Origin of the sequence: Sphingobium yanoikuyae, assembly GCF_013001025.1 — a bacterium.
In the GTDB taxonomy this organism is placed as follows: domain Bacteria; phylum Pseudomonadota; class Alphaproteobacteria; order Sphingomonadales; family Sphingomonadaceae; genus Sphingobium; species Sphingobium yanoikuyae_A.
The window spans coordinates 4,908,774-4,964,040 of record NZ_CP053021.1 but is presented as its reverse complement, the minus strand read 5'-3'; the positions used below and the strand labels follow the sequence as shown (position 1 = coordinate 4,964,040).

The following is a 55,267-nucleotide window of genomic DNA, read 5'->3' as shown; positions in this document are numbered from 1 at the left end:
GACGGCGGCGCGGGCATCGGCCTCCATCCGCTCCGGTTCGCCCAGGCTGATGGTGAAGGCGGTGGGCAGCGGCGTCGGTGCAGCAAGGCCGGCCAGTTGCCAGACCGGGACGCCGGCCCGTTTCGCCTCCAGATCCCACAGCGCGCAGTCGAGCGCGTTGCGCGCGGCGCCGCGCGGCATCGCCTGCAACAGCGCTTCGCGATCGAGCGGCCCGGCATAGGCGTTGATCGCCGCCACGCAGCCCTGTGCCGTCTCCCCCTCATAATAGATGGCCGTGCCCTCGCCCCGCCCGACATGATCGCCGTCGCCCACGGTGCAGACGACGACATCCACCTCCGTCTTGGCGCCGCGGCTGATGATGAAGGCGCCCGCCACCGGCCAGCGTTCGACCGTCGCGGAAATTATACGGGTCATCGGCGTTTCCTGCGTCATGATTTGACCAATTGGATGGGCGTCATATGCGTGAAACAGGACTGCTGGCATAGTCCCCGCCTTTGCGACAGGAGCGTATTTCCCCGTGACTTCCCGTGAATTGACCGGCTTCCTCTCGCTGAATGAATCCGAACCCGTGACCGATGACCTATCCCGCCGCGTCTCAGACATGGCATGGCGCCTGGCCTTTGGCGCGATCGGCTGGCCCTGGCTGCTCGCCAGCCTGTCGGGCGGGCGCAAGGCGGACAAGCGCGCGCTGCTGGACGAGCTCAAACTGCCCCATGATGCGCTGCCCCATCTGGGAAGCTGGAAGGCGGATGTCGGTTTCCTGCGCCATATCGTGCGCGAGATTGCGCGGCTGCGGCCGGCGCATGTCGTCGAACTGGGCGCGGGCGCATCCTCGCTGATCGCCGCGCGGGCGCTGCAATTGCATGGCGGCGGACAGCTGCACAGTTTCGACCAGCATGGCGGCTTTGTCGATGCGACCCGGCAATGGCTGGCCGACCATGCGCTGGACGTGGATATCCGCCATGCGCCGCTGACCCACGAAAGCGCCGACTGGCCGGGCCGCTGGTATGCGATCGACCGGCTGCCCGAGCAGATCGACCTGATCATCATCGATGGCCCGCCCTGGAGCGTGCATCCGCTGGTGCGGGGCGCCGCCGACAGCCTGTTCGCGCGCCTCTCGCCCCATGGCGTGGTGCTGCTGGACGATGCCGCGCGGCCGGGCGAACGGCTGGTCGCGCGCCGCTGGCGCAAGCGCTGGCCGCATATCGATTTCCGCCTGATGCATGACGGCACCAAGGGGACGCTGGTCGGCCGGCGCCGCGACATGTCGCAGCCGGTGGCCAATGACAATGAGGCCGGGCGCGGCTGGCGCCATGTCGGCCGGGCGGCGGCGATCGCGGCGCTGCTGGCGACGGGATGGATCGGCCGGGGGGCGCTGGGCGAATTTCCCCAGGCGGCACAGGCCAGCACTTTCCTGGACGAGGCGGCCGCATCGCGCCGCGCCGGCCTGCTGCGCCAGCAGATGGCGTCGCAGGTCGAGAGCGCCAAGCTGGACGATGCCGAAATCCGGCGGTCGACCGGCATCGTGCTGCCGCGCCTGCCGGCCAATTGGCAGGTGCGGGACGTGCAACTGTTCCCGACCGCCGACAGCCCGGCGATCGCGATCGCGCTGACCACCGAAAAGGGCGAGCAATTGTCGCTGTTCGCCGACCGGGCGGAAACGCCGGCGGAAGGGCAGCCGCTGATCGCGGAGCGGCGCGACGGCACGGTCGCCTATTGGGAGGCCGGCGACATGGCCTATGCATTGACCGGCAAGGCGGATACGCCGCGCCTGATGGCGCTGGCCGAACGGATCGCACCGGCGGCCTGAGCGGCGGGATCACGCCCGCCCATTGAGGCGGGCGCGCCGCGCTGCTAACGCCCCGACATGGAGGATGCCACCGCACCCGCGCCGCGCCGCGCCGATCGCCCTGCCCTGTCGAGTCTGGCCATGCTGTGGCGCTTTGCGACGCGCTATCCGGCGCGGATCGCCGGGGCGCTGACCGCGCTGAGCGTCTCTTCCGCAGCGACGCTGGCGATCCCGAGCGGCTTTCGCCTGGTGATCGACAAGGGCTTTACCGGCGGCGGCGATATCAGCCGCTGGTTCGAATATCTGTTCCTGCTGGTGGTGATCCTGGCGCTGGCAAGCGCGCTGCGCTTCTATTTCGTATCCTGGCTGGGCGAACGGGTGGTCGCCGACATTCGCAGCGCGACCCAGGCCAATCTGCTGCGCCAGGCGCCGGCCTTCTTCGAGGAGAACAGGCCGTCGGAGATCGCGTCGCGCATGACGGCGGACACCGCGATCATCGATCAGGTGGTCGGATCGACCGTGTCGGTCGCGCTGCGCAACCTGGTCACCGGCATTGGCGGCCTTATCTATCTGTTCATATTGGCGCCCAAGCTGGCCGGGCTGCTAATCCTGGGCATACCGGTGATCGTCCTGACATTGGTGACGCTGGGCCGGCGGGTGCGCAAATTGTCGCGCGCCAGCCAGGATCGGCTGGCGGAAGTCGGCAGCGTCACCACCGAAGTGCTGGGCGCGATGAAGATCGTCCAGGGTTTTGGCCAGGAAGGGCGCGAGGCGGCCCGGTTCGACGCGACCGTCGCGAGCGGCTTTGCCACCGCCCGGCAGCGGATATTGCTGCGCGCGGTGATGACCGCCATCGCCTTTGCCCTGGTGTTCGGATCGATCACCGGCGTGTTGTGGCTGGGCGCGATCGATGTCGCGGCCGGGCGCCTGTCGGGCGGCAGCATCGCTGCCTTCGTGCTGACCGGCGGGCTGGTGGCCGGCGCGTTCGGATCCTTGTCGGAAAGCTGGGGCGACCTGTTGCGTGGCGCAGGGGCGGCGAGCCGGCTGGACGAGTTGATGGCGGCCGAGCCGGCAATCGCCGCGCCGACGGCGCCGGTCGCGATCCCGACGCTGGCGCAGGGCGCGCGGCTGCGCTTCGACAATGTCCATTTCCATTATCCCACCCGGCCCGACCAGGCGGCGCTGAACGGCGTCACGATCGACATTGCGCCGGGCGAGACGGTGGCCGTCGTCGGGCCTTCGGGTGCCGGCAAGTCGACGCTGATCCAGCTCGCGCTGCGCTTCTATGATCCCGATCAGGGCGAAGTGCGGCTGAACGATGTGCCGCTGCCGGCCGCCGATCCGGCCGCGCTGCGCGCCGCGATGGCGATGGTGCCGCAGGACAGCGTGATCTTCGCCGCCTCCGCCCGCGACAATCTGCGCTATGGCAAATGGGATGCGAGCGACGAGGAGATCTGGGCGGCGGCGCGGGCGGCCAATGCCGAAGCCTTTCTGCGCGCCCTGCCCCAGGGGCTGGACAGCCATCTGGGCGAAGGCGGCGCACGGCTGTCGGGCGGACAGCGCCAGCGCGTGTCGATCGCCCGCGCGCTGCTGCGCGATGCGCCGATCCTGCTGCTGGACGAGGCGACGTCGGCGCTCGACGCGGAATCCGAGCAGCTGGTCAAGGATGCGCTCGACCGGCTGATGCAGGGGCGCACGACGATCGTCATCGCCCATCGGCTGGCGACCGTGCGGGCCGCCGACCGGATCATCGTGCTGGATCGGGGACGGATCGTGGAACAGGGCGATCATGCGACGCTGGTGGCGCTGGGCGGTCTTTATGCGCGACTGGCCAGCCTGCAGTTCCAGGACCAGCTGGACGGCTGAACCGCCGTCCCGCCGGACGCACGGTCAGCGACCGGCGAGGCAGCGCTGGACGATATAATCGAAGATGGCGGGATGGAGCGGGCGCTCGAAGGTGCAGCCCGATTCATGCGCGCGCACCCATTGAACGCGGGCGCGACGGCCCTCGAAGCCCGGTAGCATGATCCACAGCTCGCTGCCGACGGTGAGCTTCATGAAACTGTGCAGGCGAAAGCCGGTAAGCGACATGTCGGCGATATTGCTGGTGAACCAGGTTTCGCCCGGACGCCGCACCTTGACGCTGATCACAATGTCGCGCCGTTCGGCAAGCCGGCCCCTGCGTTCCAATTCAGTCAGTCGTTCAGCACCCATGGTCCACATCCACCCATTCCCCTTCAGCATCGCGCAGGAAGGTAAGGGAAATGTTAAGCGGGAGACGCGCCGGCACAAAAAAGGGGCTGCCGAAGCAGCCCCTGGTCTGTGGTCCGATTGATCGTCCGATGGGTCGGAGACGGGAAGTCTGAGACCGACAAGCCCCGGACGATCAGGGATCAGAACGAGCTATACTGCTCGTTGCCGACGAAACCCAGCTTGGTCACGCCCGCACGCTTGATCTCCGCCAGCACCTCGTCAACGACGACGTAGCGGGTCTGCGCGTTGGGCTGGAACTGCAGTTCCGGCTCGACGGGCAGACGCAGCGACTGCTGCAGATACTGACGCAGGGTCAGCAGGTCGATCGGCGCACCGTTCCAGCTGATCACGCCGCCGGCATCGATCGCGACCTTGTTCTTGACAGGGTCGACCACATTGTCGCTCGGAGGCGCGCTCTGCGGCAGATCGATCTTAACCGCGTGGGTCTGGATCGGAATGGTGATGATGAACATGATGAGGAGAACGAGCATGACGTCGATCAACGGCGTCGTGTTCATTTCCACCATCGGCTCACCATCATCGGAGCCCATGCTCATGGCCATAACGAATTCTCCTTATGCGGCCGATCAGAGGCGGGTCGTCGTCGAACCGGGTTCCGGTTCGGAGATGAAGCCCACCTTCGGGAAACCGGCGCGCTGCATCGTGTAGATGGTGCCGCCGATGCAACGATAGGGGGTATTGATGTCGCCGCGGATATGCACTTCAGGCAGATCCTCGGGCGTCAGATTTTCAACACCACCAGCCTTCTTGATGTCCGCTTCCAGCTTGGCGACGGCGCGATCGAGCAGTTCGTCGGAGCTGACCTTGGTCAGGTTCCAGTAAACCGCACAGCTGCCGTCGGGCGCCGAGGTGACCGACAAGGAAACATTTTCGGGTTTCGTCGTGGTCGGCTCGAACGCCACCTTGGGAAGTTGCAGATCGACCGTCTGGACGACGACCGGGACCGCGATGAGAAAGATGATGAGCAACACCAGCATGACGTCGACGAGCGGCGTCGTGTTGATGTCGGACATCGGCTTGTCGTCACCGCCGTCGGAGCCAACACTCATTGCCATTGATACAATCCTAACCTTGGTGTCGTAGGTGCCCCGTTAACCGGGGCCCCTGTCCGGCAGGGGCCGGGTGGTCGCAGCCGCCACCCGGCGCCCGAACCGGCGTCTTAAGGCGATTAGGCCTTGGTCGGCGCAGCAGCCGGCTTGGCAGCAGCAGCGGCCGGAGCGGCAGCAACGGTCGGCTTCACGGCGCCGTCCGAAACCAGGTAGGCCAGCAGGTCGACGGTGAAGCCGTTCAGCTGTTCCGAGATCGCCTTGTTGCGGCGCTGCAGGAAGTTGTAGGCCAGAACGGCGGGAACGGCCACGGCCAGACCCAGCGCGGTCATGATCAGAGCTTCACCGACCGGGCCGGCAACGGCGTCGATCGAGGCCTGACCGGCAGCACCGATCTTGATCAGAGCGCGGTAGATGCCGATAACGGTACCGAACAGACCGATGAACGGCGAGGTCGAACCGACGGTGGCGAGGAACGCCAGGCCGCCACCGAGCGACGAGTTGATCGCGGCTTCCGAGCGAGCCAGCGAGCCGTGCAGCCAGTCATGTGCTTCGACCGGATCCTTCAGCTTGCCATGCTCTTCCTGAGCCTTGATGCCGTCATCGACGATCTGCTTGTAGGCCGAGTTCTTTTCGAGCTTGGCCGAAGCTTCCTTCAGCGAACCAGCGCGCCAGAAGGTCGCACGGATCTTCTTGCCCTGGCTGATCACCTTCTGCTGTTCGATCAGCTTGGTGAACAGGATGTAGAAAGTGCCGACCGACATGGCGCAGAGGATGATGAAGACGGTCCAGGCAATGGTGCCGCCCTGCTCCAGGGCTTCCATCAGGCCGTACGGGTTTTCCGGCTTGGGCGCCGCGGCTGCGAGATACATCAACATGTTCAAGACTTCCCTCTCAAAAGGATCGTGAAAGGGGAGAGCGGCGCCGGGCGCCTGCCCTCCCGTTTAAATTACTGCGGGATCCGCCACTGAATGCGGTTCGCGTAGGTCGACGGGATCTTGTTACCCTGGTCATCTTCCGCGGGGCTAAAGCGCGCGCGGCGGGAAACCAGCTTACAAGTTGCGTCGTCCAGTTCAGGCGAGCCACTCGACTGCGTAACGGTGCAGCTCGTGACACGGCCATCGGCACCCACTTCAAGACGGAAACCAGTGGTCCCCTGCTTTTCTTCACGCAGAGCGCGCGAAGGATAGTCTTCCGTGGTTGCCCAGGAACCCGGATTGCCACGCGGCGACACGCCCTTTGCAGCCTGCTTTGCAGCGGGCGGCGGCGGCGGGGCCGGCGGCGGTGCGGGCACCGGAACCTCATTGAACACCGGCGGCGGCGTCCGAACCGTCTGGATCGGCGGCGCGGGGGCCGGGGTCTGGACGATCGGCGGCGGCGCGACGACCGGCGGAGGCTCAATCGGCTTGTCCGGCGGCGGCGGCGGCGGCTCCTCGTCAGGTGGCGGGGGCTCCTCCTTCACGTCGATCACGTTCAGCTGTTCCGCCGCCTTTTTGACATATTTCATGCCAAGACCGGTGACGAAGGCATAGCCGAGAACAGCGTGAATCAGGGCGACGATGACGATCGATATCGTACGACTCGATCCTTGCGAGTGGTCAGCATAGGCCATTCGGCAACGACACTCCTTAACTCATCTTACCAGTGGGTTGTACAAATCAGCCAAAAACGGCCCGAGCTGCCCGGGGCTATCCCCGACCACCTTTGGCCCTTATCCGTCCATTTGCTACCGTGCGAACTCCTATCGCGGCGCATCGTGGCACGCAAACGCTTTATCGAACTACCGGCTTGCGTTTACCATCACACACCGGAATGACTTGCCTGTGACATCCCTGCCACGGGCTGACAGCATAGGACGAAGATGCAGAAGAAATCCACCATGGCCATGAAGACACTCGCCTCGCTGTGCCTCATTTCCGCCTCATATACCGCCGTTTTTCCGGCATTTTCTCAGACAAATTCGATGACAGCGCAATCATCGACGGTTGCCGCCGGATTGACCTACGCCGACATTGCGGACCTGTCCGATGCCGCGCCGATGGTTGCCAACGTGCGCATTAGCAACATCGTCCCGTTGAAGCCCGAACAGGCTCCGGACGCCCCCGCGGGCTATCGCAGGGTCTATGTCGAGGCCGAAGTGACCGCACTGATTCGCGGCGAAGGGGGCATAAGCCCGACCGTTGGCTACCTCTATGACGCCCGCCTCGATTCGAAGGGCAAGATGCCCAAGCTGAAGAAGGCGCAAGTGCTGCTGTTCGCTCGTCCGGGCGGGCGGCCGGGCCAGATTCAGCTGATTGCGCGCGATGCGCAGATCGCCGCCACCCCCGCCGAGGTCGAACGGGTAAAGACCGTTCTATCGGCGCTGGTTGCGCCGGACGCACCGCCGCGAATCATCGGCCTGGGCGACGCTTTCCATGTTGCCGGCACGATCGCCGGCGAAGGCGAGACCCAGATTTTCCTGCGCACCGAAAATGGCGATCCGGTGTCGCTGTCGATCATCCGCCGCCCCGGACAACAGCCCAGCTGGGCCGTGGCGCTGGGCGAAATCGTCGACGAAGCCGCCCGCGCCCCTGCCCCCGGCAGCCTGCTCTGGTATCGGCTGAGTTGCAGCCTGCCGGCCACTTTGCCGGCCCGGTCGGTCCGCACCTTGGCGGTGCAGGACGCCGAAGCGGCGCGTGCGGATTATCAGTTCGTCCTCAATGCACTCGGCCGCTGCGCACGCAATCGAAAGCTGAACTGACCCCCTGCGCACTTATCTTTCAATCGGGCGCCGCTATGCTTTTCCTTGGACAGCGGCGCTCGGGCCGCTATCAGCGCGGCTCTTACAGTGCGAAGGACCAGGAAACGCCATGACCAATCTCCACCGCCATGCCCCGCTGCGCGTCGCGCTCGTTGGCCTCGGAACGGTGGGTGGCGGCGTCATTCGCCTGCTCAACACCAATGGCGCCCTGATTGCCCGCCGCGCCGGCTGTCCGGTGCAGGTGGTCGCCATCTCCGCGCGCGACCGCAACAAGGATCGCGGCGTCGACCTGTCGCCGTATGAATGGGTCGACGACATGACGACGCTGGCGACCCGCGACGATATCGACGTGGTGGTCGAACTGATCGGCGGCGCCGACGGCCCTGCCCTCACCCTCGCCCGCCAGTGCCTGGCCGCCGGCAAGCCGTTCGTCACCGCCAACAAGGCGATGCTGGCCCATCATGGCCTGGACCTTGCCAGCCGCGCCGAGAAGGCCGGCGTGGCGCTCAAATATGAAGCGGCGGTCGCCGGCGGCATCCCGGTCATCAAGGGCATGCGCGAAGGCGCGGCCGCCAACGAGATCAGCCGCGTCTATGGCATCCTCAACGGCACCTGCAATTACATCCTGACCACCATGGAGAAGGAAGGCCGGGGCTTTGACGAGGTGCTGAAGGAAGCCCAGGAGCTGGGCTATGCTGAGGCCGATCCAAGCTTCGACATTGACGGCGTCGATGCCGCGCACAAGCTGACCATCCTCGCCAGCCTGGCCTTTGGCACCGAACTGGACTTCGACCATGTCGCGACCACCGGCATCCGCCATGTGATCGCCGCCGACATCGCCGAGGCAGCGGCGCTGGGCTTCCGCATCCGCCTGGTCGGCATGGCGGAGAATGGGCCGGAAGGCCTGTTCCAGCGCGTTCATCCGATGCTGGTGCCGCTCGACCATCCACTGGCCCATGTCGACGGCTCGCTCAATGCCGTGGTGGCCGAGGGCAATTTCGTCGGTCGCCTCTTCTTCCAGGGACGTGGCGCGGGTGACGGCCCGACCGCTTCGGCCGTGGTTGCCGACCTGATCGACGTGGCGCGCGACGAATATGGCGATGCGCTGGCAATGCCGGTCGCCGCCCTGACCCCGCAACAGCCGGCCGACGCCGGCCAGCGGATCGGCCGCGCCTATCTGCGCTTCAAGGTGCAGGATCGCCCCGGCGTGCTGGCCGAGATCGCGGCTGCGACCCGCGATGCCGGCGTTTCGATCGAGAGCATGATCCAGCGCGGCGCCAACCAGGCCGATGGCGTGCTGGTGGCGATCGTCACCCATGCCGGCGAGGAACGCTGCGTGCGCGAGACGCTGGAGCGGCTGGCCGGCTCCGACAGCCTGCTCGACACGCCGATGGTCATGCATATTCTGGATTGATCGCGCCGGGACCGGTGGGATCAGTGCTGGCCGGCGCCCTTGACCGAATCCGGCAGGGGCGGCGGTGGTGCCATGTCGGCGTCGGGGTCGAGCAAATGGGTGATGGCCTTGCCGGCCAGCATGGCGGCGCCCAGGATCGGCACGCCGCCACCGACGCAGCCCGTCCCCTGCCCGCCGACGACACCGCAGGCGCCTTGCCTGGGTGCGGCAGCGGAAGCGCGCGGCGTATCGCCGGCAAGCGGGCGCCCTTCGACCGGCTCGCGCGGCAGCGGCAGCCTTTCCTTCGCATTGCGCTCCGCCCGACTGCCACACACGACGATGCCGCCGCCGCTGCGATCGCAGGGCCGGACGACAGCGGTGCGCGCCTGATATTGCTCCATCGCGGTACGCTGGGCGAGCGGCGCTTCATCCACCCGCACGATATCCTGCGCGGCCGCCAGCGGCAGGCTGATCAGCAAAAGAGGGAAAGACAAGACCCACCGCATGACGACATCTGAACAGTCGAACATGGCGGGATGATGGCAGCCGCTGGACGCTGCGGAATGCCATATAAGGCAAAGGCGCGTCCATCCGTGGCATCACGACTATGAAAAGCTTTGCGAGCCGGGCAAGTTGGGTCGACAAGCAGAGGCGGACATCCTATCGCCCTGCTCTATCAGTTACAGCAGAGGAGTGGCTATGGTGCAGGCTAGTTCGATTCTCGATCGCGTCTTGGTACTCGAAATGGTGCGCGTCACCGAAGCGGCTGCAATCGCCGCATCCAAGCTGGTCGGTCGGGGCGACGAGAAGGCCGCCGACGCCGCTGCGGTCGAGGCGATGCGCCTGGCCTTCAACGACCTCTATATGGACGGCACCGTCGTGATCGGCGAGGGCGAGCGCGACGAGGCGCCGATGCTCTATATCGGCGAGAAGGTCGGCAACGCGATCGGCAAGGGCCCCAAGATCGACATCGCGCTCGATCCGCTGGAAGGCACCACCATCACCGCCAAGGCCGGCCCGAATGCGCTGGCCGTGCTCGCCATTTCGGAAGAAGGCGGCCTGCTCAACGCGCCCGACGTCTATATGGACAAGATCGCCGTCGGTCCGGGCTATCCCGACAATGTCATCGACCTCAACAAGTCGGTGAAGGAGAATGTCGAGGCGGTGGCCAAGGCCAAGGGCGTCGATCCGCATGAAATCATCGTCTGCGTGCTGGATCGCCCGCGCCACGAGAAGCTGATCGCCGAACTGCGCGCGATCGGTTGCGGCATCATGCTGATCCCGGACGGCGACGTTGCCGGCGTGATCGCGACCACCAATCCCGAAACCACGATCGACATCTATATGGGTTCGGGCGGTGCGCCCGAGGGCGTGCTGGCCTGTGCCGCGCTGCGCTGCGTGGGTGGCCAGTTCAAGGGCCGCCTGCTGTTCCGCAACGATGACGAGAAGCAGCGCGCCTACAAGTGGGGCATCACCGACCTGGACAAGGTCTATGACCTCAAGGAACTGGCCAAGGGCGACTGCATCTTTGCCGCGACCGGCGTGACCGACGGATCGCTGCTGGCGGGCGTGAAGCATCTGCCGGGCGACAAGCTGACCACCGAGAGCGTGGTGATGCGCGCCAGCACCGGGACCGTGCGCTGGGTCAAGGGCGAGCATCGCGTCGAGCGCAAGGACGCCTGATCGGGGCGGACAGGACGGAAAGACGAAGGGGGCCGAAAGGCCCCCTTTTTCGTGGTCATCGATGCGGGATGATCGACCCCCGATAATCGCCGGCGATCAGTGGCTGGCGCGGTGGTTGAGATCGTGGCCGAGGGCGAGAATCGCGACGCCAAGCAGCGTATAGGCGCTTTCCTGCCAGCCATGATCCATGGTCAGCGCGCCGGCCATGATGCCAAGGCCCAGCGAACCGATCGCGGCGGGCATCATGAAACGATGGACGAGCGCGCCATGGCCGAGCGCGATCGCGCCCATCAGGATGGCAAGCGCCAGCCCTGCTTCATGGAAGATCGGACTGTCGAAAATGCCGCCGGCCGATGCCAGCAGGCCCAGCACCACTGCGGTCAGGAAACAATGCGCGACGCACAGCCCCGAAAGCGCCATCGCGAGGCGATCAAGGCGTCCGGATTCCAAGGCGTGACGGAAGCTGAGCAGCATGGTGCGTGCTACATAGTCGAGACCGGCATAAGTTACAACATAACATCACCGATTTTTCCGGCAGGAAATACGGTCTCGTTCCGCCGGACCGTCAGGCGGCGAAGCGCAGACAGTTGCGGCCGCTGCCCTTGGCGGCATAGAGCGCCTTGTCCGCCGCGTCCATCAGGGTCGCGGCGCTGGCCGAGCCGTCCAGTTCGACAAGGCCCGCGCTGAAGGTGATGGCGATATCCTCGCCATTGCCGAGCGGGAAAGGCCGCACCCCGACGCGGGTACGCAGATGCTCGCAGATGCGTTCCGCCCGTTCCAGATCGACATCGGCCAGCAGCACGGCAAATTCCTCGCCCCCCAGGCGCCCGATGCTGCCGGTGCCACGCAGCGCCTGGCGCAGCCGCTCGACAAAGCCCACCAGCACCCGGTCGCCAGCGGCATGGCCATGGCGGTCATTGACCGACTTGAAATGGTCGATGTCGATCAGCAGCAGGCAGGCCTGCCCGCCGGCCGCGACGCGGGCGATCTGGTCGTCCAACTTTTCCTGCAATGCGCGGCGGCTGTCGGCGCCGGTCAGGGCATCCTGCGCCGCCGCCTGGTGCAGCGCCCGCTGGCGCGCCTTGTGGCGGGAAATGTCGCGCACCGTGCTGATGACTCCGATCGCCCGCCCCTGCTCGTCCAGCACGGCGCGGACCAGCATCTCATACCAGTCGAAATCATTGTCCGGCCGGTTGGGGCGAAATTCGACCGCATGCGCCTCCCCCGGATGGGCGAGCGCGCGGCGATGGGTGACGATCGCGAAGGGCCGATATTCCGGATCGATCAGGTCGACGGCGGGCTGGCCCAGCAGTTTGTCTGCATCAATGCCGATCTGGTCGATGGCTGAAGGCGAGACATATTGGATGGTGCCGTCGATGCTGAGATTGACCACGCCGTCGCCGCTATGTTCGGCGAAGGCGCGATAGCGCGCCTCGCTGTCGCGCAGCATGCGGATCAGCCGGCGACGGCTGTTGAGTTCGGCGGCCACGGGGACCGACAACAGGAAGCTGAGCGCCAGATAGAATTGGAAGAACTGGATGCGTTCGGGAATGCTGACCGCGACCAGCCGGAGCGGTCCATGGCCGGTCATGGTCGCCGTGCCGCCGATCAGGGCGAGGATGACGATCGCCGCCGCCGACCCCGCATAGCCGGTGCGGAAGGCGATCAGTACCAGCGGCAGCAACGAGGCGAACAGCATGGGATAATCGACGCGATAGAAGATCCACCAGGCGCACAGAGCAAAGGCGGACAGCAGGCCGAACGCCTCCAGCCGCTCGACCGGCCGGGCCTGGCGCGCCCAGCGGCTTACCTCGCCCTGCAGCAGGATCAGCAGCAGCGGCGTGCAGATGAGGCCGCCCAGCACATGGCCGCTATACCATTGCAGCCAGATATGGGGAAAATCACCACCCAGCAAAATGGAGACCACCAGCCCGGCACCGATACCGGCAAGCACATTGGCAACGCCCGCCAGCGCGAAGATGAAGATGCACAATTCGCGCATCGATGCGGCGATCTGTCGCCCGACGCCCAGCCGGCGGCAGATATAGGCGACCACCAGCGCCTCCCCGACATTGAGGATCGCCATCGGCACCGCCGCCAATGCGCCGATGCCGAACAGCGCCGTCGCGATCGTGCTGGCAACCATACAGGAGAGGATGAGACGCGGCCAGGCGCGCATGCGCGCGGTCATCATTTCCGCCATCAGCAGGGCATTGGCGCCCCAGATGAACGCCAAACCGCCTTCGAATCGCGAGGTCAGCAGAGCAAGCGACGCGACCGCAAAGTAAAGCAGGCCGGTAAATACCGACATTTTCAGGGAAATATGGCGAAGGGCGGGCCGCGTCATGTTCCCATCCGGGTTAAGCGGACAATGTTAATATATATTCCTATGCCGCCGACCATTTGACAGCGAATAGATAAATACAGGCCCCGGTTATCATCACCAGGGCCTGTTTTTACAATATTGCAAGTCTATTCAACTGGATGCGTCAGCCAACAGCGCATCGGTCGGGGCCGAAATCGATGGATTGCGATCCTTGATCGTGGCCCGCGCCTGGCGCACGCCGGCGCCATAGTCAGGATGGACCTGGTCAAAGAGCCTGCACTGGCGCTCCTCGATCTCGTCCGGGATATCGCCCATGGCGGCGGCGATATTGGCGAAGAGCCGCGCCTTCTGCGCATCGTCGAACAGGTTGAACAGCGCGCGCGGCTGGCCGAAATCATCATTGCCTTCGCGATGATTATAGCGGTCGGCATCGCCCGAAATCTTCAGCGGCGGCTCCAGGAAGCGCTGATCCTCGATCGGCCCGCCAAAGCTGTTGGGCTCATAATAGGCGGCCGGGTTGGGGTTGTTCGGGAAGAAGCGCATCGCCCCATCCTTGTGATAATGATGCACCGGGCATTTGGGCGCGTTGACCGGTAGCGCTTCATAATGGGTGCCGATCCGATGCCGGTGCGCGTCGGCATAGGAGAAGATGCGCGCCTGCAGCATCTTGTCGGGCGAGAAGCCGATGCCCGGCACGATGTTGGACGGCGAGAAGGCGGCCTGCTCGATCTCCGCGAAATAATTGTCGGCGTTGCGGTTCAGTTCCAGCACGCCGACGTCGATCGGCGGATAATCGGCATGCGGCCAGACCTTGGTGAGGTCGAACGGATTATAGGGCGTCTTGTCCGCATCCAGTTCCGGCATGATCTGGACCTGCATCTTCCATTTGGGGAAGTCGCCCTTCTCGATCGCCTCGAACAGATCCTCCTGCGTGGATTCGCGGGTGCGGCCGACGACATCCGCCGCCTCCTCGTTGGTCCAGTGGCGATGGCCCTGCATCGTCTTGAAATGGAACTTCACCCAGAAACGCTCGCCGGCGTCGTTGATGAAGCTGAAAGTGTGGCTGCCATAGCCGTTGATGTGGCGCACATCGGTCGGCAGGCCGCGATCCGACATCAGGATCGTCACCTGGTGCAGCGATTCGGGGCTCAAGGACCAGAAGTCCCACATCGCCGTGGGCGAGCGCAGATTGGTGCGCGGATGGCGCTTCTGCGTGTGGATGAAATCGGGGAATTTCAGTGGATCGCGCACGAAGAAGACCGGTGTGTTGTTGCCGACCAGATCCCAATTGCCTTCGGGCGTGTAGAATTTCATCGCGAAGCCGCGCACGTCGCGCTCGGCATCGGCGGCGCCCAATTCGCCGGCCACGGTCGAGAAGCGCAGGATCATCGGCGTCTGCGCACCCGGCTGGAGCGCCTTCGCCTTGGTATATTGGGAAATATCGCCGGTGATGGTCAGCGTACCATAGGCACCCCAGCCCTTGGCATGGACGACACGTTCGGGAATACGTTCGCGATTCTGGTGTGCCAGCTTTTCGAGCAGCTGATAATCCTGGAGCAGCAGCGGACCGCGCGGGCCTGCGCTCAGGCTGTTCTGGTTATCGGCAATCGGCGCACCCGCGCTTGTCGTCATCACTGGCTTATCGACCATATCGTCCTCCTCAGCTTTGGATGAGAACAGGCTAAGGCCCCGCGAAGTTTCAGAAAAACTGATTAAATCGGATTGGGTGATCGATTTTTACAGTCAATCTGAAGATCGCCCGAGTCAGGAGGTCAGCGCCCGATCGCGCAGGCGGTGCCATGCCGACAGTCGCGCATCACGCGGCTGCGGCAGCATTGCCGGATCAAATCGAGTCGTCTTCCCTGCCATCGTCGCGGCCTCGTCCAGGGAGCGGAACAATCCAGCCCCCAGCCCTGCCAGCATGGCCGCACCCAGCGCCGTGGTTTCCACATCCGCCGGACGATCCACACTGACATCGAGCATATCAGCGATATCCTGGGCGATCCAGTCATTGGCGCTCATGCCACCGTCGATCCGCAACTGGCGCCAGGGCGCGCCGTCGGCGGCGAAGGCGGTGGCGAGGTCGGACAATTGGTGCGAGAGGGATTCGAGCGCGGCTCGGACGATATGCGCGCGGGTCGATCCCTGGGTGAGGCCAGCGATGACGCCGTTCACATCGGGCCGCCAGTGCGGCGCGCCCAGCCCCGCCAGCGCCGGCAGCATCAGCACGCCGCCGCTGTCCGGCACGGAGCGGGCCAGCGCCTCCGTCTCCGCCGCTGATCCGATCAGGCCGAGCTGATCGCGCAGCCATTTGATGAGATTGCCGGCAATGAAGATCGATCCTTCCAGCGCATAGATGCGCTGGTCGCCGATCCGGTAGAGCAGAGTGCCGAGCAGGCGATGGCGCGAGGCCGGCATCTGCGCGCCCATATTGGCGAGGATGAAGGCGCCGGTGCCCAGGGTCGCCTTGGCATCGCCAGGCGTCAAGCAGGCCTGGCCGATGCTGGCCGCCTGCTGATCGCCAGCCAGTCCGCGGATCGGGATAGCGCCGCCGAACAGCTCTGCCAGCGTGTCGCCAAAGGCGCCGGCATTGTCGACGATTTCGGGCAGTGCAGCGCGAGGCACGCCGAACAGGTCGCAAAGCGCCGGATCCCAGTCGGTGCCGTCGAGCGCGACCAGCTGGGTGCGGCTGGCATTGCTGGCGTCGCTGACATGCAGGCCGCCGGTCAGTTTCCATACCAGCCAGCTTTCGATCGTGCCAAGCGCGAGCGCATCCCCCGCCTCTGCCACGGCCGGGACATTATCGATCAGCCAGCGCATCTTGCTGGCGGAAAAATAGGGATCGACGACAAGGCCGGTACGCTGTTGCAGCATCGCTTCATGGCCGGCCTCACGCAGCGCCGCGCATTGCGCCGCCGTGCGCCGATCCTGCCAGACGATGGCGGGCGCCAGCGGTTCGCCGGTGCGCCGGTCCCAGGCGACCACAGTCTCGCGCTGGTTGGTGATGCCGATGGCCGCGATCCGGTCGGCGCCACCCGCCCGATCCACCATCTGACGGGTGCAATCGCGCGTGCGGGTCCAGATTTCGGCGGCGTCATGCTCGACCCAGCCGGGCTGTGGATAATATTGGGTCAGTTCCGCCTGCGCCATCGCGATGCGGCGGCCGTCAGGGGCATAGAGCATCGCGCGGGTCGAGGTGGTCCCTTCGTCCAGCACCAGCAGATAGCTGTCGGTCATGCCCTCTCCTCAAGCCAGGCATCGAGCGCGGCCAGTTGCGCGGCGTCGAAGCGCAGGCCCAGCTTGGTCCGGCGCCAGAGAATATCCTCGCTGCTCTGTGCCCATTCCCGCGCGAGCAGGTAGCACAGCTCCGCTTCAGTCAGGCCATGGCCGAAATCCTGGCCCAGGTCTGCCCAGTCGCGCGCCGCGCCCAGCCAGTCGCGGGCGCGCGTGCCATAGGCGCAGCCGATCCGTTCGGCCGTGTCGAGATCGAGGAAGGGATAGTCGCCGGCCAAAGCGGCGACGAGATCGGCCAGGCCGGTCATCGGGAAATCGCCGCCGGGCAGCGGCGCGTCCGCCGTCCAGTCATCGCCCGCGAGCGAGGGCAATAGCGGCTTCAGCAGGGCGATCGCCTCCGCCGCGAGATGACGATAGGTGGTGATCTTGCCACCATAGATGCTGAGCAGCGGCGGCGCGTCCTCCTCCCGATCGAGGTCGAGATGATAGCCGCGCGTTGCCGATTCCGGCCGGGCCGATCCATCGTCGATCAGCGGCCGGACGCCGGCAAAGGACCAGACGACATCGGCGGGGCTGATCGAGCGGGCAAAATAGCGGTTCGCGCCCTCGCACAGATAGGCGATTTCCTCGGCACTGGCCGCGATCGGATCGACGCCGTCCTGATGGTCGCGGTCGGTGGTACCGATCAACGTGTAGAGATGCTGATAGGGGATGGCGAAGAAGATGCGGCCGTCGGGCAGCTGGAAGAAATAGGCCATGCCATGATCGAACAGGCGCGGCACGACGATGTGCGATCCGCGCACCAGCCGGATGAGCCGGTCGGCGCGGCGATCGGCCCGGTCCAGCAGGTCGAGCACGGCGGGACCGGTGGCATTGACCACGACCCGCGCATGAAAGGTCTGCGCCTGCCCCGCCGCATCGCGGGCATGGATGCGCCAATGATCGCCAGCCTGTTCCAGCTGCAGCACCTGCGTACGGGGGCGGATATCGGCGCCATGATCGGCGGCGTCGCGGGCGTTGAGGATGACCAGCCGCGCGTCGTCGACCCAGCCGTCCGAATAGACATAGGCGGGGCCGAATCCCGCCCGCAACGGCGCACCGGCGACATGATGATGCAGGTCGATCGCCTCCGTCGCCGGCAGGGCGCGGCGGCCACCGATATGATCGTAGAGGAAGAGGCCGAGGCGCAGCAGCCAGCGCGGGCGCAGCCCCTGGACCCAGGGCAGGACGAAGCGCATCGGCTGGATGATGTGCGGCGCGATGCGCCATAGCCTTTCCCGTTCGGCCAGGGATTCGCGGACCAGGCCGAAAGCGCGATGTTCCAGATAGCGCAGCCCGCCATGGATGAGCTTGGTCGAGGCCGAGGAGGTGCCCTGTGCCAGGTCGCCCCGTTCGAGCAGCAACACGCTTGCCCCCCGCCCCGCCGCATCGCGCGCAATGCCGCACCCGTTCACCCCGCCGCCGATCACGGCAAGGTCGTGGATGAAAGGGGCCGTCTCCTGCGTCACGCCGCCGTTCTAGCGGCAAAATGCTGCCCCCGATATTAACGAAGGCAAGATCGTGAAAATTCATCCGGCCAGCGCCACGCGCGATAACCCATGGTGCCGGCCGGATGTCTGCGAGCCCCCACGCTCGTCAGAAGGGCGTGCCGTCAGGCGAGGCTGTCGACCACCAGGCCGCTGTTGCTGCTGCTCGTGGCGCTGCTGGTCGATCCGTAGAGCGACTGGCTGAGGCTGGAGCGGAGATTTTCGAGGAAGGCGATGATCGAATCCAGTTGATCGGTTGCGCTGGTCGCGCTCGTTTCGCTGGTCGTGCTGCTATCATCATCGCTGCTGTCCTCGGTCGGGCGCGGCGGCGGCGGGCCGCGCATGCCCTGCGGCCCCTGCATCCCGTCCATCGCGGCCAGGCCGTCGATGCTCATACTGTCTTCGCCATCGGACGACGCCCCCGCGCCGCCCGGTCCCTGGGCAAAGAGGCTCTGCAACTGCGCGGCCTGATCCTCGGTCAGGGTGCCGGCCGATACCTGATCATCGATCAGGGAATCGATCCGATCCTTCATGGAAGACGGATCAAGCCGTGAACTGCCCGAACTGGCGGAGCTGCTGAGCGCGGAATCGATGGAATCGAGCGCGGTTTCGAGCGCGTCGCCATCCGTTTCCGAGATGGAGCCGGCCTCCACCGCGGCGTCGATGCGATTGGTCATCGACATGCGCGGCGATGGCGGCATGGTCATGCTGTTGTAACTGCTGATAGTCGTCATGCTGGAAGTCCCCACTTCGTTTAGCGGGACCATTCATGCCGAATAAGTCTGAAAAACATTGTATTTCAATCATGTAATTGATTGAAATAGAGGCGCTACACTGACCAAGAAAAGGTTAAGCGCGCGCCCTTACCCGATGATATCAGGCCTTTTCCAGCGTGCATTGCAGCGGATGCTGGTTCTGCCGGGCGAAGTCCATCACCTGGTTCACCTTGGTCTCGGCCACTTCATAGCTGAAGATGCCGCACACGCCGACGCCGCGCTGATGGACGTGCAGCATCACTCGCGTCGCTTCCTCCATGTCCATGCGGAAGAAATGCTGAAGGACATGCACGACGAACTCCATCGGCGTGTAATCGTCGTTCAGCATCAGCACCTTGTAGAGCGACGGCTTCTTGGTGCGGGTGCGGGTACGCGTGGCGACGCCGATGTTCGGGTCATTGTCGCCCGTATCGTCCTGATCCGGACCGGCCCTGAAGGGCGCGCCTGCCGATGCGTTGAAGAGATGGTTCATGATGCAGAAGAATATGGCGATTTGTCCTGCCAAGGCAAGGGGGCCGACCGCATGCCATCGCTGCGTAACCACGTTTCCCCGGCGAGAAAAAAGGCGATGCTCCGACCGGAGCACCGCCCTTGTTCGTCATCCCGGCCGGATATCGGCCCGGGAATTCGGCTGTAAAATCAGCCCGCCTCAGGCGGCGAGCGACTTCACCTTGTCGGTGACCAGGGTCACGCGCGCGGTCAGCGGCTGGCTGATGTCGCCGGCCAGCTTCATGAAGGCTTCGCTGCTCTTGGCCGCTTCCTTGGTGAACTCGTCGAAGCTGCTCGACAGGAACTGGCTCTGCAGCTGGAAGAATTCGGTCGGGGTCTTGGCGGTCGAGAAGCTCTTGATCGAGGCAGTCGCCTTCTCGAAGCTCTTGCGGCTGTAGTCGACGGCTTCCTGGCCCAGCGTCTCGAAGCCCTTGGCCGCGATCTTGCCCGATTCCACCAGCGCTTCGACATTGCCCTTGGCGATGTCGCTCAGTTCTTCCATCGCCTTGGTCGACTTTTCGACACCGGCCTTCGCCTTCTCGTTCAGGTCGGCATAGGCCGTTTCCATCTTGGCCTTGGTATCTTCGGCGAACTTCTTACCGGTTTCGAGGATATCGTTCATGATCAATGTTCCTTCCGTGGCAGGCAGCGTCTTCGCTTTGGTCTTCGGGGCGGACACAGGCTCCGGAGCCACTACCGCCTCAACATCTTCAACAATCGGTTCGGGTGCGGCATCCACCGCCGTCGTTGCCGCGACCACCGCCACCGGATCGGCAACGGGTGCCGGTTCCGCAGCAGGGGCTTTAGCAGCAGCAGCGACCAGCGCCGGCTTCTTTGCTACCGGCTTGGGCGCGGACGCCTTTGCCGGAGCAGCCTTGGCGACGGGTTTGCGCGGGGCAGGCTTTTTGGGCGCGGGCTTCTCACCCAGGGCGGACTCAGCGGCCTTGAGTGCCTCACTGGCAGACAAGGTTGCGGAACCGCTTTTCGCGACCGGCTTGGCACGCGCAGACTTAGGGGTAACGGCCATCGACCATCCTCCGTTTGTTGCACTGCACAATAAGCCTTATCCCAAAGGATTACAAGGCCCATTGTGCAGTGCAACAAATCAGACATATTCATGTTTCGACACTGATCGGCGGCCAATGGGGAATGGCTGAAATCCGCGCCTCTACCGGGCTTTTACGTAACGTCCGGGCGCATCTTCTATTGCCCGAAGCTTGCCGCCGCCCGGCTTGCGCGCGCCGCGGACAGCCACTTCGCGCGAATCGATGCCGCGCAGCCATTCGGCCCAGTCCGGCCACCAGCTGCCCTTGGTCTCGCGCGCAGCCGCAACAAAATCATCCAGCGTCGGCTGCGGCGCGTCGGCGGTCCAATATTGATATTTCTGCGCGACCGGCGGGTTGATGACGCCGGCGATATGGCCCGAGCCTGCCAGCAGGAAGCGTACCGGCCCGGCGAGATGCTCGGTCAGTTTCCACACGCTTTCGAGTGGGGCGATATGATCCTCCTTGCCGGCCTGGACATAGGCGGGCGTGTGGATCTGCGTCAGGTCGATCGGCGTGCCCGCGACACTGATCGCGCCGGGCACCACCAGCATATTGTCGCGATAGAGCTGGGTCAGATAGTCGCGATGCCAGCGCGCCGGCAGATTGGTCGTGTCGCCATTCCAGTAGAGCAGGTCGAAGGGCGGATAGTCCATGCCGAGCAGATAGTTGTTGACGACATAGTTCCAGATGAGGTCGCGCCCGCGCAGCAGGTTGAAGGTCGCCGCCATGTAGCGCCCGTCGAGAAAGCCGCTGGAGGAGAGACGGTCGACCAGCTTCATCTGCTCGTCATCGACGAACAGGGTAAGATCGCCGGCCGCACTGAAATCCACTTGGGCGGTAAAGAAGGTCGCGCTCGCCACCTTGTCGGCCTCGCCCCGCGCCGCCAGCAGAGCCAGCGTGGCGGCCAGCGTCGTGCCGGCCACGCAATAACCGATGGTGTGGACGCTGGGCACGTTCAGCAAGTCGCGCACCGTATCGATCGCGTCGACCTGGCCATTCAGGATATAATCGTCCCAGACCATGTCCTTCATCGAGGCGTCGGCCGATTTCCACGAGACGAGGAAGACGCTGATCCCCTGGTCCACCGCCCATTTGACGAAGCTCTTCTCCGGCGAGAGATCGAGAATGTAGAAGCGGTTGATCCAGGGCGGGAAGATGATGAGCGGCGTCGCCAGCACCCTGGGCGTCGAGGGCGCATAATGGATCAGCTGATAGAGCGGGGTTTCGTGAACCACCTTGCCCGGCGTCGCGGCGATGTTGCGGCCCAGTTCGAACTGGGTGCCGTCGGTATGGGTAAGCTGGCCCTTTTCCATGTCGGCCAGCATATGCTGGAGGCCCTTCACCAGATTCTCGCCACCGCTCTGGATCGTCTTTTCCACGACCGTCGGATTCATCAGCGGAAAGTTGGACGGCGCCATCGCATCGAGCATGCCGGTGGTGGCAAAACGCAGCTTGGCCTTCGCCTTGGGATCGACACCATCGACCGCATCGGCCAGGTTCATCAGATAGTCGGAGATCAGCAGATAGCTTTGCCGGATCAGGTCGTAGAAGGGATGGGTCGTCCAGGCAGGGTCCGCAAAGCGCCGGTCCTTGCGCGCGGCCGGGCTGTCGGCCGGCGGCGGATCGGGCTGATCGCGCAGCAGGCCGCCGGAATCGAGAAAGCGCTGCCATAGTGCCAGCCCTTCATCGGCAAAGCTGGTCTGGATGCGGGCGACGGTCTCGGGATCGAAGGGCAGCACCCGGCCGGTCGCGCCCGCCGCCTGCTCCAGCATCAATTGCTGCGTGCGGCCCAGCACCTGGGTCCATTTCTGCATCTCCGCCAGGGTCGGGAGATGGGGCTCCAGGACATCCTGCGTTTCCATGGCCACCTTCCTCCTCCTGGCATTGCCGATATCAGCCGCTTTCACTGGCGCGCCGCAGCCTGGCGGGTTATAGCCAGATTGTGACACGCCGAATGCGTGCCACGCACTATTCCTTACCGAGAGCTTTCAGGAAAGCCCCTATAATGTCCGAAGAATTCTACCGCATGAAGCGCCTGCCGCCCTATGTCATCGCTGAAGTGAACGCGATGCGAGCCGCAGCCCGCGCCGCGGGAGAGGACATTATCGACCTGGGCATGGGCAATCCCGACCTGCCGCCGCCCGATCATGTCATCGCCAAGCTGGTCGAAGTCGCGAGCAAGCCGGACGCCCATGGCTATTCCCAGTCCAAGGGGATTCCGGGCCTCCGCAAGGCCCAGGCCAATTATTATGGCCGCCGCTTTGGCGTCGATGTCGACCCGGAAACCGAAGTCGTCGTGACCATGGGGTCGAAGGAGGGGCTTGCCAGCCTCGCCACCGCGATCACCGCGCCGGGCGACGTGGTGCTGGCGCCCAACCCCAGCTACCCGATCCACATGTTCGGCTTCATCATCGCCGGAGCCACGATCCGGTCGGTGCCGACGACGCCGGACGAGAATTATTTCCGCGCGCTCGACCGCGCCATGGCCTTCACCGTGCCGCGCCCGTCGATCCTGGTGGTCAATTATCCGTCCAACCCGACGGCAGAGACGGTGGACCTCGCCTTCTACGAGCGGCTCGTCGCCTGGGCGAAGGAGAACAAGGTCTGGGTGCTGAGCGACCTGGCTTATTCCGAGCTTTATTATGACGGCAATCCGACGCCCTCCATCCTGCAGGTGCCGGGCGCCAAGGATGTCGCGATCGAGTTCACGTCCCTGTCCAAGACCTATTCGATGGCTGGCTGGCGCATCGGCTTTGCGGTCGGCAACAAGCAGCTGATCGCGGCGATGAGCCGGGTGAAATCCTATCTCGACTATGGCGCCTTCACGCCGATCCAGGCGGCCGCCTGCGCCGCGCTCAACGGCCCGCAGGACATCGTCGCCAAGAATCGCGAACTCTATCACAAGCGCCGCGACGTGATGGTCGAGAGCTTTTCGCGCGCTGGCTGGGACATTCCCGCGCCGCGCGCGTCGATGTTCGCCTGGGCGCCACTGCCGCCCGCGCTCAAGGACATGGGGAGCCTCGAATTTTCCAAGCAGCTGCTGACCCATGCCAAGGTCGCGGTCGCGCCGGGCGTGGGCTATGGCGAGGATGGCGAAGGCTATGTCCGCATCGCCATGGTCGAGAATGAGCAGCGGCTCCGCCAGGCAGCCCGCAACATCAAGCAGTATCTCAAGTCGATGGGCGTCAACACGCCCTCGTCGAAGGGCGCGGCCTGACCTCCACGCGCGTTGCGCGCCCGAACCATGATCATGATCGCCGTCGGACATTGGTGTGTCCGGCGGCGTTTGCTTTAGCGCCCCCTTGCCCCTTGGCCCGCGATCAAGGATAGAAGCGAGGGATGAGAGGACCAAGTCGATGATCCCCCTTCCGCAGGTCAGCCAGGTCGCCCAGACGATCCAGCTGGCGCTTGCCCCCGTCTTCCTGCTCGCCGGTATCGGCGCGTTCCTGAATGTCTGCGTCAGCCGGCTGGCCCGCATCATCGATCGCGCCCGCGCGGTCGAGGAATGGGTGTTGAGCACGCGCGGCAAGGAGCATGACCGCATGGTGAGCGAGATCCGCGTGCTCGACCGGCGCATGAGCGTGGTCAATGGCGCGATCTTCCTGTCGGTGGCGTCGGCCTGCGCGGTCTGTCTGGTCGTCATCCTGCTTTTCGCGGGCAATCTGTTCAATGCCCATCTGGGCACGCCGGTGGCGATCCTGTTCAGCCTGGCGATGGTGCTGCAGGCCGCCGCCTTCGGCACCTTCATCCAGGAAATCCGCCTGGCGTCACGCACCATCCATATCCGCAACGAGGTGCTCTACCACAAGGTGGAGGAGGAAGAGGCGGCATGACGCGCTTCACCGTCAACGACCGGCCGGTGCAATATCGGATGGACCCGGAGACGCCCCTGTTGTGGGCGCTGCGCGACGCGTCGAACCTGACGGGGACGAAATATGGCTGCGGCAGGGGCGATTGCGGTGCCTGCACCGTGGATATCGATGGGGAGGCGGTGCGGTCCTGCCAGGTGACGATCGGCAAGACCGAGGGCCGGTTCGTGACGACGATCGAGGCGCTGTCGCCCGATCGCGGCCATCCGCTGCAACAGGCGTTCGCGGCCGAGAATGTCTCGCAATGCGGTTACTGCATGTCCGGCATCATCATGGCGGCGTCGGTATTGCTGCGACGGACCAATGATCCGACCGATGCTGAGATAGACGCCGCGATCACCAATATCTGCCGCTGCGGCGTCTATCCCCGCCTGCGCGGCGCGATCAAGCGCGCCGGCCGGATCATGCGCGGTGAGGACCAGGCCGGCGACAATCCGATCCAGGCCGCCCCTCCGCCCGGCATCACGCCGGACGAGGCGGTGCGAGCCGTACCCGCGCTGCGCAAACCCTAGATATCGGCCTTAACCGAAGCGATAGCCGGAAACCGTCCAGCCCAACACTGTGCTGCGATGGGCACAGATGGCGGCGTCCTCGCCGCCTGCCCCCAGCGCCACCATCAGCGGCAGCAGATGCTCCTCGCGCGGATGGGCGAAGCGGGCATGGGGCATATGATCCCAGGCGGCGACGCGCGCCGCCCGCCGAGCCGGATCGGGATCGGTCACCGCATCGCGCAGCGCATCGTCCCACTCAAGCGAAGGCGCCGTCGCCATCGCGCCGCGCACGCGCAGATTGTGGAAGCTCATGCCCGATCCGACAATCAGCACGCCTTCGTCGCGCAGCGGCGCCAGTGCGCGACCGGCGGCGATATGAGCGGCGGGATCAAGATCACGGCGCAGCGACAATTGGGCGACCGGAATATCGGCATCGGGCAGCGCGACCTTCATCGGGATGAAGACACCATGGTCCCAGCCTCGTTCGGATTCGCGCGCTGTGGGAAAGCCGGCCTGTTCCAGCAATTCGGCCGCGCGATCGGCAAGCGCGGGTGCGCCCGGCGCGTCCCAGCGGAGCTGATAGGTATGCGGCGGGAAGCCGAAATAGTCGAACAGCAAGGGCGGCCGGGCGCCGTCATGGACAGTGAATCCGGGCGTTTCCCAATGACCCGACACCAGCAGGATCGCGCGCGGCCGTTCCGGCAGGTCGGCGATCAGGCCGGCGAGATAATCCTGCATCGGCTGCCACATGGCGTCGCTGTGCGGGTGCTGGGGATCGGCGGGGTCCATGAAGAAGCAGGGACCACCGCCATGGGGGATGAACAAGGCAGGCTGTTTCATGCCCGCCTAGATCGGATGTCGGCGCCGCCAGCGCAACGCGCCAGGCGGAAACCGACTGTTTCCCGTCAGCCCCTGGCCAGCATCGGAGCGATCGCTTGGGCCAGGGTCGCGCCAGAATAGGGTTTCTTGAGCAGGATGACGTCGCTGAAGCGATCCGGCAGGTCGAGCCCGTCGCCATAGCCGGTGGCGAACAGGAAGGGCACGCCGCGTTCCGCCAGCATGTCCGCGATCGGCAGGCTGGTTTCATTGCCCAGATTGAAGTCGAGCACGGCCAGGTCGACCGGATGGAGCGTGATCGCCTCATGCGCGCGGCCGATGCTGGCGGCGGTCACCACCTGCGCGCCGAGGTCGCGCAGCGCATCCTCGCCATCCATGGCGATGATCATATTATCCTCGACCAGCAAAATCTGCCGCCCCTTGAGCAGATGCGGCGAGGGAGCGGGCGCCGGCTTGGCGCGATCGGTGCCGGCCACGTCGGGCAGGATCGAGGCAACATGGGCGGACGGAATGCAGAAGCGCGCCTCCAGCCCCGCCAGCCGATAATTGACCTCCGCCCGTCCATCCAGATCATAGGGAATGGAACGCTCGATCACGGTCGAGCCGAAGCCCCGGCGCGAGGGCGCGACGACGGCCGGGCCGCCGCTTTCCAGCCAGTGGAGCAGCAGGCTGCCCTCGGCATCGACATGCCAGTCGATCGCCACCGATCCATTGTCCGACAGCGCACCATATTTGGCGGCATTGGTCAGCAGTTCGTGGATGACAAGCGCCAGCACGGTGAAGGCGGCGGGGGTCAGCAGCACATTGGGACCGGTCAGCTTCACCCGGTCACGCCGGTCGCCGAGATAGGCGCCAGCCTCCACCTCGATCAGGTCATAGAGACGCGCGGGCGCCCAGCGATCGGCAGTGATCTGGTCATGGGCACGGGCCAGTGCATGGACGCGGCTTTCCAGCGTGCCGATGAACTGGTCGACCGACATGGCACTGTCGCGGGTCTGGGAGATGAGGCCACGGATCAGCGCGAGGATGTTGCGGACGCGGTGGTTGAGTTCCGCGATCAGCAATTCCTGCTTCTCATGCGCGCGCTGCCGTTCCTCGTCGGCGGAATCGGACAGGCGCAGGATGACTTCCAGCAGCGCCGTGCGCAGCGCTTCGGCGACACGCAGTTCGGCCGGCATGAAGGCGACGGCCGTGCCCTTCACCAGTTCCGACCATTCCTCGAAACTCTTGCGCGGGGTCAGGCGCGGGCCGTTGGGGCCATATTCGATATGCTTGTCCTGCTTGCCGGCCCAGCGGACCGAACGCAGCTGTTCGGCACGGAACAGCACGACATAGTCGCGCGGCCGGCGCGAGATCGGAATGGCGAGCAGTCCGGCGGCGCGATCGGCATGGGCCAGGGCTTCCGGCATGATGCGGGCGATGCTGTCGGTGGTATAGACCTGGCTGGCGGCGGTGCGGTTGAGCATCGAGACGATCGCGGCGAAGGACGGCTCGTCCGGGGTCAGGCCTGACAGCGTCATCTGCCCGTCAATATAGATGCCCACGCCATCGGCGGGAATCGTATCGAAGATGATGTCGCCCAGCCAGCGGGCGTTGGTCATCAGGTCATGATCCTGCGCGACGGCGGAGAGCAGCCGGTCGGCGACCTGACGCGCCTTGCCCTCATAGCTGGCAGTCTCTGCCCGCTCGCGGCCTTCCAGCATCATCGAGAAGATCTGGCCGAACAGTTCGGCGGCACTGCGCTGCGCGAAGCTGGGCAGGCGCGGCGCATAATGATGGCAGGCGAACAGGCCCCACAGCTTGCCATCGACGATGATCGAGATGGAGAGCGAGGCCCCCACCCCCATGTTGCGCAGATATTCGATATGGATCGGCGACACAGCGCGGGTGACGCACAGCGACATGTCGAGCGCGGCGCCGGCGGGATCGAGCGCCGGGATGACCGGCACCGGCGGCGCATTGATGTCGGCGATCACCCGGAAGATGTTGCGCATGTAGAGCGCGCGCGCCTGCGCCGGGATGTCGGAGGCCGGATAATGCAGGCCGAAGAAACTGTCGATGCCGGGCCGCAGCGCCTCCGCCACCACCTCGCCATCGCCATTGTCGGCAAAGCGATAGACCATCACCCGATCGAAGTCGGTGAGTGCCCGCACCTGGCGCGCGCCATCGCGCAGGAAGGCGGTCATGCTGTCCGCCTGCGCCAGCCGCGCGACCATCGAGCGGACCATGGAACTGGCCTCCATCTCGTCGGGCACGGCCGGCTCCGCCTCGATCACCACCAGTTGGCCGGAAAAATGGACGGCCACGTCGAAAGGTGCGCCGCCCTCCACCAGCGGCAGCGAGAAGACCCGCTCCACCGAATCAGGGCCGCGCAGCAGGGTGATGCGATTGCGCAGCGTGTGGATCGCATCGGCGGTGAAGAGCGCGCTGATCGGCTGGCCCAGCATCTGGTCCGGCGCCAGGCCGATATGGTCGGCGCTGTTGGTCGAGACGCGCGATACCAGCCAGTCGGCCGTCAGGGCGACAAGAAAGCCGAACGGCTGGACCGTGCCAAGCACATGGATCGGCTCGCGATCGCAATTATTGATGTCGACGGTGAAGCCCTGCACGTCCGGGCTGGTCACATCAGTCACAAGCGACCTCCCGTTCGGCGCGCGCGCCGGCTTCGAACAGGGTGAAGGCCGTCCGGGCGCCGGCGATCGCATCGTCCAGCCAGGCTGCATCGCCCTCAGCCGCGGCGTCGTCCAGTTGCTGCTGGAACGCAACCCAGCCGCCCGTGGCATGAACGGCCGAAAGATAGGCGCGGGGCAGATCCTGGGCGACCTGGCGCGCAAGCATCGCGCCGCCCAGACGCGATCCTTCGAGCGCATAGAGCAGGCCCCAGCGGAAGCCGTCGCCGCCCGTGGACGGCATCGACAGCGGCGCAGGCATGGCCTCCCCCAAGGCCGCCAAATCCTGCGCCATCAGTGCAAGGCGCGGCGAATCGGGCTGGGCGACCGGCTCAAGCGCGGCGATCGCGCGGGCATGGGCACGCAGGAACGCCCGGTAATCGGGCGCGGAAGCGAGCGAAAAATGGGAAAACAGGTCATCGACCCGTTGATGGCTCTCCATCGTCGCGGCGCGCAGGGCCTGTCTTATGCGGCCGGCATCGGCGGTTCTTATCACCCGTTGGTCCTAATGGTTGTTTGTCGGCACTGCACTGATCTGGATCAGCTTTGCGCCGAACAGCCCATTTACCGGGCTTTTCCGATGCAAGATGGTGGGATGGATGGAATGATCGAGATTGTCCATTGTTCCGGGACAGAATCTTTCAAATCGCTGACAGAAGAGTTCAGCATCGCGACATCGCCATCCGCGTAGAGATGCGGCATGAAGGGAACAGATGGTTCCCGCACGAGGAATCGGAACGATGCTGAGGAAATGGATGCTGGCCGGCCTGATGGGTGCGACGCTGCTGGGCGGCGTGGCACCGGCTTATGCCCAGCGTGGCGACAATGGCGGTGGTCCGCGCGGTGAGCGTGGCGCAGGCAATCCCGGAAACCGGGGCGGCGACATGCGCGGCGCGCAGGGCAGCACGCGCTGGCAAGGCAACAATGATCGCGGAGGTGATCGCAGCGGACGCCGGCAAATGGCAGCCCCCGCGCAGCGCTGGCAGGGTGGCCCCGAACGGGTCAGCCGGCCGGACCAGCGGCCCGATCAGCGCGCTGATCGCCCCAATGGCAATTGGCAGCGCCCCGGCAATCCGAACCCCGGCATGCAGCCGACCGATCGTCGCGACCGCCCGGATGGGCGCGGTGATGGACGCCGGCCCGACGCCCGCCCGGATTCCCGACCCGATTGGAACCGGCAGGTCTGGGACCGCGATCGCAACGGTCGTGATTGGAACGACCGCAATCGTGACGGTCGCCCCGATGATCGGCGCTGGAGCGACAATGATCGGCGCGGCGATCGCCCCGGCTATCCCGGCAACTGGAACAATGGTGGCCGTCGCTATGACGATCGCACCCGTTGGGCCGACCAGCGCCGCTGGGACAATGGCTGGCGCCAGGACCGGCGCTATGACTGGTATGGCTATCGCAGCCGCTATGGCGACCGTTACCGCATGGGCCGCTATTATGCGCCGTCGGGCTGGAATTATGGCTATCGCAGCTTCTCGATCGGCGTGTTCCTGTCGGGTCCGCTCTATGGCAGCAATTACTGGCTGAACGATCCCTATTATTACCGCCTGCCGCCCGCCTACGGCACGATGCGCTGGATCCGCTATTATGACGACGCGCTGCTGGTCGATATCCGCGATGGCTATGTCGTCGATGTGATCCGCAACTTCTTCTGGTGACAGCCTCCTGAACTGGCCTTCAGGACACTGGGCCCGGTGCGACACCGCACCGGGCCCTTTTTCATTGCGCGGCGCCGGCCGGAAATGGCAGGGAGGCGGCATGAACGAGATAGTGGATGATGGCGGCATCGCGTCGCCGGCCCGCGCCGCGATCGGCGATCGGGTGCGCGAGAAGCTGAACCGCAACCCGCTGGTCAGCCGTATCGACAGCCCCCATCTGGAAATCTATGGGCGGCAGGATTTCCTTGGCGCCGAAGAATGCGCGGTGATGCGCGCGATCATCGACGCCGGCGCCCAGCCATCGACTTTGTTCACCGGGCGGGAAAATGCCGATTATCGCACCAGCCACAGCTGCAACCTCGACCGGGAAGACCCGCTGGTCCATGCGATCAGCGCCCGCATCTGTGCGATGACCGGGCTGGAGCCTGACCATGGCGAGACGTTGCAGGGGCAGCGTTACACCCAGGGCCAGGAATATAAGGTCCATTGCGACTATTTCCCGGTCAATGCCAGCTATTGGCCCGAGATGCGCAAGACCGGTGGCCAGCGTAACTGGACGGCGATGATCTATCTATCGCCGGTCGAGGGCGGGGGCGAGACCCATTTTCCGCGCTGCGAATTCATGGTGCCGCCGATCGAGGGGATGATCCTGATCTGGAACAACCTGAAGCCCGACGGCGCGCCCAACCCCTATAGCCTGCACGCCGCCCGGCCAGTGGCTCAGGGCACCAAATATGTCGTCACCAAATGGTTTCGCGAACGCCCCTGGGTTCGCTGACCCAGAAGGTCGCGCGCCATTACACTTTGCGACATAAATGACTGGTTCCTGACAGTGCCGTTCCCGGACGGTTCAGCGAATCCACTCCATATTCAACATGTTGGTAAGGGAACCTGCCCCGCTTGAAGCGGTTGGAAGCGTCCCCGAGCCTCCAGATTGATGGGAGTAGAAATATGCGCAAGATCATCATCCTTGGCCTTCTTGCGGCCACCGTCGTCCCCAGCGTCGCTTCTGCCCAATCCTATGGCGAAGCCCGCCGCAGCGAGCAGCGGCTGCGCGAAGACCAGCGCGACCTGCGCGCGGCCCAGCGCTATGGCGATCGCCGCGATGTCCGCGAAGCCCGTCGCGATGTTCGCGACTCCCGCCAGGAAGCGCGCGAAGACTGGCAGGATTATCGCCGCAGCCACCGCGACGTCTATCGCGCCGGCAACTGGAATGCACCCTTCCGCTATTCGCGCTGGAATGCCGGCGCCCAGCTTCGCCCGGCCTATTATAGCTCGCGCTATTATATCGCCGATCCCTATCGCTATCGCCTGCCCCGTCCGGCCGTCAATCAGCGTTGGGTCCGCCACTATAATGACGTGATGCTGGTGAATGTGCGCACCGGCCGGGTCATGACCGTCCATCGCGGCTTCTTCTGGTAAGCCGGACGACGAAACAGAAAAGGCCCCGGACAGCGATGTCCGGGGCCTTTCTTTACCCCCTTGGCCGCGCCCCCCGTTTCCGGGCGGGCGCGGCCGATGCCGTGCCAGGCACGCCATCAGTCCGAAAGGGGGGTGGACCGTTCGCGAAACGCCCTGCGCGCGCGATGGTTCCCCCGCTTCTTTCCGATCAGGCGGCCAGCGCCTGCGCAATCAGCTTGCGGCTGTTGTCGATGCCATAGAGCGCGATGAAGCTGCCCATGCGGGGTCCCTGATCGGCGCCCAGCAGCGTCTGGTATAGCGCCTTGAACCAGTCGCGCAGTTCGGCGAAGCCGAAAGCCTCATCCTTGCCAATGGCATAGACGATATTCTGGATATCCTCCGCGCTGGCATCGGCCGGCAAGGCGGCCAGTTCTTCGTCCAGCTTGCGCAGTGCGGCGGCTTCGTTCGCATGCGGCGCGCGGCGCTGGAGCGTCGGCGCGACGAAATCGCGATGATAGGCAAGCGCATGGCCGATCAGCGCGTCCAGTTCGGGATAGGTTTCCGCGCTGGCGCCGGGCACATAATTCTGCAGATAGCTCCACACCTGCTCCCGGCTGGCATCGCCCATCACGCCGACGAGATTGAGCAGCAGGCCGAAAGTCACCGGCAGCTCACCCTGCGGCAGCTTGCCATCATGGATATGATGGACCGGATTGCCCAGCTGCTGCTCGATCGCCTGCTTGGGATAATTACCGCGAAACTGCCAATATTCGTCAACCGCGCGCGGGATCACGCCCATGTGCAGTTGCTTGGCCTTCTTGGGCTCGCGATAGGCGTAGAAGGCCAGGCTTTCCTGCGGGCCATAGGTCAGCCATTGTTCGAGGCTGAGGCCATTGCCCTTGGACTTGGAGATTTTCTCGCCCTTTTCGTCGAGGAACATCTCGTAGTTGAAGCCCTCGGGTGGGCGGCCGCCGAGCGCGCGACAGATCTTCGACGACTGGGTGACCGAGTCGATCAGATCCTTGCCCGCCATTTCATAGTCGACGCCCAGCGCATACCAGCGCATCGCCCAATCGACCTTCCATTGCAGCTTCGCGCCGCCGCCCAGGATCGACTGTTCGATCGTCTCGCCCCCAGGAACGGAAGTGTCCACGAAACGGACGATACCGGCTTCGGCATCGACCACCTCGACCGGCACTTGCAGCACGATGCCGCTCTTCGGGCTGATCGGCAGCACCGGCGAATAGGTGGCCTGCCGTTCCTTGCGCAGGGTCGGCAGCATGATGTCCATGATCGCCTGATAGCGGCGCAGCACCTGGCGCAGCGCTTCGTCGAAGGCGCCGGCCTGATAGCGTTCGGTCGCCGAGACGAATTCATACTCAAAGCCGAAGCTGTCGAGAAAGTCGCGCAGCATCGCATTATTGTGATGCGCGAAGCTTTCATATTTCTCGAACGGATCGGGCACCTGCGTCAGCGGCTTGCCCAGATAGTCGGCCAGCATCGCCTGGTTCGGCACATTGTCCGGCACCTTGCGGAAACCGTCCAGATCGTCGCTGAACGCCACCAGCCGGGTCGGGATATCCGACAGCGCGTGGAAGGCGTTGCGGACCATGGTGGTGCGCAGCACTTCGTTGAAGGTGCCGATATGCGGCAGGCCCGACGGGCCATAACCGGTCTCGAACAGGATATGGCCTTTCTCCGGCGCGCCATTGGGGTAACGCTTGAGAAGCTTGCGCGCCTCCTCATAGGGCCAGGCCTTGGACGCGTTCGCGGCGGTGCGGAGAATGTCGGATATGGTCATGATGCCAAAGCCCCTACCGCCGCGAAGGGCGAAAGGGAACGGCTTTTGGAGGCAAAAACGCGTTAAACCGGGCTTCATATTTAGATTTTGTTCACCCTGTTCCTCCATGGTCTGGTCATATGGAGGCTCCCATGCAGACACCCCGCAGCCGCGAACGGATTCCCGTCGACATCGCGATCACCATCACGACCGTGCTCGACAGCCTGGAAGGGACGATCGTCGATCTGAGCGCGGGCGGCGCGCAGGTCGTCGGCTGTTCGCTGCCGACCGGAAGCCAGTGTCAGCTGGATATTGATGGCTATAGCGTGTTCGGCACGGTGCGCTGGTCGGAAGAGGACCGGATGGGCATCCGTTTCCCCTATATCCTGACCGAAGGGCCGCTGTTCGAACAGCTGGAAATGGCACGCCTGGCCCGCCGCGCGCCGGTGGCGTTCCAGCCCCGACCGGCTGCGCCCGCCTTCGTCTATTCCGGTCCCATGGGTTTTGGCCGCCGAACCAGTTGATCGGCGCATTTCGGTTTCCCTTTTGTTCGCCTTGCCCTAAGCCGGGCGGGTGATCGATCCTGCTGCCCTGCCCGCCCTCCATGCCAGCCATGGCGGCATCTGGCTGCGCGAAGGCAGCCGCACCATGGGCGTCGCCAAGGGGCAGGCCATTGCCCGCACCGCCGAGACGCCGACGCTGCTGCTCAATGCACCGCTAACCGGCCAGCGGCTGGGCTATCCCGATCTCAACGGCCTCGACCTGCTGGAACTCTGGGCCTTCGTCCATCCCGCCCGCTTCCTGGTGCCCACGCCCAAGGGGCTGGCCGAGGCACTGGACCTGCCGCAACCGGGACAGGAAGGCGATATCCCGGCCCTGCTGCAGATGGCGGCGCGCGCCCTGCTCGACCGGCTCGATTCCCCGGAATGGAAAGAAAGAGAAGGCGGCTGGACCGCAGCGCAGGCGCTGCACCGGCTGCGCTGGCCCTGGTCGCCGCTGGTCGCGCCGCGCATCAGCCGCCCGGCGGAGGCCGAACGCTGGCTCTTTTCCAAGCTGCCCGAATGGGAGGAAGCCGCACCCCGCCCTGCCCCGCGCACCGTGGCGATGGAGGAGGATGAAGTGCTGGCGCGGCTCGACAGCCTGACCGGACCGGGCGCCGAACCCCGTCCCGGCCAGCGCGCCTATGCCGCCGCCGCAATGGAGGCCTTTCGCCCGCGCACGCATCGCGACCAGCCCAACATGGTGCTGGCGGAAGCCGGCACCGGCATCGGCAAGACGCTGGGCTATCTCGCCCCCGCCTCGCTCTGGGCCGCACAGGCACAGGGCACGGTGTGGATATCCACCTATACCAAGGCGCTGCAACGCCAGCTCGACCGGGAATCGTTGCGCCTCTTCCCCGATCCGGCGACCGCCGCGCGACGCGTGGTGGTGCGCAAGGGGCGGGAAAATTATCTCTGCCTGCTCAATCTGGAAGATGCATTGCAGGGCGGTTTTGCCGGCCGTGCTGCCATATTGGCGCAACTGGTCGCGCGCTGGGCCGCCTTTTCCAAGGATGGCGACATGGTGGGCGGCGACCTGCCCGGCTGGCTGCCCATCCTGTTCCGGCGCAACGGCTCCACCGCGCTGACCGACCGGCGCGGCGAGTGCATCTATGCCGGCTGCCCCCATTATCGGAAATGCTTCATCGAACGGTCGGCGCGGGCATCGGCCGAGGCGGACATCGTCATCGCCAATCATGCGCTGGTGATGATCAACGCCGCGCGCGGCCGCGAGACCGGCCAGCGCCCGCAGCGCATCGTCTTCGACGAGGGCCATCACCTGTTCGACGCCGCCGATTCGACCTTCTCGGTTGCGCTGTCGGGGCAGGAGGCGATCGAACTGCGCCGCTGGGTGATGGGACCGGAAGGCGGATCGCGCGGCCGCCGCCGGGGCCTGGCCGCGCGCCTGTCCGACCTTGCCAGCTATGACGAGGAAGGGGGCGAGGCGATCCGCACCGCGGTGGAAGCTGCACGCGCTTTACCGGCCGACGACTGGCTGAAGCGGATCGTGGCGGGCGAGCCTTTCGGTCCGCTGGAGGAATTGCTCGCCACGGTGCGCGGCACCGTTTTCGCGCGCGCCGCCGACAGCGGCGAGGCGGATGCCGGCTATGGGCTGGAAACCGAACTGGCCGAACCCGATGGACCGCTGGTTGAGGCGGCACAGGAAGCGGCGATCGCGCTCGATGCGCTGCTGAAGCCGCTTGTCCGCCTGTCCAAGCGGCTGGAAGCGGTGCTGGAGGATGCCCCCGATTGGCTCGACGGCGCGGCGCGGGCGCGGATCGAAGGGGCGATCGGATCGCTCGGCTGGCGCCGCGACCTGATCAGCGCCTGGCTGGCGCTGCTGGCGCGGATCGGCGGCCCGGCCGACCCCGATTTCGTCGACTGGATGACCGTCGACCGGGTGGAAGGGCGCGAATATGATATCGGTCTGCACCGCCACTGGCTCGACCCGACCCGGCCGCTGGCCGAGGCAGTGCTGCAACCCGCGCAGGGGGTGATCGTCACTTCCGCCACGCTGAAGGGCGGCGGCGACTGGTCCAATGCCGAGGCGCGCAGCGGCGTCACCCATTTGCCGCACAGCGCCGAGCGGTTCGAGGCGGCCAGCCCGTTCGACTATCCCGGTCGGGCCGAAGTGCTGATCGTCACCGACATCAAGCGCGGCGACATCGCCGCCATGTCGGGCGCCTATGCCCGGCTGATCGAGGCATCGGGTGGCGGCACGCTGGGCCTGTTCACCGCGATCCGGCGGTTGCGGGCCGTACATGCGCGCATCGCCGACCGGCTCGCCCGCGCCGGCCTGCCGCTCTATGCGCAACATGTCGATCCGATGGATACCGGCACATTGGTCGATATCTTCCGCGACGATCCGCGTGCATCGCTGCTGGGCACCGATGCGCTGCGCGATGGCGTCGATGTGCCCGGCCATTCGCTGCGGCTGGTGGTGATGGAGGGCGTGCCCTGGTCCAAGCCGACCGTGCTGCATGCCGCCCGGCGCCTGGCGGGGGGTGGCAGCGCCTATGACGACCGGCTGATCCGGGCGCGGCTGGCGCAGGCGTTCGGCCGGCTGATCCGCCGCGCCGAGGACAAGGGCAGTTTCGTGATCCTGTCCGCCGCCATGCCGAGCCGACTGCTGAGCGCCTTCCCGCCCGGCACGCCGATCCGCCGGCTGACGCTGGACGAGGCGATCATCGCCGTCAGCGCAAAGATGCAGGGGCGGGACATGCAGGACGCTGGTCTTGGCGACCGAACAACGTTAGGGCATCAGGGAAGCGAACCCGGCATGCGGTGACCCGACAGGGCGCAGCGCCTTTGTTTTCTGCGTTTTTGCGAGTCGGCAGGAAATATTCCGCCGCGACAAGGCGCGAGGAGCTGGAGCGAGAATGAAGCGGTTGACCCTGTTGCGCCATGCCAAGTCCGATTGGGACGATCCGGTCGCGCGGGATTTCGACCGGCCGCTCAACCGCCGGGGGGAAAAGGCCGCGCTGCTGATGGGCCAGTTCGCCGCGCGGAAGGATATGCGGTTCGACCTGCTGGTCGCATCCCCCGCTGCCCGCGTCGTGCAGACGCTCGACACCTTCTTCACCGGTTATGGCGAAACGCTGGACGCGCGCTGGGACCGGCGCATCTATCTGGCCTCTGCCCCGACCCTGATCGACGTGCTGCGCGATTTGCCGGACGAGGCGGACAGCGTGCTGATGGCAGGGCATAATCCCGGTTTCGAGGAACTGATCCTGAGCCTGGTCCCCGATGATGGCGCCAATCCGCAGCGCGAGGATGTGGAGATCAAATTTCCGACCGCCAGCATTGCGGTGATGGATCTCGCCATCGACCAGTGGGACGCGACGACGGACAAGTGCGGCACATTGCTGAGCTTCACCCGCCCCCGCGACCTGGACCCGGCCCTGGGTCCGGGATCGCGCTGAGCTTGACCACGCCGATTCACTGGCGGCCGGCTGTCGCCTCCGATGCCGCCGCATTGTCGATATTGGGCGGCGCCACCTTCCTGGCCAGCTTTGCCCATGACCATCCCGGCGAGGCGCTGGTCGCCCATATCCGCAAGGCGCATGGCGAGGACTATTATCGTGCAGCCCTCGCCGATCCGGCCCAGACGATCCTGATCGGCGAGACGCCGCTAGGCGCGCCGGTCGGCTATGCGCTGATCACCCCGCCCGACCTGCCGGTGCCGACCGACGATCGGGCGGATGTCGAACTCAAGCGCATCTATCTGCTGAATGGGTGGCAGGGTGGCGGCAATGGCGATGCGCTGATGGCGCTGGTGCTGGCGGAGGCCCGGCGACGCGGCGCGCGCCGGCTGCTCCTGGCCGTCTATCCACAGAATGATCGGGCGCGGCGCTTCTATGCCCGGCATGACTTTGTCGAGATCGGCGAACTGACCTTCATGGTCGGGGACGTGCCGTTCCGCGACCTTGTCTATGCCCGGACGCTCTGATCGCGATCAGCGACCCAAGGCGCGCGCCAGATCGGCCCGGATGGCTTCGAGCCGGGCGATCAGGTCCGGTTCCGGCGTCGCGGCGGGCAGCGGATCCACCGCTATATCGTCCGTGCCATCGGCCAGCGCCTTCTGCGCGCCCTTGACCGTGAAGCCCTCGACATTGAGCAACTGGTTGATGCGCCGTGCCAGCGCCACATCGGCAGGACGATAGTAGCGCCGGTTGCCCGATCGCTGGAGCGGACGCAATTGCGGAAAGCGGGTTTCCCAATAGCGCAAAATATGTTGGGCAAGACCCAGCTCTGTTGCCAGTTCGCTGATGGTCAGAAATGCGCCCTCGGCCTTTTCCATGGGCGCAATGTTGCACCCATAGTCCCGTAAAGGTCAACTACGGTAAATATACGCCAATATTACAAAAGCTGACCGAATTGCCTCAGGTCGAGGCAACGCGGTCCCGCATCGTCTGGCTCGCGCGGAATGTGAGCACCCGGCGCGGCTCAATCGGCACCTCGATCCCGGTCTTCGGGTTGCGCCCCATGCGCTCATTCTTGTCGCGCAGGACGAAGGTACCGAAACTCGAAATTTTCACATTTTCGCCGCGCTCCAGCGCAGTCGACATATGTTCCAGGATCGATTCGACCAGTGCCGCCGCTTCCGCGCGGGACAAGCCAATGTGACGATTGACGCTCTCCGCCAGATCAGCGCGGGTCAGTGTGCCAGTGCCGGTCATCGCAAATCCCCAATGTGCCCCCCTGCATCATCTGCCAGGGCAAATGATTGCGACACAAATGTGATGCATGTTGGGTGATTCGGCAAGCAGGTCAGATACGTAGGGGCGATCGTTTCGCCGCCGTATCAGACCCGCAGGACGCAGGCGCCCCAAGTGAAGCCGCCGCCCATCGCTTCCAGCACGATCAGATCGCCGGCCTTGATCCGGCCATCGCGGGTCGCGGCGTCCAGTGCCAGCGGCACCGAGGCGGCCGAGGTGTTGGCATGCTGGTCGACGGTGACGACGACCTTGTCCGGGGACAGCTTGAGCTTGCGCGCGGTCGCGTCGAGAATCCGGGCATTGGCCTGGTGCGGCACCAGCCAGTCGATGTCGGCGGGCGTCATCTCCGCCATCGCCATCACTTCCTTGAGCACGGTGGCGAGATTCACCACCGCATGGCGGAACACTTCCTGCCCCTTCATGCGGACCTTGCCCACGGTCTGGGTGGTCGAAGGACCGCCATCGACGTAGAGAAGCTGGTTGTGGCGGCCATCGGCATGAAGTTTGGCGGCGAGGATGCCACGCTGGCCTTCCGCGCTTTCCTCCGCGCCGAGCACGACGGCGCCGGCACCATCGCCGAACAGCACGCAGGTCGCGCGGTCTTCCCAATCGAGAATACGGCTGAAGGTTTCCGCGCCGATCACCAGCGCGCGCTGCGCCGCGCCCGAGCGGATCATCGAATCGGCGACCGTCATCGCATAGAGGAAGCCCGAGCAGACGGCGGCGACGTCGAAGGCGACGCAGTCATCAATGCCGAGGGCGGCCTGCACCAGCGTGGCGCTGGCGGGGAAGGTCTGGTCCGGGGTCGCGGTCGCCAGGATGATGAGGTCGATATCCTGCGCGGCAAGGCCGGCGGCCTCCAGCGCGCGCTTCGCGGCGTTGGTCGCCAGCGTGGTCGTGGTCTCACCCTCGCCGGCGATATAGCGGGTGCGGATGCCGGTCCGCTCGACGATCCATTCGTCGCTGGTGTCGACGGTCTGCGCCAGTTCCGCATTGGTGACGACGCGTGCGGGCAGGGCCGAGCCCGTGCCCAGGAGAACGGATCGACGCATCACTTGACGGGCAGCTCCAATTTGGACGCGACGGCGGACAGATCCTGCACCCCGGCCATATCGGCGGCGATGCGTCGCGTGATATCCTCTTCCAGTAGGCGGGCGGCGACATGCACCGCATTGGCCACGCCCTTGGCATCGGCGCTGCCATGGCTTTTCACCACGACCCCGTTGAGGCCAAGGAAGACGGCGCCATTATGATTGTTGGGATCGAGATGATGCTTGAGCAGGTGCATCGCCGGCTTCGAGATCAGGAAGCCGATCTTGGACCGCAGCGAGCTGGAGAAGGCGCGGCGCAGCAGGTCGGCGACGAAGCGGGCAGTACCCTCGGCCGTCTTGAGCGCGACATTGCCCGAAAAGCCGTCGCACACGATCACGTCGGTTTCGCCGCGGCCGATCTTGTCGCCTTCGGTAAAGCCGTCGAACGAGAATGGCAGGGTATCGGCTGCGCGCAGCACGGCGGCGGCGTCACGGATCTCGTCCGTGCCCTTGAGCTCTTCGGTGCCGATGTTGAGCAGGCGCACGCGCGGCCGCTCCAGATCGAGGGCGATGCGGGCATAGGCCGCACCCATCACCGCGAACTGGACGAGGTTGCGCGCATCGCACTCGGTATTGGCACCAAGGTCGAGCATGACGACATCATTATCGCCAAGGGTGGGCAGCATCGCTGCCAGCGCAGGCCGATCAACGCCGGGCATGGTACGCAGCGCCAGCTTCGCCATCGCCATGAGCGCACCGGTATTGCCGGCGGAAACCGCCGCACCGGCATCACCCGACTTCACGGCGTTGATCGCCATGCTCATCGAGCTGCTCTTCTTGCGAATCGCGACGCTGGGCTTGTCCGTGCCCTCGACGATCGTGTCGGAATGCACGACTTCCGACGCCGCCCGCAAATTGGGGTGGTTGTCGAGAGCCGCCTTGATCCGGGTCTCGTCGCCGAAAAGGGTGAAGCGGAGTCCTTCGTGCCGGCGACGGGCAAGCGCAACGCCTGCCATCATCACCCGCACGCCTTCATCCCCGCCCATCGCGTCAATTGCGATTCGCGGTTGGCTGGACACTGAGATCACCCCTTTGCGGAGATCGAAAAAGTCTTACGCCCCGACGGCGATGACTTCGCGGCCGTTATAATGGCCGCACGCGTCGCACAGATTGTGGGGACGCTTCAGTTCACCGCAGTTCGAGCATTCCTGGAATGCTTCGACGCGCAGCGAATCGTGGCTGCGACGCATGCCACGCTTGGACGGGGAAGTTTTCCTTTTGGGGACAGCCATGTCGGCACCTGTTTCCGTAATTAAATCTGGTTATGCGACTGGCCGGTTTCCAAATGAGACGCCGACGGCACGGGTGCCGCAGACCATGCGGCCCGGGTGATCGCGAAGCCCTGCGCCTATAGCCGTTTTTGCAGATGGTGCAAGTCCTTCCTTGCCCGCCGGCCCGCCGCGCCTATGGTGGCGGCCCGTCGAATAGGGGGATGCCCATGTTGTTGCCGATCACGCTTACACTGGCTGCGGCCTGTGCGCTCATCAATTTCTGGCTGGCGGTGCGCTGCGCGCGAATCCGCGTGGGCGCGAAGCTTTTGCACGGCGACTCGGGGAACATGTTGCTGGCGCGGCGGATGCGGGCGCACGCCAATTTCATCGAATATACGCCGATCGTGCTGCTTCTCTTCGGCCTGATCGAAATGGCGATCGGCGCGCCGCTGTGGCTGTGGATCGGGGCGATGATCTATGCGCTGGCGCGAATCGCCCATGGCTTTGGCATGGACGCCGACAAGCCGACGGTGTGGCGCGCGGGCGGCGCGCTGCTCACCTGGATCGTGATGCTCGGCCTGGCGGTCGCGGCGCTCTATGTCGCCTATGGCGCGACTCGCGCCGTGCCTGCCCCGCCGGCGATGGCACGCGTTTAACCGAGAACGGAGTCGGCCACATAGGGATTGGTCCGCCGTTCATAGGCGAAATTGCTCATCTCGCCATGGCCGGGGACGAAGGCGGTCTGGCCGCCGAGCGGCCAGAGCTTGCCGGTGATCGCGTCGATCAAGTCCTGATGGTTTCCGCGCGGGAAGTCGGTGCGGCCGATCGAGCCCTTGAACAGCACGTCGCCCACGATCGCGAGCTGGCTCGGCGCATGGTGGAAGACGACATGGCCCGGCGTGTGGCCGGGGCAATGATAGACGTCGAAGGTCAGATTGCCGACCGTCACCTGGTCGCCATCGACCAGCCAGCGATCCGGCTCGAAACTCTCACCCGGAATGCCCCAGCGTTCGCCATCCTGCGGCAGCCGGTCGATCCAGAAGCGATCCTCCTCATGCGGCCCCTCGATCGGGACGTCGAGGTCGCGGGCCAGTACGCCGGCCTGGCCGCAATGGTCGATATGGCCATGGGTGACGAGAATCTTCTCGATCGTGACGCCATGCTGCGCCGCCGCCTGCTTCAGCACCGGCAGGTCGCCGCCCGGATCGACAAAGGCGCCGCGCATCGTTTCCGTACACCAGAAGAGGGTGCAGTTCTGCTGCAGCGGGGTGACGGGGATCAGGGCGGCTTTGAGCGGCGGCGTGGTCATGCTGCCGATGTGGCGGAGCGACGGGGCGAGCGCAAGGGCGTCCGCACGCCTGCGCCTTCGGCGCCCTACCCCAACCCTTCGGCCGCGAAGGGTTCGGCGAGGCTGATGCTGTCGAGCACCTTGGCGGTTTCGTCGCGCACGCGCAGCATCACCCGGTGCAGGCGACATTCGCTTTCGGGCAGGCAGTTGGTGCAGCTTTCATGGGCGAAGCGGCTGGCACAAGGGGTGAGCGCGAGCGAGCCGCGAGTCAGGCGGACGATGTCGCCATAGCTGATGTCGACCGGCGCCAAGGCCAGCCAATAGCCGCCGTCGCGCCCCCGTTGGGTCGCCACCAGCCCTTCGCGCGACAATTCGGACAGGATCACCGTCAGGAATTTCGCCGGGATATTCTGGCGCGTCGCAATCTCGTTGAGGGGCACGGGCCCCTGGCGATAGCGGTCGGCAAGATGCTGGAGCGCGCGGATGGCGTAACGGGTCTTCTGGGACAGCATGGTCTGTTCGTTATTCGCCTGCGGCCCGGCTTTGGCAAGTCGAGCCGCAGGGTAGAGAAGGGAAAATCCGCTTTAATTTATGCGATGTTGCCGATCAGGGCTGCGCGTTGCTCAGAGCGTCGCGCGCCTGCCTGGGGAAATCGCTGAAAATGCCGTCGACGCCCGTCGATGCGATCGCCTGGACATAGCCGGCAAAATCGCCCCGGCCCTGCGGATCGTCCGGTCGCTTATACTGGTCGGGCAGGAAGCTGTTTTCCATCCGTAGCGTCCAGATATGGACCTGAAGCCCGGCATCATGGGCACGGCCAACCAGCGCGGTCGCCCCATCGGGTGCCAGCACCATGGCGGCGGACGGGCCGAGGCCTGTGGCATAGCCGGCAATCGCCTCCAGCCCGGAGACGCTCATCATGTCGGCATAGGTCGTGCCAGGTTCGTCAGCGGGGCCGCCTTCGGCATCGACGAGCTGGATGAGGCGCAGCCGGGTCGCTTCATGCAGGGCCTTCAGATTGCCGACCTCGAACGACTGGATGAAGACCGGATCGTCGGCATTGGTGTAGCCATATTTGCCGAGCAGATCGAGCAGCGCCTGCTGGTGCGGCAGGCCGATGCCGGCGAAATAGCTGGGATGCTTGGTTTCGGGATAGAGGCCGATGCGACGATGCTGCTCCGCTTCCTTAGCGCGGACCAGCTTCAATATCTCCTCGAAGGTCGGGATGAGATAGAGATCGTTGAAGCGGACATTGGCCGGGCGCAGATCGGGCAGACGTTCCCGCGCCCGCAAAGTGCGCAGTTCGCCGAGGGTGAAATCCTCGGTGAACCAGCCGGTCATTTCGATGCCGTCGATCGTCTTCGTGGTCTTGCGATCGGCAAATTCGGGATGGTCGGCGACGTCGGTAGTGCCGCCAATCTCGTTCTCATGCCGGGCGACCAGCACGCCATCCCTGGTCAGGACCAGATCGGGCTCGATATAGTCGGCGCCCTGGTCGATCGCCCGCTCATAGCTGGCGAGCGTATGTTCGGGCCGCTCGCCGCTGGCACCGCGATGCGCGATGATCAGCGGGTCGGCGGCCCGGACGGCGGAAAGGGGGAGCAGGCCCATCATCAGCAATGCCCCGATGCCCAGCAGCCCCCGTCCGATCACGCCATCACGCCTTTCAGCGCGTTTTCATAGGTCGTCGCCTTGAAACCGACGACCGTACCCTTGCCGGTGTCGAGGATCGGGCGCTTGATCATCGAGGGGTTGGTGATCATCAACAGGATCGCCTTGTCCGCGTCGATATGCGCCTTGTCCCCCGCGTCGAGCGCCTTGAAGGTGGTGCCGGAGCGGTTGAGGATGGTTTCCCAACCATGTTCCATCACCCATTCCTCCAGCTTTTCCTTGTCGACGCCGGCGACCTTATAGTCGTGGAAATTATAGGCGACGCGCTCATTGTCCAGCCAGTTACGGGCCTTCTTGATCGTGTCGCAATTCTTGATGCCGTACATGGTAATCATGATGGTTGGTCCCAGATTTTCTTTACAAGGGCGTTACCCTTTGAAGGCGGTGACTTCGATTTCGATCTTCATCTCCGGCTTGATGAGGCCAGCGACGACGCAGCTGGCGGCCGGGCGGATCTCGCCAAAGATGGGCGCGGTGGCCTTGCCCAGATCGTCCCAATAGGCAGGGTCGGTGATATAATAGGTGACGCGCACGACATCGGCAAAGGAGAAGCCGGCGTCTTCGAGCGCCTTGCCGATCACCTTGAGCGCGTTGACGCCCTGATCGACCACGCTGTCGGGCATGATCTTGGTTTCGGGATCGGTGCCGGTGGTGCCGGCGACGAAGCACCAGTCGCCCTGGACGACGGCGCGCGAATAGCCGACCTGCGCCTCGAAGGGCGAGCCGGAGGAAATGAGCTGGCGGGACATGGAGGGATTCCTGTTGCGATGCGAAAAGGATCGGGGCGAAAAGGATCGCGACGGCCTTTGCCCCCTTGGTTCCGCGCTGTCCAGTGCGTTTCCGGGCGCGCTTGCACGGAACGGGAAAATGGGGTGATCGTTGGAGGGGGACATGCCCCTGCAAGGAGACGCGCCATGACGATGTCCGACAATCGCCCCTTCCCCGACGAGAGTGAGGAGAATAGCGAACAGGCCGATGCCGGCACCCAGGCGAACGACGTCGCCGACGATGCGCTGGGCCGGACCAGCGACCTGAGCGAAGAGAGCGAGCATGGCGGGCGGCCCAACCCGGCACAGATCATCCCCGACGATGTCCCCGACCTGGTCGACAAGATGAACGAGATGGACCGGTCCGGCTGGATCGACGAGGGCGCGTTCGACGGCGAGCCGCGGATGGACGACGAGAATGATGGCGAGGAGGACGAAATCCTCAACGAGGATGACGACTAGCCGCTAGGCGGGGTGCGCCTGTGCCGGCGCGAGGCCGAAATTGATCATGCCGCGCGCCATATGGCCGAGCGCTTCCGCCATGGCGTCGGCGATGTCGGTGTCGAGATCCTCCTGCAGGGCGATGGCGCAGGCGGCCGCCGTCGCCCATTGATCGGCCAGTTGCGGCGTGATCGGGAAAGCGCGGTGCAGCGACATGATGCAGGTGCCGCGCTGAAACCAGTCGCGCGGGCCGCCCAGCCAGCCGCACAGGAAACGGGTGAGGCCGTGGCGCACCACGGAGAGGTCGGCGGCATGAATGGCGCGCAACTCGACATAGGCCGGGTCGCTTTCCAGCAGATCATAGAAGCGGTTCGCGATGGCGCGGACGACCGGTTCGCCGCCGATGCGGACATAGGGGCTGGACGGCGCGGCGGCGTTCATGCGGTAATCTCCATGGGCTGAGGCCGACGCACCCTGCGCATCCCCTGCGCTTGCCACATTGATCCCGATCAAACGCCGGTTCGCCCCGAAATGGCGACAAGCCGGATCAGATTTAACCCTCTGTTTTTCCTGAACCTGCTAGGGGCGCGCCATGTCCAGACGCCCCGACCGATTCACCCCCGACCGCATCGACACACTCTGGCGCCGGGAGGCGGCGCGTGCCGGACAGGCGCGCCTTCGTCGCCCCGCGCCCCAGCGCAGCGGCTTTAGCGGCAAGACACTGGGATTGGTGCTGGCGCTGGGGATGATGATCGGCTGGCAGGCGCCCGACTGGTGGGCGCGGCTGGCGCCCGAGATCGCGATGCCGACGGCGTCGACCGGCACCGCGCCGTCGAGCGCCAGCGCCGACCAGCTGTCGGCCGATTTCGGCTATTGCCATAGCGGCGGCGGGGCCAATTGCGTCGTCGATGGCGACACTTTCTGGTTCCGCGGCGAGAAATATCGGATCGCCGACATCGACACGCCCGAAACCCATGGACCGCGCTGCCCGGAGGAAGGCGCGCTGGGCGCGCGGGCGACCAGCCGGTTGCAGCAATTGATGAACGCCGGCCCCTTCTCGCTGGAGATCGAAGGGCGGGCGACCGACAAATATGGCCGAGCCCTGCGGATCGTGACGCGCGACGGCCAGTCGATCGGCCAGCAACTGGTGGACGAAGGGCTGGCCCGGACCTGGGACGGACGTCGCCACCCCTGGTGCTGAAAAAAGGGGGCGCCTTCGCCCCCTTTCCCGATCAGCGGCAGCTGAGGTTGCCGCGGTCGATCTCGCGGCCGAGCAGCGCGCCGGCGCCGCCGCCGATCAATATGCCGGCCGTGTTGGAATAGCCGCGATCGAGCTGGCCGCCGATCAGCGCGCCGATCGCGCCGCCGATGATGAGGCCCGTGGTGCCGTCCGAACGGCGGCAATAATAGCGGTCGTCATAGCCGCGATAGATGCGCATGCTGCGGTCGACCCGGATCGGCGCATAGCCGCCGCGATAATAGCGGTCGGGGCGATAGCGGCCGCCATAGCGCGGATCGGGCCGGTTCCAGTCATAAGCATAGACCGGCGGTCCGGGCCGGCGATAATTGCCACGGGGCGGCGGCGGGCGATGGTTGCCGGGACGGCCATATTGGGGCGGACGACCATTGCCGGGACGGCCCGGCTGGGGCGGGCGGCCTGCCCCCGGCCGCCCATGCTGGGGCGGACGGTGGGCACCAGGGCGCGACGGCGGTCGCTGGGCATGATTGCCGCCATGGCTGGGCGGCCGATGCGCGTTGGAACCGCCGGGACGGCCATGCTGGCTGCCGCCGGGGCGATGATCGTTCGGCCGATGCTGGGCAGCAGCTGGCAGGGTGGAAATGGCCATCGCCCCAAGGGCGAGCGTGGCGATCATGGCCTTCAGGGCATTGGGCATCGCATCGGTCCTCCACTTTCCGCATCGACGGGATGCGGGTCAGAACAGTTTGCCGGGAACAATGTTGCATGATCGAAACAGAATGACGAGACCAAGCGCAGCACCCCTCCCCCGAAATAGGAAATGCTGCGCTTAACTTCGCATATTTCCCGCACATTCCGACATTTAATTTCCAACACTTGTCATTTTGGAACAAGTGAGCGTCAAAGGCAGGCCCGACGCCGGACGGCAATATAGGCCGGCGGGAAGGAATAGGACAGCGCGCCCGCGACGCCCGCCCCGTGCCTTTCAGAGCGCGTTGGCGATGATGGCGCGCTGGCTGTTGTCGAGGCCGTCCAGCGCTGCGGTCGCGGCCTGATCCACGCCGGCCTGATCACCGCCATCGCTGCCCACGAACTGGATCGCGCTCAGCAGCACCAATATCGCCCAGAGCAGCGCCATCCAGCGGCTGGTGAAGAGGGAGCGGAGTCGGACGCCGAACATGGCGGCCGGTCTGGCATGGCGGCGGTTAAGGAAGCGTCACGCCCGCCGCGCCGATCAGCCCGGCGCCGGCGGGAAGGCCGGGGTGCGGGACGGCAAGCCGGATGGCGGGCTGGTCAGCAGCAGCCGGTCGAGCTGCGCATAGCCCAGGCAGCGATGGCAATAGGCAAAGTCGAAGGCCGTGTTGAGGATCCAGGCCTGGGTCGCGACATCCCAGGCCGCCCAGGCTTCGCGCGTAACCTGATCGCTGCCGCAGACATTGCAGACGAAGACGTAGAATGGCGGAGATGAGGGATCGTCGGGGCTGGTCATGACCGGACCATAGCCCAGGGCATCGCCATTCCGGCGCGAGACTGGTCCGTTATGGACGCGATGCGGGAGGCTCCAGAGGCGCACAAAAAACGTATGGCCCGCCCCGTTTGCAAGTAGGATTTTACGGTGTTCTGATCAGTCTGCGTCAACGTATGCGGTCTCACGGGAGCATCCCGTGGCCAAGATGGACATCCGCACGTCTGGAGCCACAATAAGGGAACCGGCAACAGGTGCCATTTTTTTGCCCGGGCTTTCCAGACGCCGATCGACTGTCAGGCCATCTTCACGATCCTTCCTGCAAACATCGTTGGGCTACGCGCGCAGAAGCACGCAGCCGATCCGTTATGCCGCTGCTGGATAGCCGCGTTCGAAGCTCACTTCTTTGCGAAGGGCTGCCCAAGCGATCCGCGCCAGTTTATTAGCCAATGCGACGACGATTGCGTTGCGATGAACTCCTCGCTCGATCATTCCTGTCAACCAACGTCCCAGCGGGGTTTCGCTGCGCGCCAGTGACGGTAATGCTGCCCGGGCGCCATGGATGAGCAAAGTGCGCAAATAGGTGTTGCCACGCTTGGAGATGCCGAGCAGCCGGGGCTTGCCGCCGGTAGTATGTTGCCTGGGTACCAAGCCGAGCCAAGCACCCAAGTCTCGCGCTTTGGCAAAGCTGCTGGCATCGCCCACGGCTGCAATCAAAGCGGTTGCGTTCAACGTGCCGATGCCGGGGATGGACGTGAGCCGCCGGGCAGCTGCATCATTGCGAGCCAGTTCGACAAACTCGCCGTTCAGTGCCTCGACCTTGGTATCAAGTTCGTGCCATTCGGCGCGCAGTTCACCCACCAGTTGCTTCAAGCGTGGTGATAGGGCCGTATCTTCGGCGGCCAGCATGGCATCAATGCCCAACTCCAGCTTGCGCCGGCCGGCCGGAAAAATGGTCCCCCGCTCCAGGAGGATCGCCCGCAGTTGGTTGATAAGGTTTGTGCGCTCGGCTACCAGGCGGGACCTGACGCGGTGGAGGGTCTGGATGTCCAACTGCTCCTGAGTCTTGAGTTCGACGAAGCGCATAGTCGGGCGCGAGGCGGCCTCGGCAATCCCCTCCGCATCACGATCATCATTCTTCTGCGCTTTGACATACGGGCGTACGTACTCCGGCGACATCAATCTGATTTCGTGCCCCTGCGCGGCGAAAAGGCGACCAAGGTTGTGGGCACCACAGCACGCCTCCATTGCAATCACGCAAGCCGGAAGCTTGGTCACGTAATCGATAAGTGTCTGTCGGCGCATCGACTTACGCACGATGACAGCGCCTGCTGCATCAACGCCTACGACACTGCAGGCATTCTTGCCCAAATCAACGCCAAGGATAACAATAGACATCGGTCCGCTCCTTTCCTTTTCAAGCACCGGCATCATACCTGATGCCGGGGAAAAGGGGCGGGCCATCCCATAAGGGGAGGCGCTCCCCGCGCCTCCCCTCCCCTCGAACAGGTCGAAAGCCCTTTGCAAGCTGCCGTGATGCTGGCTGATCAGCAGCCTTAAACGCGTCAGCGCCGCGCGGGCTTGATCAAGGCGCGACGCGCATGGCGCGTCGCGCTGTGATCTTATTCCGCCGCGATGCCGGCGGCCTTGAACATGTCCGGATCGCTTTCGTCGACATTGGCCGCTTCGGCGCCCTTGAGCTTCTTGCGGCGGTCGAACGCGTCCCAGACGTCGTTCCACTGGCCGCGGGTCGCGCCCTTCGAATATTCGGTCGCGCGGGTTTCGAAGAAATTGGCATGCTCCACGCCGTTGAGCAGCGGGGTCAGCCAGGGCAGCGGATGCTCGTCGATCATGTAGATGGGCTTGAGGCCCAACTGGCCCAGGCGCCAGTCGGCGATGTAGCGGACATATTTCTTGATGTCCTTGGGCGTCATGCCGGGAACCGGGCCCATTTCGAAGACGAGGTCGACGAACGCGTCCTCGATCCGGACGGTCTTCTGGCACATGTCCATGATGTCGTCCTTGACCGACGCGGTCAGGCAGTCGCGTTCCTTCACGAAGCTGTGGAACAGCTTGATGATGCCCTCGCAATGCAGGGTTTCGTCGCGGACCGACCAGGTGACGATCTGGCCCATGCCCTTCATCTTGTTGAAGCGCGGGAAGTTCATCAGCATCGCGAAGGAGGCGAAGAGCTGGAGGCCTTCGGTGAAGCCGCCGAACATCGCCAGCGTCTTGGCGATATCCTCGTCCGTGTCGACGCCGAACTGGGCGAGATAATCATGCTTGTCCTTCATCTCCTTATATTGGAGGAAGGCGGAATATTCGCTTTCGGGCATGCCGATCGTGTCGAGCAGGTGCGAGTAGGCGGCGATATGGACCGTTTCCATGTTGCTGAACGCGGTCAGCATCATCTTGATCTCGGTCGGCTTGAACACGCGGCCATACTTCTCGTGGTAGCAATCCTGCACTTCCACGTCGGCCTGGGTGAAGAAGCGGAAAATCTGGGTCAGCAGGTTGCGCTCATGATCGCTGAGCTTCTGCGCCCAGTCACGGCAATCCTCGCCCAGAGGCACTTCCTCGGGCAGCCAGTGGAGCTGCTGCTGGCGCTTCCAAAATTCATAGGCCCAGGGATATTCGAAGGGCTTGTAGACCTTGGAGGCTTGAAGAAGGGGCATCGGGTTTACTCCGAGAAGAATATGTAAATATTGAATATCAAAATCAGCGAGAAGCTGACGATACCAGCTATTCTAAGCTGGCTTGCATGACGTGGCTGGCCAATCTTGCGAACGAAATCATCGGTTGTTGCGGTTACCGGCGCAGGTGCAGCCGGATGACGCAATTCATATGACAGAATAACGATCTGACTGAGCGACAGAGTGATCCAGAACAACGCACGCCACTGCGGCGTATCCACCCAATAGCTGTAGATTCCGACGCCAATCCCGATCGAGATTAGCGCAAGAAGAGCGATCCTCAGCCCCAAAGGCTTGGTCGCCGTCATGCGATCGTCTCCGTCCCGTCCTTCCGGGCGATGCAACGGCTTTGAACCGCCGCACGTGCCCAGGTCAGACCGGCGTCACTGGCAGGCGAGGCACTCGTCATAGTCGGTGGTCTCGCCGATCTCGAACTTGGGGGCGTCGATCGTGTTGTCCGCTTCCACGCCACCGGCAAAGCCAGCGCGCTGCACCGACTTGGAGCGCAGATAATAGAGCGACTTGATGCCCAGTTCCCAGGCGCGGAAGTGGAGCATCAGCAGATCCCACTTCTCGACATCGGCCGGGATGAACAGGTTCAGCGACTGGGCCTGATCGATATAGGGGGTGCGATCGGCCGCCAGTTCGAGCAGCCAGCGCTGGTCGATCTCGAAGCTGGTCTTGTACACATCCTTTTCTTCCTGGGTCAGGAAGTCGAGATGCTGGACCGAGCCGCCGCGTTCCAGGATCGAGTTCCATACGGCGCTCGAATCCTTGGCCTTTTCGACCAGCAGCTTTTCCAGATAGGGATTCTTCACCGCGAAGCTGCCCGAGAGCGTCTTGTGGGTGTAGATGTTCGCCGGGATCGGCTCGATACAGGCCGAGGTGCCGCCGCAGATGATCGAGATCGACGCGGTCGGCGCGATCGCCATCTTGCAGGAGAAGCGCTCCATAACGCCCTGGTCGGCGGCGTCGGGGCACGGCCCGCGCTCCTGCGCCAGCATCATCGACGCCTCGTTCACCTTGGCATTGATATGCTTGAAGATGCGCAGGTTCCACGACTTGGCCATGGCGCCTTCGAACGGAATGCCGCGTGCCTGCAGGAAGCTGTGGAAGCCCATGACGCCCAGGCCGACCGAGCGTTCGCGGCTGGCGCTATATTTGGCACGCGCCATTTCCGGCGGGGCGCGGTCGATATAGTCCTGCAGCACATTGTCGAGGAAGCGCATGATGTCTTCCGCGAAGGTCGGGTGATCCTTCCACTGATCCCAGGTTTCCAGGTTCATCGAGGAGAGGCAGCAGACCGCCGTGCGATCCTGGCCGAGATGGTCGCGACCCGTCGGCAGGGTGATTTCCGAGCAGAGGTTCGACGTCGAGACCTTGAGTCCCAGGTCGCGGTGATGCTTGGGCATCATCCGGTTCACCGTGTCGGAGAAGACGATATAGGGCTCGCCGGTGGCGAGGCGGACCTCGACCAGCTTCTGGAACAGCGCGCGGGCATTGACGGTGCCGCGCACCGACTGGTCCTTGGGGCTACGCAGGTTGAAATCACTGCCGTCGCGCACCGCTTCCATGAACTCGTCGGTCAGCAGCACGCCATGGTGCAGGTTGAGCGCCTTGCGGTTGAAGTCGCCGCTCGTCTTGCGGATTTCCAGGAACTCCTCGATCTCCGGGTGGGAGACGTCGAGATAGCAGGCGGCCGAGCCGCGACGCAGCGAGCCCTGGCTGATCGCCAAGGTCAGCGAATCCATCACGCGGACGAAGGGGATGATGCCGCTGGTCTTGCCATTGAGGCCAACCGGCTCACCGATGCCGCGCACGCTGCCCCAATAGGTGCCGATGCCGCCGCCGCGCGAGGCGAGCCAGACATTCTCGTTCCAGGTGTTGACGATGCCTTCCAGGCTGTCATCGACCGAGTTCAGATAGCAGCTGATCGGCAGGCCGCGGCCGGTGCCGCCGTTCGACAGCACGGGCGTCGCCGGCATGAACCAGAGCTTGGAGATATAGTCATAGACGCGCTGCGCATGATCGGCATCGTCCGAATAGGCGGCGGCGACGCGGGCGAACAGATCCTGATAGCTCTCGCCGGGCAGCAGATAGCGATCGTTCAGCGTATCCTTGCCGAATTCGGTCAGCAGCGCATCGCGCGACGAATCCGTCACGACATGAAAGCGACGCTCATGAATCTTGGACGACGCGGACTCGGTCGCCTTGCCCTTGGCAGCCTTGGGCTCGGCCTTGTCCACCAGATCCTCGATACGCTCGTCCATTACCGTCGCCACGTCGCCGTTTCCACCTTGTTCACTATCTCGAAAGTCCATGCGAGCCCCCGATTGTTCCTGTTCCGTTCGATTCGGTCCAGCAATGCCGGGGCGCACCCAGGCATCATAGCATGAACCCGATCGGGCCGGGACAGAAATGGGGTCAACCGATCCGATCGCAAGGACAAAAGCCCCGTATCGCCGGAAGCAGGTCCGACAATGCAATCACAATCTATTGGGTGACCCCCTTGGTCCCGATACCACAGATAGTGCCACAGCCCCGCCGACACGCAAGAGGGTAAATGACAGTTCGGGGACTCGGTTCATCGACGCCTGGATTCGCTTCGTCGCTGACGCGCCACCCCATAGCGCAGCGACGCGCGGACTTCCAAGGGCCTTGGAAAAGACAAGGGGGGCCCATGAAATTAAAAAATAAATTTGTCTTGCCACGCAAATGCGCGCGTCGCGCAATCGGCGACAAAATCATGACATGGGGGCAGAGGCGCGGACGCGACCACAATCTGTTGAATCGCTGCCTTTATCGTCCCCCTGCATATCACCGCGCGATACGCTATGATGATGGGAAGGCGGGCGAATCCATCCGCAGCGATCGGGAGGCAGGCATGATCCTCTATTACCATCCCCTCTCCTCCTATTGCTGGAAGGTGCTGATCGCCTTTCATGAAAATGGCACGCCCTTCACCCCGCGCATCCTGGAGGATGCGGCGGCGCTAGCCGAATGGCAGGTGCTCTGGCCGCTCGGCAAATTCCCCGTGCTGCACGACCCGGTGCGCGGCGCGACGATCGCGGAGGCAAGCATCATCGTCGAATATCTGGGCCGGCACGAACCCGGCACCTTCCGCCCGATCCCGGTCGATGGCGACGCGGCGATCGAGGTGCGGCTGATGGACCGGCTATTCGACAATTATGTGATGGGGCCGATGCAGGCGCTGGTCGCCGACCGGTTGCGGCCCGAGGAGGCGCGCGATCCCCATGGCGTGACGGCCAATGTGGCGGCGCTGCGCAGCATCTATGCATTGCTGGAGGATCGGCTGGCGGGGCGGAGCTGGGCGGCGGGCGATCATCTGTCGCTGGCCGACTGCGCGGCGGCGCCCTCGCTTTATTATGCCGACAGGATCGTGCCGCTGCGCGCCGGCCACCCGGTGCTGGGCGCCTATCTCGACCGGCTGGAGGCGCGGCCCAGCTTTGCCCGTGTGCTGCGCGACATGCAGCCCTGGTGGCAGAATTTTCCCTTTGCCGACGGGCCGCTTGCGTCCTGAACCGCAACCCTCTTCTGGACTCATCGTCTCAAAGGCCTATAGCCCCGCCTTGCAGGGACCTGCCGTGCAGAGGCGGGCCGCAAGAATAGGGACCAGGGTAGATGACCGTCATCAAGACCGCCGACCTCATCGAGAGCGTCGCCGACGCACTCCAGTTCATTTCCTACTATCACCCGATGGATTATATCCGGGCACTGGGTAAGGCCTATGAGGCCGAAGCCAATCCGGCGGCGAAGGACGCCATCGCCCAGATTCTGACCAACAGCCGCATGTGCGCCGAAGGCCACCGCCCGATCTGCCAGGACACCGGCATCGTCAATGTGTTCGTGAAGTGGGGCATGGAGTGCCGGCTGGACGACAATAGCCGCTCCATGCAGGAGGTGATCGACGAGGGTGTGCGCAAGGCGTACCTCAACCCCGAAAACCGCCTGCGCGCCTCGATCTTGAAGGATCCGGCTTTCTCGCGCCAGAATACCAAGGACAACACGCCCTGCGTGCTGAACGTGGAAATGGTGCCGGGCAACAAGGTGATCATCGACGTCGCGGCCAAGGGCGGCGGCAGCGAGAACAAGACCAAGTTCAAGATGATGAACCCCAGCGATTCGATCGTCGACTGGGTGCTGGAAATGGTGCCGCAGATGGGCGCGGGTTGGTGCCCGCCGGGCATGCTGGGCATCGGCATCGGCGGCACCGCGGAAAAGGCCGTGGCGCTGGCCAAGGAAAGCCTGATGGACCCGATCGACATGGGCGAGCTCAAGGCGCGCGGCCCGCAGAACAAGATCGAGGAACTGCGCATCGAGCTGTTCGACAAGGTCAATGCGCTGGGCATCGGCGCGCAGGGCCTGGGCGGCCTTGCCACCGTGCTGGACATCAAGATCCACGACTATCCCTGCCATGCGGCGGGCAAGCCGGTGGCGATGATCCCGAACTGCGCCGCGACCCGCCACGCGCATTTCACCCTCGACGGGTCCGGCCCGGCCTATCTGGAAGCGCCCAAGCTGTCCGAATGGCCGCAGGTCGACTGGAAGCCGAGCAAGGAAGCGATCCGCGTCGATCTCGACACGCTGACGCCGGAACAGGTGCAGGGCTGGAAGCATGGCGACCGCCTGCTGCTGAACGGCAAGATGCTGACCGGCCGCGACGCCGCGCACAAGCGGATCGCCGACATGCTGGAGAAGGGCGAGACCCTGCCGGTCGATTTCAAGGGCCGCGTGATCTATTATGTCGGCCCGGTCGATCCGGTGCGCGACGAAGTGGTCGGCCCGGCTGGCCCGACCACCGCGACCCGCATGGACAAGTTCATGGACATGATGCTGGAACAGGGGCTGGCCGCCTGCGTCGGCAAGGCCGAGCGCGGCCCGGCCGCCACCGACAGCATCGCCAAGCACAAGAGCGCCTATCTGATGGCGGTCGGCGGCGCAGCCTATCTGGTCGCGCGCGCGATCAAGGAAGCCAAGGTCGTGGGCTTCGAGGATCTGGGCATGGAAGCGATCTACGAGTTCACGGTGGAGGACATGCCCGCCACCGTCGCCGTCGATAGCGAAGGCCAGAATGTCCACCGCCTCGCCCCGCTGGTGTGGCAGGAGAAGATCAGACAAGAAAAGCTGC

At 64.7% G+C, this 55,267-nt stretch carries 58 protein-coding genes (2 of these 58 only partly in view); 20 read left to right on the top strand and 38 right to left on the bottom strand.

Features of this window, described 5'->3' with window-relative positions:
* Window positions 1-414 carry the start of an N-acetyl-D-Glu racemase DgcA gene (gene dgcA, locus HH800_RS23955; RefSeq protein WP_169863421.1) on the bottom strand. 561 nt of this gene lie to the left of the window's left edge, so 414 of the gene's 975 nt are visible here — the first part of the coding sequence; its start codon is at window positions 412-414; the stop codon falls past the left edge of the window.
* A 103-nt stretch (window positions 415-517) separates the two neighbouring features.
* Between dgcA and HH800_RS23950 the strand changes: the two genes are divergently transcribed.
* Together HH800_RS23950 and HH800_RS23945 are read left to right on the top strand one after the other, a co-directional pair.
* Window positions 518-1,810: a class I SAM-dependent methyltransferase gene (locus HH800_RS23950; protein WP_169862858.1), complete on the top strand. Its 1,293-nt coding sequence runs from the start codon at window positions 518-520 to the stop codon at window positions 1,808-1,810.
* Window positions 1,811-1,867: 57 nt separating this feature from the next.
* A complete protein-coding gene (locus tag HH800_RS23945; protein WP_169862856.1) occupies window positions 1,868-3,655 on the top strand; it encodes an ABC transporter transmembrane domain-containing protein in 1,788 nt (595 codons plus the stop codon).
* Window positions 3,656-3,679: 24 nt separating this feature from the next.
* Here the strand turns inward: HH800_RS23945 and HH800_RS23940 are convergent, their stop codons facing one another.
* The 5 genes from HH800_RS23940 to HH800_RS23920 all read right to left on the bottom strand — a co-directional run bounded on the left by HH800_RS23940 (window position 3,680) and on the right by HH800_RS23920 (window position 6,721).
* A complete protein-coding gene (locus HH800_RS23940; protein WP_169862854.1) occupies window positions 3,680-4,003 on the bottom strand; it encodes a PilZ domain-containing protein in 324 nt (107 codons plus the stop codon).
* A gap of 179 nt (window positions 4,004-4,182) precedes the next feature.
* The gene (locus HH800_RS23935) at window positions 4,183-4,605 is read right to left on the bottom strand and encodes an ExbD/TolR family protein (protein ID WP_004209993.1); all 423 of its coding nucleotides are present in this window, start codon (window positions 4,603-4,605) and stop codon (window positions 4,183-4,185) included.
* Between the two features lie 24 nt (window positions 4,606-4,629).
* Window positions 4,630-5,118, bottom strand: coding sequence for an ExbD/TolR family protein (locus HH800_RS23930; protein WP_004209992.1), 489 nt, complete (start codon window positions 5,116-5,118; stop codon window positions 4,630-4,632).
* Between the two features lie 113 nt (window positions 5,119-5,231).
* Window positions 5,232-5,987, bottom strand: coding sequence for a MotA/TolQ/ExbB proton channel family protein (locus tag HH800_RS23925; protein WP_169862852.1), 756 nt, complete (start codon window positions 5,985-5,987; stop codon window positions 5,232-5,234).
* Between the two features lie 71 nt (window positions 5,988-6,058).
* Window positions 6,059-6,721 (bottom strand): energy transducer TonB, encoded by a 663-nt coding sequence (locus HH800_RS23920; protein ID WP_004209989.1) that lies wholly within the window; start codon window positions 6,719-6,721, stop codon window positions 6,059-6,061.
* A 249-nt stretch (window positions 6,722-6,970) separates the two neighbouring features.
* Here HH800_RS23920 and HH800_RS23915 point away from each other — a divergent pair, with 249 nt between their 5' ends.
* Complete coding sequence (locus HH800_RS23915) at window positions 6,971-7,849, top strand: hypothetical protein (RefSeq protein ID WP_169862850.1); 879 nt, start codon at window positions 6,971-6,973, stop codon at window positions 7,847-7,849.
* Window positions 7,850-7,958: 109 nt separating this feature from the next.
* Window positions 7,959-9,263 (top strand): homoserine dehydrogenase, encoded by a 1,305-nt coding sequence (locus HH800_RS23910; protein ID WP_169862849.1) that lies wholly within the window; start codon window positions 7,959-7,961, stop codon window positions 9,261-9,263.
* Window positions 9,264-9,283: 20 nt separating this feature from the next.
* Here HH800_RS23910 and HH800_RS23905 read toward each other — a convergent pair whose 3' ends face one another.
* A complete protein-coding gene (locus HH800_RS23905; protein ID WP_169863420.1) occupies window positions 9,284-9,721 on the bottom strand; it encodes a hypothetical protein in 438 nt (145 codons plus the stop codon).
* 220 nt (window positions 9,722-9,941) lie between these two features.
* Between HH800_RS23905 and glpX the strand changes: the two genes are divergently transcribed.
* Window positions 9,942-10,925, top strand: a complete 984-nt coding sequence (gene glpX, locus HH800_RS23900; RefSeq protein ID WP_169862847.1) for a class II fructose-bisphosphatase — start codon at window positions 9,942-9,944, stop codon at window positions 10,923-10,925.
* A 96-nt stretch (window positions 10,926-11,021) separates the two neighbouring features.
* On the opposite strand, the gene HH800_RS23895 is transcribed toward glpX, so the two are convergent.
* The 9 genes from HH800_RS23895 to HH800_RS23855 form a co-directional block, all read right to left on the bottom strand.
* Window positions 11,022-11,399, bottom strand: coding sequence for a MerC domain-containing protein (locus tag HH800_RS23895; RefSeq protein ID WP_004209982.1), 378 nt, complete (start codon window positions 11,397-11,399; stop codon window positions 11,022-11,024).
* A 91-nt stretch (window positions 11,400-11,490) separates the two neighbouring features.
* Window positions 11,491-13,272, bottom strand: a complete 1,782-nt coding sequence (locus tag HH800_RS23890) for a sensor domain-containing diguanylate cyclase (RefSeq protein ID WP_169862845.1) — start codon at window positions 13,270-13,272, stop codon at window positions 11,491-11,493.
* Between the two features lie 129 nt (window positions 13,273-13,401).
* The gene (locus HH800_RS23885) at window positions 13,402-14,901 is read right to left on the bottom strand and encodes a catalase (RefSeq protein ID WP_169862835.1); all 1,500 of its coding nucleotides are present in this window, start codon (window positions 14,899-14,901) and stop codon (window positions 13,402-13,404) included.
* A 114-nt stretch (window positions 14,902-15,015) separates the two neighbouring features.
* Window positions 15,016-16,488, bottom strand: a complete 1,473-nt coding sequence (locus HH800_RS23880) for an FGGY family carbohydrate kinase (RefSeq protein ID WP_169862833.1) — start codon at window positions 16,486-16,488, stop codon at window positions 15,016-15,018.
* A complete protein-coding gene (locus HH800_RS23875; protein WP_169862831.1) occupies window positions 16,485-17,993 on the bottom strand; it encodes a glycerol-3-phosphate dehydrogenase in 1,509 nt (502 codons plus the stop codon). The genes HH800_RS23880 and HH800_RS23875 overlap by 4 nt, the downstream gene beginning before the upstream one ends.
* Window positions 17,994-18,136: 143 nt before the next feature.
* Window positions 18,137-18,745, bottom strand: coding sequence for a hypothetical protein (locus HH800_RS23870; RefSeq protein WP_169862829.1), 609 nt, complete (start codon window positions 18,743-18,745; stop codon window positions 18,137-18,139).
* Between the two features lie 142 nt (window positions 18,746-18,887).
* Complete coding sequence (gene clpS, locus HH800_RS23865) at window positions 18,888-19,259, bottom strand: ATP-dependent Clp protease adapter ClpS (RefSeq protein WP_004209974.1); 372 nt, start codon at window positions 19,257-19,259, stop codon at window positions 18,888-18,890.
* A 177-nt stretch (window positions 19,260-19,436) separates the two neighbouring features.
* The gene (locus HH800_RS23860; protein WP_097385301.1) at window positions 19,437-20,303 is read right to left on the bottom strand and encodes a phasin family protein; all 867 of its coding nucleotides are present in this window, start codon (window positions 20,301-20,303) and stop codon (window positions 19,437-19,439) included.
* A 141-nt stretch (window positions 20,304-20,444) separates the two neighbouring features.
* Window positions 20,445-22,184, bottom strand: a complete 1,740-nt coding sequence (locus HH800_RS23855; protein ID WP_169863419.1) for a PHA/PHB synthase family protein — start codon at window positions 22,182-22,184, stop codon at window positions 20,445-20,447.
* 143 nt (window positions 22,185-22,327) lie between these two features.
* Between HH800_RS23855 and HH800_RS23850 the strand changes: the two genes are divergently transcribed.
* The 3 genes from HH800_RS23850 (at window position 22,328) to HH800_RS23840 (ending at window position 24,703) form a co-directional block, all read left to right on the top strand.
* A complete protein-coding gene (locus HH800_RS23850; RefSeq protein WP_004209971.1) occupies window positions 22,328-23,539 on the top strand; it encodes an LL-diaminopimelate aminotransferase in 1,212 nt (403 codons plus the stop codon).
* 139 nt (window positions 23,540-23,678) lie between these two features.
* The gene (locus HH800_RS23845) at window positions 23,679-24,155 is read left to right on the top strand and encodes a DUF2721 domain-containing protein (RefSeq protein WP_037507334.1); all 477 of its coding nucleotides are present in this window, start codon (window positions 23,679-23,681) and stop codon (window positions 24,153-24,155) included.
* Window positions 24,152-24,703: a (2Fe-2S)-binding protein gene (locus tag HH800_RS23840; protein WP_169862827.1), complete on the top strand. Its 552-nt coding sequence runs from the start codon at window positions 24,152-24,154 to the stop codon at window positions 24,701-24,703. The genes HH800_RS23845 and HH800_RS23840 overlap by 4 nt, the downstream gene beginning before the upstream one ends.
* Before the next feature lie 9 nt (window positions 24,704-24,712).
* Here HH800_RS23840 and HH800_RS23835 read toward each other — a convergent pair whose 3' ends face one another.
* The 3 genes from HH800_RS23835 to HH800_RS23825 all read right to left on the bottom strand — a co-directional run bounded on the left by HH800_RS23835 (window position 24,713) and on the right by HH800_RS23825 (window position 28,630).
* Window positions 24,713-25,522, bottom strand: coding sequence for a DODA-type extradiol aromatic ring-opening family dioxygenase (locus HH800_RS23835; RefSeq protein ID WP_169862825.1), 810 nt, complete (start codon window positions 25,520-25,522; stop codon window positions 24,713-24,715).
* A gap of 65 nt (window positions 25,523-25,587) precedes the next feature.
* Window positions 25,588-28,152, bottom strand: coding sequence for an HWE histidine kinase domain-containing protein (locus HH800_RS23830; protein ID WP_169862823.1), 2,565 nt, complete (start codon window positions 28,150-28,152; stop codon window positions 25,588-25,590).
* Complete coding sequence (locus HH800_RS23825) at window positions 28,145-28,630, bottom strand: biliverdin-producing heme oxygenase (protein ID WP_169863418.1); 486 nt, start codon at window positions 28,628-28,630, stop codon at window positions 28,145-28,147. Before HH800_RS23825 ends, HH800_RS23830 begins: the two co-directional genes overlap by 8 nt.
* A 298-nt stretch (window positions 28,631-28,928) precedes the next feature.
* Here HH800_RS23825 and HH800_RS23820 point away from each other — a divergent pair, with 298 nt between their 5' ends.
* From HH800_RS23820 to HH800_RS23810, 3 genes are all read left to right on the top strand, one after another.
* Window positions 28,929-29,855, top strand: a complete 927-nt coding sequence (locus HH800_RS23820; RefSeq protein ID WP_235681955.1) for an RcnB family protein — start codon at window positions 28,929-28,931, stop codon at window positions 29,853-29,855.
* Between the two features lie 100 nt (window positions 29,856-29,955).
* Window positions 29,956-30,633, top strand: coding sequence for a 2OG-Fe(II) oxygenase (locus HH800_RS23815; RefSeq protein WP_037518624.1), 678 nt, complete (start codon window positions 29,956-29,958; stop codon window positions 30,631-30,633).
* Window positions 30,634-30,806: 173 nt separating this feature from the next.
* On the top strand, window positions 30,807-31,277 hold the full coding sequence (locus tag HH800_RS23810; RefSeq protein ID WP_037518627.1) for an RcnB family protein: 471 nt from the start codon (window positions 30,807-30,809) through the stop codon (window positions 31,275-31,277).
* A 187-nt stretch (window positions 31,278-31,464) separates the two neighbouring features.
* Here the strand turns inward: HH800_RS23810 and HH800_RS23805 are convergent, their stop codons facing one another.
* Entirely contained in the window at window positions 31,465-33,057 is a 1,593-nt protein-coding gene (locus tag HH800_RS23805) for a lysine--tRNA ligase (protein ID WP_169862821.1), read from the bottom strand.
* Window positions 33,058-33,188: 131 nt separating this feature from the next.
* On the opposite strand from HH800_RS23805, the gene HH800_RS23800 reads away from it, so the two are divergent.
* From HH800_RS23800 to HH800_RS23785, 4 genes are all read left to right on the top strand, one after another.
* Entirely contained in the window at window positions 33,189-33,560 is a 372-nt protein-coding gene (locus tag HH800_RS23800; RefSeq protein ID WP_010336853.1) for a PilZ domain-containing protein, read from the top strand.
* Between the two features lie 49 nt (window positions 33,561-33,609).
* Window positions 33,610-36,363, top strand: a complete 2,754-nt coding sequence (locus HH800_RS23795; RefSeq protein ID WP_169862819.1) for an ATP-dependent DNA helicase — start codon at window positions 33,610-33,612, stop codon at window positions 36,361-36,363.
* 91 nt (window positions 36,364-36,454) lie between these two features.
* Window positions 36,455-36,997, top strand: coding sequence for a SixA phosphatase family protein (locus tag HH800_RS23790; RefSeq protein ID WP_169862817.1), 543 nt, complete (start codon window positions 36,455-36,457; stop codon window positions 36,995-36,997).
* 2 nt (window positions 36,998-36,999) lie between these two features.
* The gene (locus tag HH800_RS23785; RefSeq protein ID WP_169862815.1) at window positions 37,000-37,524 is read left to right on the top strand and encodes a GNAT family N-acetyltransferase; all 525 of its coding nucleotides are present in this window, start codon (window positions 37,000-37,002) and stop codon (window positions 37,522-37,524) included.
* A gap of 6 nt (window positions 37,525-37,530) precedes the next feature.
* On the opposite strand, the gene HH800_RS23780 is transcribed toward HH800_RS23785, so the two are convergent.
* From HH800_RS23780 to rpmF, 5 genes are all read right to left on the bottom strand, one after another.
* Complete coding sequence (locus HH800_RS23780) at window positions 37,531-37,875, bottom strand: MerR family transcriptional regulator (RefSeq protein ID WP_010336848.1); 345 nt, start codon at window positions 37,873-37,875, stop codon at window positions 37,531-37,533.
* Window positions 37,876-37,957: 82 nt separating this feature from the next.
* Window positions 37,958-38,254 carry an integration host factor subunit alpha gene (gene ihfA, locus HH800_RS23775; RefSeq protein WP_004209953.1) on the bottom strand — a complete coding sequence of 99 codons (297 nt, stop codon included), beginning with the start codon at window positions 38,252-38,254 and terminating at the stop codon, window positions 37,958-37,960.
* A gap of 125 nt (window positions 38,255-38,379) precedes the next feature.
* Window positions 38,380-39,348: a beta-ketoacyl-ACP synthase III gene (locus tag HH800_RS23770; protein WP_328805820.1), complete on the bottom strand. Its 969-nt coding sequence runs from the start codon at window positions 39,346-39,348 to the stop codon at window positions 38,380-38,382.
* On the bottom strand, window positions 39,345-40,370 hold the full coding sequence (plsX, locus tag HH800_RS23765) for a phosphate acyltransferase PlsX (RefSeq protein WP_010336845.1): 1,026 nt from the start codon (window positions 40,368-40,370) through the stop codon (window positions 39,345-39,347). Before plsX ends, HH800_RS23770 begins: the two co-directional genes overlap by 4 nt.
* Window positions 40,371-40,436: 66 nt before the next feature.
* Window positions 40,437-40,616 (bottom strand): 50S ribosomal protein L32, encoded by a 180-nt coding sequence (gene rpmF / locus HH800_RS23760; protein ID WP_004209950.1) that lies wholly within the window; start codon window positions 40,614-40,616, stop codon window positions 40,437-40,439.
* A gap of 206 nt (window positions 40,617-40,822) precedes the next feature.
* Between rpmF and HH800_RS23755 the strand changes: the two genes are divergently transcribed.
* Window positions 40,823-41,251: an MAPEG family protein gene (locus tag HH800_RS23755; protein ID WP_169862812.1), complete on the top strand. Its 429-nt coding sequence runs from the start codon at window positions 40,823-40,825 to the stop codon at window positions 41,249-41,251.
* Here the strand turns inward: HH800_RS23755 and HH800_RS23750 are convergent.
* The 5 genes from HH800_RS23750 to HH800_RS23730 form a co-directional block, all read right to left on the bottom strand.
* Complete coding sequence (locus HH800_RS23750) at window positions 41,248-41,904, bottom strand: MBL fold metallo-hydrolase (RefSeq protein WP_169862810.1); 657 nt, start codon at window positions 41,902-41,904, stop codon at window positions 41,248-41,250. The two genes, HH800_RS23755 and HH800_RS23750, sit on opposite strands and share 4 nt — an antisense overlap.
* Window positions 41,905-41,969: 65 nt before the next feature.
* Window positions 41,970-42,395, bottom strand: a complete 426-nt coding sequence (locus HH800_RS23745; RefSeq protein ID WP_004209947.1) for an RrF2 family transcriptional regulator — start codon at window positions 42,393-42,395, stop codon at window positions 41,970-41,972.
* 94 nt (window positions 42,396-42,489) lie between these two features.
* On the bottom strand, window positions 42,490-43,536 hold the full coding sequence (locus tag HH800_RS23740; RefSeq protein ID WP_004209946.1) for a glycerophosphodiester phosphodiesterase: 1,047 nt from the start codon (window positions 43,534-43,536) through the stop codon (window positions 42,490-42,492).
* On the bottom strand, window positions 43,533-43,889 hold the full coding sequence (locus tag HH800_RS23735; protein ID WP_004209945.1) for an ArsC family reductase: 357 nt from the start codon (window positions 43,887-43,889) through the stop codon (window positions 43,533-43,535). The genes HH800_RS23740 and HH800_RS23735 overlap by 4 nt, the downstream gene beginning before the upstream one ends.
* 33 nt (window positions 43,890-43,922) lie before the next feature.
* Window positions 43,923-44,303 (bottom strand): RidA family protein, encoded by a 381-nt coding sequence (locus HH800_RS23730; RefSeq protein ID WP_007711207.1) that lies wholly within the window; start codon window positions 44,301-44,303, stop codon window positions 43,923-43,925.
* A gap of 165 nt (window positions 44,304-44,468) precedes the next feature.
* Between HH800_RS23730 and HH800_RS23725 the strand changes: the two genes are divergently transcribed.
* On the top strand, window positions 44,469-44,783 hold the full coding sequence (locus tag HH800_RS23725) for a hypothetical protein (RefSeq protein WP_169862808.1): 315 nt from the start codon (window positions 44,469-44,471) through the stop codon (window positions 44,781-44,783).
* 3 nt (window positions 44,784-44,786) lie between these two features.
* Here HH800_RS23725 and HH800_RS23720 read toward each other — a convergent pair whose 3' ends face one another.
* On the bottom strand, window positions 44,787-45,203 hold the full coding sequence (locus tag HH800_RS23720) for a globin (protein WP_169862806.1): 417 nt from the start codon (window positions 45,201-45,203) through the stop codon (window positions 44,787-44,789).
* A 151-nt stretch (window positions 45,204-45,354) separates the two neighbouring features.
* Here HH800_RS23720 and HH800_RS23715 point away from each other — a divergent pair, with 151 nt between their 5' ends.
* Window positions 45,355-45,963, top strand: a complete 609-nt coding sequence (locus tag HH800_RS23715; protein WP_169862804.1) for a thermonuclease family protein — start codon at window positions 45,355-45,357, stop codon at window positions 45,961-45,963.
* A 31-nt stretch (window positions 45,964-45,994) separates the two neighbouring features.
* On the opposite strand, the gene HH800_RS23710 is transcribed toward HH800_RS23715, so the two are convergent.
* The 7 genes from HH800_RS23710 to HH800_RS23680 all read right to left on the bottom strand — a co-directional run bounded on the left by HH800_RS23710 (window position 45,995) and on the right by HH800_RS23680 (window position 52,388).
* Window positions 45,995-46,657, bottom strand: a complete 663-nt coding sequence (locus tag HH800_RS23710) for a glycine zipper 2TM domain-containing protein (RefSeq protein ID WP_169862802.1) — start codon at window positions 46,655-46,657, stop codon at window positions 45,995-45,997.
* A gap of 288 nt (window positions 46,658-46,945) precedes the next feature.
* Window positions 46,946-47,140 carry a hypothetical protein gene (locus HH800_RS23705; protein WP_169862800.1) on the bottom strand — a complete coding sequence of 65 codons (195 nt, stop codon included), beginning with the start codon at window positions 47,138-47,140 and terminating at the stop codon, window positions 46,946-46,948.
* Between the two features lie 54 nt (window positions 47,141-47,194).
* The gene (locus HH800_RS23700) at window positions 47,195-47,449 is read right to left on the bottom strand and encodes a hypothetical protein (RefSeq protein ID WP_125988067.1); all 255 of its coding nucleotides are present in this window, start codon (window positions 47,447-47,449) and stop codon (window positions 47,195-47,197) included.
* Between the two features lie 342 nt (window positions 47,450-47,791).
* Entirely contained in the window at window positions 47,792-48,823 is a 1,032-nt protein-coding gene (locus HH800_RS23695) for an IS110 family transposase (protein WP_020818605.1), read from the bottom strand.
* Between the two features lie 224 nt (window positions 48,824-49,047).
* Complete coding sequence (locus tag HH800_RS23690) at window positions 49,048-50,100, bottom strand: ribonucleotide-diphosphate reductase subunit beta (protein ID WP_004209931.1); 1,053 nt, start codon at window positions 50,098-50,100, stop codon at window positions 49,048-49,050.
* Between the two features lie 5 nt (window positions 50,101-50,105).
* The gene (locus tag HH800_RS23685) at window positions 50,106-50,426 is read right to left on the bottom strand and encodes a hypothetical protein (RefSeq protein WP_037507310.1); all 321 of its coding nucleotides are present in this window, start codon (window positions 50,424-50,426) and stop codon (window positions 50,106-50,108) included.
* A 75-nt stretch (window positions 50,427-50,501) separates the two neighbouring features.
* Window positions 50,502-52,388, bottom strand: a complete 1,887-nt coding sequence (locus HH800_RS23680) for a ribonucleoside-diphosphate reductase subunit alpha (RefSeq protein WP_010336832.1) — start codon at window positions 52,386-52,388, stop codon at window positions 50,502-50,504.
* Between the two features lie 614 nt (window positions 52,389-53,002).
* On the opposite strand from HH800_RS23680, the gene HH800_RS23675 reads away from it, so the two are divergent.
* Window positions 53,003-53,659, top strand: coding sequence for a glutathione S-transferase family protein (locus HH800_RS23675; protein ID WP_169862795.1), 657 nt, complete (start codon window positions 53,003-53,005; stop codon window positions 53,657-53,659).
* 101 nt (window positions 53,660-53,760) lie between these two features.
* Window positions 53,761-55,267, top strand: partial view of a fumarate hydratase gene (locus HH800_RS23670; RefSeq protein ID WP_169862793.1) — the 5' portion only. The gene runs 14 nt beyond the window's last position; only the first 1,507 of its 1,521 coding nucleotides appear in the window; its start codon is at window positions 53,761-53,763; the stop codon falls past the right edge of the window.

What these genes read in the sequence shown, in the direction of transcription:
- HH800_RS23910 (WP_169862849.1), top strand. Translation starts at nt 7,959, where the DNA reads ATGACCAATCTCCACCGCCATGCCCCGCTGCGCGTCGCGCTCGTTGGC.
- HH800_RS23890 (WP_169862845.1), bottom strand. Translation starts at nt 13,272, where the DNA reads ATGACGCGGCCCGCCCTTCGCCATATTTCCCTGAAAATGTCGGTATTT.
- HH800_RS23845 (WP_037507334.1), top strand. Translation starts at nt 23,679, where the DNA reads ATGATCCCCCTTCCGCAGGTCAGCCAGGTCGCCCAGACGATCCAGCTG.
- HH800_RS23715 (WP_169862804.1), top strand. Translation starts at nt 45,355, where the DNA reads ATGTCCAGACGCCCCGACCGATTCACCCCCGACCGCATCGACACACTC.
- HH800_RS23730 (WP_007711207.1), bottom strand. Translation starts at nt 44,303, where the DNA reads ATGTCCCGCCAGCTCATTTCCTCCGGCTCGCCCTTCGAGGCGCAGGTC.
- HH800_RS23735 (WP_004209945.1), bottom strand. Translation starts at nt 43,889, where the DNA reads ATGATTACCATGTACGGCATCAAGAATTGCGACACGATCAAGAAGGCC.
- HH800_RS23800 (WP_010336853.1), top strand. Translation starts at nt 33,189, where the DNA reads ATGCAGACACCCCGCAGCCGCGAACGGATTCCCGTCGACATCGCGATC.
- HH800_RS23895 (WP_004209982.1), bottom strand. Translation starts at nt 11,399, where the DNA reads ATGCTGCTCAGCTTCCGTCACGCCTTGGAATCCGGACGCCTTGATCGC.
- HH800_RS23935 (WP_004209993.1), bottom strand. Translation starts at nt 4,605, where the DNA reads ATGGCCATGAGCATGGGCTCCGATGATGGTGAGCCGATGGTGGAAATG.
- HH800_RS23820 (WP_235681955.1), top strand. Translation starts at nt 28,929, where the DNA reads ATGCTGAGGAAATGGATGCTGGCCGGCCTGATGGGTGCGACGCTGCTG.
- HH800_RS23750 (WP_169862810.1), bottom strand. Translation starts at nt 41,904, where the DNA reads ATGACCACGCCGCCGCTCAAAGCCGCCCTGATCCCCGTCACCCCGCTG.
- HH800_RS23860 (WP_097385301.1), bottom strand. Translation starts at nt 20,303, where the DNA reads ATGGCCGTTACCCCTAAGTCTGCGCGTGCCAAGCCGGTCGCGAAAAGC.
- HH800_RS23940 (WP_169862854.1), bottom strand. Translation starts at nt 4,003, where the DNA reads ATGGGTGCTGAACGACTGACTGAATTGGAACGCAGGGGCCGGCTTGCC.
- HH800_RS23925 (WP_169862852.1), bottom strand. Translation starts at nt 5,987, where the DNA reads ATGTTGATGTATCTCGCAGCCGCGGCGCCCAAGCCGGAAAACCCGTAC.
- HH800_RS23810 (WP_037518627.1), top strand. Translation starts at nt 30,807, where the DNA reads ATGCGCAAGATCATCATCCTTGGCCTTCTTGCGGCCACCGTCGTCCCC.
- HH800_RS23930 (WP_004209992.1), bottom strand. Translation starts at nt 5,118, where the DNA reads ATGGCAATGAGTGTTGGCTCCGACGGCGGTGACGACAAGCCGATGTCC.
- HH800_RS23675 (WP_169862795.1), top strand. Translation starts at nt 53,003, where the DNA reads ATGATCCTCTATTACCATCCCCTCTCCTCCTATTGCTGGAAGGTGCTG.
- HH800_RS23805 (WP_169862821.1), bottom strand. Translation starts at nt 33,057, where the DNA reads ATGACCATATCCGACATTCTCCGCACCGCCGCGAACGCGTCCAAGGCC.
- HH800_RS23720 (WP_169862806.1), bottom strand. Translation starts at nt 45,203, where the DNA reads ATGAACGCCGCCGCGCCGTCCAGCCCCTATGTCCGCATCGGCGGCGAA.
- HH800_RS23885 (WP_169862835.1), bottom strand. Translation starts at nt 14,901, where the DNA reads ATGGTCGATAAGCCAGTGATGACGACAAGCGCGGGTGCGCCGATTGCC.
- HH800_RS23825 (WP_169863418.1), bottom strand. Translation starts at nt 28,630, where the DNA reads ATGGAGAGCCATCAACGGGTCGATGACCTGTTTTCCCATTTTTCGCTC.
- HH800_RS23945 (WP_169862856.1), top strand. Translation starts at nt 1,868, where the DNA reads ATGGAGGATGCCACCGCACCCGCGCCGCGCCGCGCCGATCGCCCTGCC.
- HH800_RS23680 (WP_010336832.1), bottom strand. Translation starts at nt 52,388, where the DNA reads ATGGACGAGCGTATCGAGGATCTGGTGGACAAGGCCGAGCCCAAGGCT.
- rpmF (WP_004209950.1), bottom strand. Translation starts at nt 40,616, where the DNA reads ATGGCTGTCCCCAAAAGGAAAACTTCCCCGTCCAAGCGTGGCATGCGT.
- HH800_RS23840 (WP_169862827.1), top strand. Translation starts at nt 24,152, where the DNA reads ATGACGCGCTTCACCGTCAACGACCGGCCGGTGCAATATCGGATGGAC.
- HH800_RS23880 (WP_169862833.1), bottom strand. Translation starts at nt 16,488, where the DNA reads ATGACCGACAGCTATCTGCTGGTGCTGGACGAAGGGACCACCTCGACC.
- HH800_RS23850 (WP_004209971.1), top strand. Translation starts at nt 22,328, where the DNA reads ATGTCCGAAGAATTCTACCGCATGAAGCGCCTGCCGCCCTATGTCATC.
- HH800_RS23745 (WP_004209947.1), bottom strand. Translation starts at nt 42,395, where the DNA reads ATGCTGTCCCAGAAGACCCGTTACGCCATCCGCGCGCTCCAGCATCTT.
- HH800_RS23780 (WP_010336848.1), bottom strand. Translation starts at nt 37,875, where the DNA reads ATGGAAAAGGCCGAGGGCGCATTTCTGACCATCAGCGAACTGGCAACA.
- HH800_RS23915 (WP_169862850.1), top strand. Translation starts at nt 6,971, where the DNA reads ATGCAGAAGAAATCCACCATGGCCATGAAGACACTCGCCTCGCTGTGC.
- clpS (WP_004209974.1), bottom strand. Translation starts at nt 19,259, where the DNA reads ATGAACCATCTCTTCAACGCATCGGCAGGCGCGCCCTTCAGGGCCGGT.
- glpX (WP_169862847.1), top strand. Translation starts at nt 9,942, where the DNA reads ATGGTGCAGGCTAGTTCGATTCTCGATCGCGTCTTGGTACTCGAAATG.
- HH800_RS23835 (WP_169862825.1), bottom strand. Translation starts at nt 25,522, where the DNA reads ATGAAACAGCCTGCCTTGTTCATCCCCCATGGCGGTGGTCCCTGCTTC.
- HH800_RS23870 (WP_169862829.1), bottom strand. Translation starts at nt 18,745, where the DNA reads ATGACGACTATCAGCAGTTACAACAGCATGACCATGCCGCCATCGCCG.
- HH800_RS23855 (WP_169863419.1), bottom strand. Translation starts at nt 22,184, where the DNA reads ATGGAAACGCAGGATGTCCTGGAGCCCCATCTCCCGACCCTGGCGGAG.
- HH800_RS23700 (WP_125988067.1), bottom strand. Translation starts at nt 47,449, where the DNA reads ATGACCAGCCCCGACGATCCCTCATCTCCGCCATTCTACGTCTTCGTC.
- HH800_RS23685 (WP_037507310.1), bottom strand. Translation starts at nt 50,426, where the DNA reads ATGACGGCGACCAAGCCTTTGGGGCTGAGGATCGCTCTTCTTGCGCTA.
- HH800_RS23755 (WP_169862812.1), top strand. Translation starts at nt 40,823, where the DNA reads ATGTTGTTGCCGATCACGCTTACACTGGCTGCGGCCTGTGCGCTCATC.
- HH800_RS23690 (WP_004209931.1), bottom strand. Translation starts at nt 50,100, where the DNA reads ATGCCCCTTCTTCAAGCCTCCAAGGTCTACAAGCCCTTCGAATATCCC.
- HH800_RS23695 (WP_020818605.1), bottom strand. Translation starts at nt 48,823, where the DNA reads ATGTCTATTGTTATCCTTGGCGTTGATTTGGGCAAGAATGCCTGCAGT.
- HH800_RS23920 (WP_004209989.1), bottom strand. Translation starts at nt 6,721, where the DNA reads ATGGCCTATGCTGACCACTCGCAAGGATCGAGTCGTACGATATCGATC.
- HH800_RS23815 (WP_037518624.1), top strand. Translation starts at nt 29,956, where the DNA reads ATGAACGAGATAGTGGATGATGGCGGCATCGCGTCGCCGGCCCGCGCC.
- ihfA (WP_004209953.1), bottom strand. Translation starts at nt 38,254, where the DNA reads ATGACCGGCACTGGCACACTGACCCGCGCTGATCTGGCGGAGAGCGTC.
- HH800_RS23790 (WP_169862817.1), top strand. Translation starts at nt 36,455, where the DNA reads ATGAAGCGGTTGACCCTGTTGCGCCATGCCAAGTCCGATTGGGACGAT.
- HH800_RS23725 (WP_169862808.1), top strand. Translation starts at nt 44,469, where the DNA reads ATGACGATGTCCGACAATCGCCCCTTCCCCGACGAGAGTGAGGAGAAT.
- plsX (WP_010336845.1), bottom strand. Translation starts at nt 40,370, where the DNA reads ATGGGCGGGGATGAAGGCGTGCGGGTGATGATGGCAGGCGTTGCGCTT.
- HH800_RS23710 (WP_169862802.1), bottom strand. Translation starts at nt 46,657, where the DNA reads ATGCCCAATGCCCTGAAGGCCATGATCGCCACGCTCGCCCTTGGGGCG.
- HH800_RS23705 (WP_169862800.1), bottom strand. Translation starts at nt 47,140, where the DNA reads ATGTTCGGCGTCCGACTCCGCTCCCTCTTCACCAGCCGCTGGATGGCG.